The sequence below is a fragment of the Ureibacillus aquaedulcis genome (genome assembly GCF_030418165.1).
Classification (GTDB): Bacteria; Bacillota; Bacilli; order Bacillales_A; family Planococcaceae; genus Ureibacillus; species Ureibacillus aquaedulcis.
On record NZ_JAUHTQ010000003.1, the window covers coordinates 1 to 56,442 of the forward strand.

Annotated in this window: 66 protein-coding genes and 1 pseudogene (1 of these 67 only partly in view); 26 read left to right on the top strand and 41 right to left on the bottom strand. The window is 37.6% G+C overall.

The window, feature by feature from the left end:
* Window positions 1-221: 221 nt before the first annotated feature.
* Window positions 222-1,133 (bottom strand): DMT family transporter, encoded by a 912-nt coding sequence (locus QYB95_RS04775; protein ID WP_301137060.1) that lies wholly within the window; start codon window positions 1,131-1,133, stop codon window positions 222-224.
* A gap of 107 nt (window positions 1,134-1,240) precedes the next feature.
* Between QYB95_RS04775 and QYB95_RS04780 the strand changes: the two genes are divergently transcribed.
* The gene (locus QYB95_RS04780) at window positions 1,241-1,966 is read left to right on the top strand and encodes an MgtC/SapB family protein (protein ID WP_301137062.1); all 726 of its coding nucleotides are present in this window, start codon (window positions 1,241-1,243) and stop codon (window positions 1,964-1,966) included.
* Between the two features lie 13 nt (window positions 1,967-1,979).
* A complete protein-coding gene (locus tag QYB95_RS04785) occupies window positions 1,980-2,981 on the top strand; it encodes a cation diffusion facilitator family transporter (protein ID WP_301137064.1) in 1,002 nt (333 codons plus the stop codon).
* Between the two features lie 46 nt (window positions 2,982-3,027).
* Here QYB95_RS04785 and QYB95_RS04790 read toward each other — a convergent pair whose 3' ends face one another.
* From QYB95_RS04790 to yugI, 6 genes are all read right to left on the bottom strand, one after another.
* A complete protein-coding gene (locus QYB95_RS04790; protein ID WP_301137066.1) occupies window positions 3,028-4,191 on the bottom strand; it encodes an iron-containing alcohol dehydrogenase in 1,164 nt (387 codons plus the stop codon).
* Window positions 4,192-4,311: 120 nt separating this feature from the next.
* Window positions 4,312-5,556, bottom strand: a complete 1,245-nt coding sequence (locus QYB95_RS04795; RefSeq protein WP_301137067.1) for a Glu/Leu/Phe/Val family dehydrogenase — start codon at window positions 5,554-5,556, stop codon at window positions 4,312-4,314.
* A gap of 241 nt (window positions 5,557-5,797) precedes the next feature.
* On the bottom strand, window positions 5,798-7,345 hold the full coding sequence (gene pruA / locus QYB95_RS04800) for an L-glutamate gamma-semialdehyde dehydrogenase (RefSeq protein WP_301137069.1): 1,548 nt from the start codon (window positions 7,343-7,345) through the stop codon (window positions 5,798-5,800).
* A 99-nt stretch (window positions 7,346-7,444) separates the two neighbouring features.
* Window positions 7,445-7,612 carry a hypothetical protein gene (locus tag QYB95_RS04805; protein WP_301137070.1) on the bottom strand — a complete coding sequence of 56 codons (168 nt, stop codon included), beginning with the start codon at window positions 7,610-7,612 and terminating at the stop codon, window positions 7,445-7,447.
* 10 nt (window positions 7,613-7,622) lie between these two features.
* Window positions 7,623-7,751 (bottom strand): hypothetical protein, encoded by a 129-nt coding sequence (locus QYB95_RS04810; protein WP_301137072.1) that lies wholly within the window; start codon window positions 7,749-7,751, stop codon window positions 7,623-7,625.
* Between the two features lie 261 nt (window positions 7,752-8,012).
* Window positions 8,013-8,384: a S1 domain-containing post-transcriptional regulator GSP13 gene (yugI, locus tag QYB95_RS04815; RefSeq protein ID WP_301137073.1), complete on the bottom strand. Its 372-nt coding sequence runs from the start codon at window positions 8,382-8,384 to the stop codon at window positions 8,013-8,015.
* 236 nt (window positions 8,385-8,620) lie between these two features.
* Here yugI and QYB95_RS04820 point away from each other — a divergent pair, with 236 nt between their 5' ends.
* Complete coding sequence (locus QYB95_RS04820; RefSeq protein ID WP_345783705.1) at window positions 8,621-8,833, top strand: helix-turn-helix domain-containing protein; 213 nt, start codon at window positions 8,621-8,623, stop codon at window positions 8,831-8,833.
* A 169-nt stretch (window positions 8,834-9,002) separates the two neighbouring features.
* Here QYB95_RS04820 and QYB95_RS04825 read toward each other — a convergent pair whose 3' ends face one another.
* Window positions 9,003-9,263 (bottom strand): DUF1871 family protein, encoded by a 261-nt coding sequence (locus QYB95_RS04825; RefSeq protein ID WP_301137075.1) that lies wholly within the window; start codon window positions 9,261-9,263, stop codon window positions 9,003-9,005.
* Between the two features lie 74 nt (window positions 9,264-9,337).
* Between QYB95_RS04825 and QYB95_RS04830 the strand changes: the two genes are divergently transcribed.
* Window positions 9,338-10,519, top strand: coding sequence for a MalY/PatB family protein (locus tag QYB95_RS04830; protein ID WP_301137077.1), 1,182 nt, complete (start codon window positions 9,338-9,340; stop codon window positions 10,517-10,519).
* 112 nt (window positions 10,520-10,631) lie between these two features.
* On the opposite strand, the gene QYB95_RS04835 is transcribed toward QYB95_RS04830, so the two are convergent.
* Both QYB95_RS04835 and QYB95_RS04840 read right to left on the bottom strand, forming a co-directional pair.
* Window positions 10,632-10,853 (bottom strand): hypothetical protein, encoded by a 222-nt coding sequence (locus tag QYB95_RS04835; RefSeq protein ID WP_301137078.1) that lies wholly within the window; start codon window positions 10,851-10,853, stop codon window positions 10,632-10,634.
* A gap of 22 nt (window positions 10,854-10,875) precedes the next feature.
* On the bottom strand, window positions 10,876-11,463 hold the full coding sequence (locus QYB95_RS04840; RefSeq protein ID WP_301137079.1) for a peptidylprolyl isomerase: 588 nt from the start codon (window positions 11,461-11,463) through the stop codon (window positions 10,876-10,878).
* A gap of 226 nt (window positions 11,464-11,689) precedes the next feature.
* Here QYB95_RS04840 and QYB95_RS04845 point away from each other — a divergent pair, with 226 nt between their 5' ends.
* Both QYB95_RS04845 and QYB95_RS04850 read left to right on the top strand, forming a co-directional pair.
* Complete coding sequence (locus QYB95_RS04845) at window positions 11,690-12,907, top strand: MFS transporter (RefSeq protein ID WP_301137080.1); 1,218 nt, start codon at window positions 11,690-11,692, stop codon at window positions 12,905-12,907.
* A 95-nt stretch (window positions 12,908-13,002) separates the two neighbouring features.
* Complete coding sequence (locus QYB95_RS04850; RefSeq protein ID WP_301137081.1) at window positions 13,003-14,850, top strand: transglycosylase domain-containing protein; 1,848 nt, start codon at window positions 13,003-13,005, stop codon at window positions 14,848-14,850.
* 109 nt (window positions 14,851-14,959) lie between these two features.
* Here QYB95_RS04850 and QYB95_RS04855 read toward each other — a convergent pair whose 3' ends face one another.
* Complete coding sequence (locus QYB95_RS04855; RefSeq protein WP_301137082.1) at window positions 14,960-15,523, bottom strand: DUF5366 family protein; 564 nt, start codon at window positions 15,521-15,523, stop codon at window positions 14,960-14,962.
* A gap of 218 nt (window positions 15,524-15,741) precedes the next feature.
* On the opposite strand from QYB95_RS04855, the gene QYB95_RS04860 reads away from it, so the two are divergent.
* From QYB95_RS04860 to mnhG, 7 genes are read left to right on the top strand one after another with little or no spacing between them, the layout of a single operon-like run.
* The gene (locus tag QYB95_RS04860; protein WP_425609180.1) at window positions 15,742-18,105 is read left to right on the top strand and encodes a Na+/H+ antiporter subunit A; all 2,364 of its coding nucleotides are present in this window, start codon (window positions 15,742-15,744) and stop codon (window positions 18,103-18,105) included.
* Window positions 18,102-18,524 carry a Na(+)/H(+) antiporter subunit B gene (locus tag QYB95_RS04865; RefSeq protein ID WP_301137086.1) on the top strand — a complete coding sequence of 141 codons (423 nt, stop codon included), beginning with the start codon at window positions 18,102-18,104 and terminating at the stop codon, window positions 18,522-18,524. The genes QYB95_RS04860 and QYB95_RS04865 overlap by 4 nt, the downstream gene beginning before the upstream one ends.
* Window positions 18,524-18,865: a Na(+)/H(+) antiporter subunit C gene (locus QYB95_RS04870; protein ID WP_301137087.1), complete on the top strand. Its 342-nt coding sequence runs from the start codon at window positions 18,524-18,526 to the stop codon at window positions 18,863-18,865. The genes QYB95_RS04865 and QYB95_RS04870 overlap by 1 nt, the downstream gene beginning before the upstream one ends.
* Entirely contained in the window at window positions 18,858-20,348 is a 1,491-nt protein-coding gene (locus QYB95_RS04875) for a Na+/H+ antiporter subunit D (RefSeq protein ID WP_301137088.1), read from the top strand. The genes QYB95_RS04870 and QYB95_RS04875 overlap by 8 nt, the downstream gene beginning before the upstream one ends.
* A complete protein-coding gene (locus QYB95_RS04880; protein WP_301137089.1) occupies window positions 20,349-20,828 on the top strand; it encodes a Na+/H+ antiporter subunit E in 480 nt (159 codons plus the stop codon).
* A complete protein-coding gene (locus tag QYB95_RS04885) occupies window positions 20,825-21,106 on the top strand; it encodes a Na(+)/H(+) antiporter subunit F1 (protein WP_301137090.1) in 282 nt (93 codons plus the stop codon). The genes QYB95_RS04880 and QYB95_RS04885 overlap by 4 nt, the downstream gene beginning before the upstream one ends.
* Complete coding sequence (gene mnhG, locus QYB95_RS04890; protein ID WP_301137092.1) at window positions 21,090-21,458, top strand: monovalent cation/H(+) antiporter subunit G; 369 nt, start codon at window positions 21,090-21,092, stop codon at window positions 21,456-21,458. The genes QYB95_RS04885 and mnhG overlap by 17 nt, the downstream gene beginning before the upstream one ends.
* A gap of 372 nt (window positions 21,459-21,830) precedes the next feature.
* Here the strand turns inward: mnhG and QYB95_RS04900 are convergent, their stop codons facing one another.
* Window positions 21,831-23,339: a leucyl aminopeptidase gene (locus tag QYB95_RS04900; RefSeq protein WP_301137095.1), complete on the bottom strand. Its 1,509-nt coding sequence runs from the start codon at window positions 23,337-23,339 to the stop codon at window positions 21,831-21,833.
* A 236-nt stretch (window positions 23,340-23,575) separates the two neighbouring features.
* On the opposite strand from QYB95_RS04900, the gene QYB95_RS04905 reads away from it, so the two are divergent.
* Complete coding sequence (locus QYB95_RS04905; RefSeq protein WP_301137096.1) at window positions 23,576-24,049, top strand: divergent PAP2 family protein; 474 nt, start codon at window positions 23,576-23,578, stop codon at window positions 24,047-24,049.
* Between the two features lie 80 nt (window positions 24,050-24,129).
* Here the strand turns inward: QYB95_RS04905 and QYB95_RS04910 are convergent, their stop codons facing one another.
* The 14 genes and pseudogenes from QYB95_RS04910 to QYB95_RS04975 all read right to left on the bottom strand — a co-directional run bounded on the left by QYB95_RS04910 (window position 24,130) and on the right by QYB95_RS04975 (window position 32,758).
* A complete protein-coding gene (locus QYB95_RS04910; protein ID WP_301137097.1) occupies window positions 24,130-24,459 on the bottom strand; it encodes a YuiB family protein in 330 nt (109 codons plus the stop codon).
* 125 nt (window positions 24,460-24,584) lie between these two features.
* Window positions 24,585-26,387, bottom strand: coding sequence for a carbon starvation CstA family protein (locus tag QYB95_RS04915; protein ID WP_301137099.1), 1,803 nt, complete (start codon window positions 26,385-26,387; stop codon window positions 24,585-24,587).
* Between the two features lie 159 nt (window positions 26,388-26,546).
* Window positions 26,547-27,044 carry an NUDIX domain-containing protein gene (locus QYB95_RS04920; protein ID WP_301137100.1) on the bottom strand — a complete coding sequence of 166 codons (498 nt, stop codon included), beginning with the start codon at window positions 27,042-27,044 and terminating at the stop codon, window positions 26,547-26,549.
* A 283-nt stretch (window positions 27,045-27,327) separates the two neighbouring features.
* A pseudogene (locus QYB95_RS04925) lies at window positions 27,328-27,432 on the bottom strand (iron-sulfur cluster assembly accessory protein); the annotation flags it as partial.
* 213 nt (window positions 27,433-27,645) lie between these two features.
* Entirely contained in the window at window positions 27,646-27,855 is a 210-nt protein-coding gene (locus tag QYB95_RS04930; protein ID WP_301137102.1) for a hypothetical protein, read from the bottom strand.
* Window positions 27,856-27,869: 14 nt separating this feature from the next.
* Window positions 27,870-28,187 (bottom strand): hypothetical protein, encoded by a 318-nt coding sequence (locus tag QYB95_RS04935; protein WP_301137103.1) that lies wholly within the window; start codon window positions 28,185-28,187, stop codon window positions 27,870-27,872.
* A gap of 18 nt (window positions 28,188-28,205) precedes the next feature.
* Window positions 28,206-28,568, bottom strand: coding sequence for a DUF1878 domain-containing protein (locus QYB95_RS04940; protein WP_301137106.1), 363 nt, complete (start codon window positions 28,566-28,568; stop codon window positions 28,206-28,208).
* A 121-nt stretch (window positions 28,569-28,689) separates the two neighbouring features.
* Window positions 28,690-28,875, bottom strand: coding sequence for a hypothetical protein (locus QYB95_RS04945; protein ID WP_301137107.1), 186 nt, complete (start codon window positions 28,873-28,875; stop codon window positions 28,690-28,692).
* 270 nt (window positions 28,876-29,145) lie between these two features.
* Window positions 29,146-29,355, bottom strand: a complete 210-nt coding sequence (locus tag QYB95_RS04950; RefSeq protein WP_301137108.1) for a hypothetical protein — start codon at window positions 29,353-29,355, stop codon at window positions 29,146-29,148.
* Window positions 29,333-29,905, bottom strand: coding sequence for a DUF6241 domain-containing protein (locus tag QYB95_RS04955; RefSeq protein WP_301137109.1), 573 nt, complete (start codon window positions 29,903-29,905; stop codon window positions 29,333-29,335). Before QYB95_RS04955 ends, QYB95_RS04950 begins: the two co-directional genes overlap by 23 nt.
* On the bottom strand, window positions 29,902-30,126 hold the full coding sequence (locus QYB95_RS04960) for a hypothetical protein (protein WP_301137111.1): 225 nt from the start codon (window positions 30,124-30,126) through the stop codon (window positions 29,902-29,904). The genes QYB95_RS04955 and QYB95_RS04960 overlap by 4 nt, the downstream gene beginning before the upstream one ends.
* A gap of 101 nt (window positions 30,127-30,227) precedes the next feature.
* Complete coding sequence (locus QYB95_RS04965; RefSeq protein ID WP_301137113.1) at window positions 30,228-30,524, bottom strand: hypothetical protein; 297 nt, start codon at window positions 30,522-30,524, stop codon at window positions 30,228-30,230.
* The gene (locus QYB95_RS04970; RefSeq protein ID WP_301137114.1) at window positions 30,502-31,284 is read right to left on the bottom strand and encodes an NUMOD4 motif-containing HNH endonuclease; all 783 of its coding nucleotides are present in this window, start codon (window positions 31,282-31,284) and stop codon (window positions 30,502-30,504) included. Before QYB95_RS04970 ends, QYB95_RS04965 begins: the two co-directional genes overlap by 23 nt.
* Before the next feature lie 139 nt (window positions 31,285-31,423).
* On the bottom strand, window positions 31,424-32,758 hold the full coding sequence (locus tag QYB95_RS04975) for a hypothetical protein (protein WP_301137115.1): 1,335 nt from the start codon (window positions 32,756-32,758) through the stop codon (window positions 31,424-31,426).
* A gap of 522 nt (window positions 32,759-33,280) precedes the next feature.
* On the opposite strand from QYB95_RS04975, the gene QYB95_RS04980 reads away from it, so the two are divergent.
* From QYB95_RS04980 to QYB95_RS05010, 7 genes are all read left to right on the top strand, one after another.
* Window positions 33,281-33,637, top strand: a complete 357-nt coding sequence (locus QYB95_RS04980) for a hypothetical protein (protein ID WP_301137116.1) — start codon at window positions 33,281-33,283, stop codon at window positions 33,635-33,637.
* 150 nt (window positions 33,638-33,787) lie between these two features.
* The gene (locus tag QYB95_RS04985) at window positions 33,788-34,276 is read left to right on the top strand and encodes a hypothetical protein (protein WP_301137117.1); all 489 of its coding nucleotides are present in this window, start codon (window positions 33,788-33,790) and stop codon (window positions 34,274-34,276) included.
* 17 nt (window positions 34,277-34,293) lie between these two features.
* Window positions 34,294-36,066: a terminase TerL endonuclease subunit gene (locus QYB95_RS04990; protein WP_301137118.1), complete on the top strand. Its 1,773-nt coding sequence runs from the start codon at window positions 34,294-34,296 to the stop codon at window positions 36,064-36,066.
* Between the two features lie 57 nt (window positions 36,067-36,123).
* Complete coding sequence (locus tag QYB95_RS04995; RefSeq protein WP_301137119.1) at window positions 36,124-36,324, top strand: hypothetical protein; 201 nt, start codon at window positions 36,124-36,126, stop codon at window positions 36,322-36,324.
* A 332-nt stretch (window positions 36,325-36,656) separates the two neighbouring features.
* Entirely contained in the window at window positions 36,657-37,922 is a 1,266-nt protein-coding gene (locus QYB95_RS05000; RefSeq protein WP_301137120.1) for a phage portal protein, read from the top strand.
* Window positions 37,894-39,534 (top strand): phage major capsid protein, encoded by a 1,641-nt coding sequence (locus tag QYB95_RS05005; RefSeq protein WP_301137121.1) that lies wholly within the window; start codon window positions 37,894-37,896, stop codon window positions 39,532-39,534. Before QYB95_RS05000 ends, QYB95_RS05005 begins: the two co-directional genes overlap by 29 nt.
* Window positions 39,535-39,617: 83 nt before the next feature.
* A complete protein-coding gene (locus QYB95_RS05010) occupies window positions 39,618-40,160 on the top strand; it encodes a major tail protein (protein ID WP_301137122.1) in 543 nt (180 codons plus the stop codon).
* Window positions 40,161-40,345: 185 nt separating this feature from the next.
* On the opposite strand, the gene QYB95_RS05015 is transcribed toward QYB95_RS05010, so the two are convergent.
* From QYB95_RS05015 to QYB95_RS05025, 3 genes are all read right to left on the bottom strand, one after another.
* Window positions 40,346-41,080 carry a hypothetical protein gene (locus QYB95_RS05015; protein WP_301137124.1) on the bottom strand — a complete coding sequence of 245 codons (735 nt, stop codon included), beginning with the start codon at window positions 41,078-41,080 and terminating at the stop codon, window positions 40,346-40,348.
* Window positions 41,081-41,255: 175 nt separating this feature from the next.
* Window positions 41,256-42,284: a tyrosine-type recombinase/integrase gene (locus QYB95_RS05020; RefSeq protein ID WP_301137125.1), complete on the bottom strand. Its 1,029-nt coding sequence runs from the start codon at window positions 42,282-42,284 to the stop codon at window positions 41,256-41,258.
* A 172-nt stretch (window positions 42,285-42,456) separates the two neighbouring features.
* Entirely contained in the window at window positions 42,457-42,831 is a 375-nt protein-coding gene (locus QYB95_RS05025; RefSeq protein WP_301137126.1) for a HesB/IscA family protein, read from the bottom strand.
* A gap of 217 nt (window positions 42,832-43,048) precedes the next feature.
* Here QYB95_RS05025 and QYB95_RS05030 point away from each other — a divergent pair, with 217 nt between their 5' ends.
* Together QYB95_RS05030 and QYB95_RS05035 are read left to right on the top strand one after the other, a co-directional pair.
* On the top strand, window positions 43,049-43,750 hold the full coding sequence (locus tag QYB95_RS05030; RefSeq protein WP_301137127.1) for a DUF2225 domain-containing protein: 702 nt from the start codon (window positions 43,049-43,051) through the stop codon (window positions 43,748-43,750).
* A gap of 601 nt (window positions 43,751-44,351) precedes the next feature.
* Window positions 44,352-44,612, top strand: coding sequence for a hypothetical protein (locus QYB95_RS05035; RefSeq protein WP_301137128.1), 261 nt, complete (start codon window positions 44,352-44,354; stop codon window positions 44,610-44,612).
* Window positions 44,613-44,898: 286 nt separating this feature from the next.
* Here QYB95_RS05035 and QYB95_RS05040 read toward each other — a convergent pair whose 3' ends face one another.
* A complete protein-coding gene (locus QYB95_RS05040) occupies window positions 44,899-45,135 on the bottom strand; it encodes a NifU family protein (RefSeq protein ID WP_301137129.1) in 237 nt (78 codons plus the stop codon).
* 82 nt (window positions 45,136-45,217) lie between these two features.
* Between QYB95_RS05040 and QYB95_RS05045 the strand changes: the two genes are divergently transcribed.
* Window positions 45,218-45,547, top strand: coding sequence for a YuzD family protein (locus tag QYB95_RS05045; RefSeq protein WP_301137130.1), 330 nt, complete (start codon window positions 45,218-45,220; stop codon window positions 45,545-45,547).
* Window positions 45,548-45,660: 113 nt separating this feature from the next.
* Here QYB95_RS05045 and QYB95_RS05050 read toward each other — a convergent pair whose 3' ends face one another.
* On the bottom strand, window positions 45,661-46,734 hold the full coding sequence (locus QYB95_RS05050) for an NAD(P)/FAD-dependent oxidoreductase (protein WP_301137131.1): 1,074 nt from the start codon (window positions 46,732-46,734) through the stop codon (window positions 45,661-45,663).
* A gap of 192 nt (window positions 46,735-46,926) precedes the next feature.
* Here QYB95_RS05050 and QYB95_RS05055 point away from each other — a divergent pair, with 192 nt between their 5' ends.
* Complete coding sequence (locus QYB95_RS05055) at window positions 46,927-47,163, top strand: YuzB family protein (RefSeq protein WP_301137132.1); 237 nt, start codon at window positions 46,927-46,929, stop codon at window positions 47,161-47,163.
* Between the two features lie 64 nt (window positions 47,164-47,227).
* Here the strand turns inward: QYB95_RS05055 and QYB95_RS05060 are convergent, their stop codons facing one another.
* Both QYB95_RS05060 and QYB95_RS05065 read right to left on the bottom strand, forming a co-directional pair.
* Complete coding sequence (locus QYB95_RS05060; protein ID WP_301137134.1) at window positions 47,228-47,986, bottom strand: TIGR01457 family HAD-type hydrolase; 759 nt, start codon at window positions 47,984-47,986, stop codon at window positions 47,228-47,230.
* Complete coding sequence (locus tag QYB95_RS05065) at window positions 47,983-48,435, bottom strand: DUF86 domain-containing protein (protein ID WP_301137135.1); 453 nt, start codon at window positions 48,433-48,435, stop codon at window positions 47,983-47,985. Before QYB95_RS05065 ends, QYB95_RS05060 begins: the two co-directional genes overlap by 4 nt.
* An 85-nt stretch (window positions 48,436-48,520) precedes the next feature.
* Here QYB95_RS05065 and QYB95_RS05070 point away from each other — a divergent pair, with 85 nt between their 5' ends.
* Window positions 48,521-48,787, top strand: coding sequence for a DUF3055 domain-containing protein (locus QYB95_RS05070; protein ID WP_107936889.1), 267 nt, complete (start codon window positions 48,521-48,523; stop codon window positions 48,785-48,787).
* 120 nt (window positions 48,788-48,907) lie between these two features.
* Here QYB95_RS05070 and QYB95_RS05075 read toward each other — a convergent pair whose 3' ends face one another.
* The 8 genes from QYB95_RS05075 to QYB95_RS05110 all read right to left on the bottom strand — a co-directional run.
* Entirely contained in the window at window positions 48,908-49,258 is a 351-nt protein-coding gene (locus QYB95_RS05075) for a YutD family protein (protein ID WP_301137138.1), read from the bottom strand.
* A 44-nt stretch (window positions 49,259-49,302) separates the two neighbouring features.
* On the bottom strand, window positions 49,303-50,223 hold the full coding sequence (gene lipA, locus QYB95_RS05080) for a lipoyl synthase (RefSeq protein WP_301137140.1): 921 nt from the start codon (window positions 50,221-50,223) through the stop codon (window positions 49,303-49,305).
* 208 nt (window positions 50,224-50,431) lie between these two features.
* The gene (gene yunB, locus QYB95_RS05085) at window positions 50,432-51,217 is read right to left on the bottom strand and encodes a sporulation protein YunB (RefSeq protein ID WP_301137143.1); all 786 of its coding nucleotides are present in this window, start codon (window positions 51,215-51,217) and stop codon (window positions 50,432-50,434) included.
* 42 nt (window positions 51,218-51,259) lie between these two features.
* Window positions 51,260-52,363 (bottom strand): HD-GYP domain-containing protein, encoded by a 1,104-nt coding sequence (locus tag QYB95_RS05090; RefSeq protein ID WP_301137145.1) that lies wholly within the window; start codon window positions 52,361-52,363, stop codon window positions 51,260-51,262.
* A gap of 58 nt (window positions 52,364-52,421) precedes the next feature.
* Entirely contained in the window at window positions 52,422-53,783 is a 1,362-nt protein-coding gene (locus QYB95_RS05095) for a bifunctional metallophosphatase/5'-nucleotidase (protein ID WP_301137146.1), read from the bottom strand.
* 94 nt (window positions 53,784-53,877) lie between these two features.
* A complete protein-coding gene (locus tag QYB95_RS05100; RefSeq protein ID WP_301137149.1) occupies window positions 53,878-54,699 on the bottom strand; it encodes a sulfite exporter TauE/SafE family protein in 822 nt (273 codons plus the stop codon).
* Window positions 54,699-55,556, bottom strand: coding sequence for a DUF72 domain-containing protein (locus tag QYB95_RS05105; protein ID WP_301137150.1), 858 nt, complete (start codon window positions 55,554-55,556; stop codon window positions 54,699-54,701). Before QYB95_RS05105 ends, QYB95_RS05100 begins: the two co-directional genes overlap by 1 nt.
* 339 nt (window positions 55,557-55,895) lie before the next feature.
* A protein-coding gene (locus tag QYB95_RS05110) for a sulfate/molybdate ABC transporter ATP-binding protein (protein ID WP_301137151.1) crosses the window boundary here: on the bottom strand, window positions 55,896-56,442 show its 3' portion. The gene runs 524 nt beyond the window's last position; 547 of the gene's 1,071 nt are visible here — the last part of the coding sequence; its start codon lies off the right edge, out of view; the stop codon is at window positions 55,896-55,898.

Sequence of the window (56,442 nt, forward strand, 5' to 3'; positions counted from 1 at the left end):
ATTTTCATTAACGTTTTGTTGTTCAGTTTTCAAGGTTCATTAACTTCGTTGTTTTACAGCAACTTTTATATCTTAACTCATTTATTATCTTTCGTCAAGTTTTTTGTTACTTCCAACAGCGACTTTTATATTTTAACTCATCCTCAACTAGTAGTCAATCACTATTTTGAAATAGTTATTTAAATCGACTGTCGTTAAGGACAAGTAATAATATACTACAATTATTTTTCGGAAGCAAGCATTTTTCTAAAAAACTTTTTAATTATTTTTATATCAATGACAAATAGTAAAATACCAACAATAACAATAAGACCGCCTATAATTTGTGAAGCCATTAATTTCTCCGCAAAAACGAAATACGCTAAAATTGCCGCACCAATTGGTTCAATTAATACTGCTACTGAAATAACATTGGTACTCACCCATTTTACAGCCCAGTTGAATAACGTGTGGCCTAATAAATTGGGAATTATCGCTAGCAGTAAAAACCATACCCATGTCATCGGCGAGTACGGTCCGAATGATTCTCCTTTCAGTAATACATACAGGAATAAACAAATTGTACTGATAGAGTACACCACCATCGTGTAGGTTATTAAGGAGATCCGTTTTCTTACATCTTGCCCGAACAGTAAATACGCTGTAATTAGAGCACATGCGAGTAATGCTAATAAATCACCATATAGGGCGCTCCCACTTACCTTGAAGTCTCCCCAGCTAATTAAGAAACTTCCTATAATCGCAATGATACCTGAAAGAATCGTCTTCACCGATAATTTTTCTTTAAAGAAAAAATACGTTCCGATGAATGCAAAGAGCGGTTGTAGGGTAACAAGAACTGTAGAACTCGCAACCGATGTGTAATTTAAAGATTCAAACCACAATATAAAGTGGAATGCTAAGAAAATTCCTGCTATTGACGAAAAGAACCAATCCCTTTTTGTTAATTCTTTTAGTTCATGTGTGTACTTATAAAAGAACAAAGGGCTCATGATTAATACTGAGAATAATAATCGATAAAATGCTATAACCCCCGAATCTGCCTTAGCTAACTTCACAAAAATTGCCGACAGCGAGATAGAGATAACGCCTATTAAAATAGGGATGTACGGATGTATTTTTGGTTTTTCCATTTCCATAAACCTCAAATCTTCTTTTTGCTATATTAATAAAATAGGAGACTACATCATATTCTTTCATTTATAACAAATAATATCAACATGAAAAGAGGGAAAAATTAATGGATATTACCATTTTAAACGAAAGTCTTTCTTATGAAATAATAATTAAACTTATAATTGCAGCCACATTAAGTTTAATAATAGGGATTGAGAGGGAATTAAAGAAGAAACCCGTTGGATTAAAAACCAGTTTAGTCATTGCTACCTTTAGTTGCTTGTTAACGATTATTTCCATTGAAACTGCATATAGCACTCCTGCACGAGATGACATCAATATAACAATGGATCCTCTTCGTCTAGCTGCACAAATTGTCAGTGGTATCGGATTTTTAGGTGCTGGTGTTATTTTGCGAAAAGGGAATGATAGTATAACAGGGCTTACTACAGCAGCAATGATTTGGGGGGCAGCTGGAATCGGGATTGCTGTGGGTGCAGGGTTTTATATAGAAGCTTTTGTTACGGTTGTAATTGTTGTTGTAGGTATCGAGTTAATTGCCCCATTCTTGCTAAAAATCGGTCCTAAAAGGATACGTATGAAAGAGCTTGTACTCAAAGTACTTTTAAAGGATGAGCAAAACATACAAAATTTACTTTCATTTATGGAAGAGAACGGGATGGTGATTGAAAATATTCGTGTGAGGGATGTTCATATCGCAAGCGATCATTCTTTATTTGAAGTTGATTTACGATTTTCGGCATTATTTAAGTCAGATACTATATCAATTTACCGTACTTTGCACACACTACCTTATGTACAAAAAATCGAGCTTGAAAGCTTAGGCTAATTGGAGGAAATTTATGGGTGAATTCATCAAATTATTAAAGGGTGGTAATAAACCATCTCTAATAGCAGCACTAGTAAACTTATTTTTAGGCATTATTAAAGGAGTTGCTTACTTCTTTACAGGAAATGTTGCAATGTTTGCCGAAATGATGCACTCACTTGGTGATGCTGCAAACCAATTCTTCGTATTTATTGGTTCAGCACTTTCTAAAAAGGCACCCACACCTAGATTTCCAAACGGCTTTGGTCGGGTAGTAAATCTAGTTTGTTTGGGAGCTGTACTGATTGTTGCCATTCTTTCTTATGAGACGGTAAAAGAAGGTTGGCATCATTTTAGACATCCTGCAGAAGAATCTGGAGGAATCCTAATTGCACTTGGGGTTTTACTAATCGGATTTATTTTAGAATCGTTTGTACTTCATAAAGCAGCAAAGGAAGTATTGCATGAGGCTGGAAAAGAAAAAGCAGGGATTATGGCGATACCGAAATCAGTTGCCTATTTGAATCGTGCAAAACCAGCGACAAAACTTGTCTGGATGGAGGATTTAGTCGCGACAAGCGGTAACCTACTTGCATTCCTTGCAATTGTCATTGCTTATTTCACAGGATTTAATGCACTTGAAGGTCTAGTATCAATGCTTATCGGTATTATGATGTTCTATGTTGTCGGGCGAGTCTTTCTTGATAACGCTCGTGGGGCAATTGGTGAAACAGATGAAGAAATGCACGTTCATATTGGGAACCTTGTAATGGAGGATCCGCATGTTACAGATATTAGAAGCTTGGAAGTAGTAAAGGAAGGCGAATTTTTACACGTTGAACTTGTTGCTGAAACAGATCCAAATCAATCCCTTGCCTATTTGGATGATGTTCGTGATCATTTAATTGAACTGATTATGAGTCAAAAAAACGTAACCAAAGTAACACTTTCCTTCGATGAAGAGGATGGCAAGACCGCGTGGAAACACCATTTAAAGGATACGAAAATTCTTGACGACGAAGTAAACAAGCCATAAAACAAACCCCTTGTACAAATATAGTACAAGGGGCTTCTTTCTTATATTATAGAGACATTTCCAATATTGTTCGCACATCTTCTGCTTGCAATGTCTTAAATCTTCCAAACGGGCCATTGATCATTGATTTTTCGACCAGAACGTCTAATTGGGAATTATCAATGTCATAATCCGCCAGTCGACTTGGAGCTCCAATGGAAGACCAAAAATCTCTTAAACGTTCAATTCCTTCAGTTGCAACTTCCTCTGCCGATTTTCCTTCTGGATCAACATTGAAAACGCGAGTAGCTAAGCCAGCAAATCTTTCGGGATTCACAGCAAGGTTGTGTTTCATCCAATTCGGGAAGATAATTGCTAATCCGCCACCATGCGGGATATCATATACCGCCGAAACTGAGTGCTCGATATTATGCGTTGCCCAATCGCCACGCGAACCAATTGAGAGGAATCCATTTAAGCCAACCGTACCTGCCAATAAAATGGTTTCACGCAGTTCATAGTTTTCTAAATCATTGATTAGCTTTGGGGCAGTATTAATAACTGTTCGCAATACCCCTTCACACATTTCATCCGTAATAGGTGTATTTGTTGCGTCATGGAAGTATTGCTCAAATACGTGAGACATGATATCCACCATTCCATATACAGTATGATTTTTTGGAACAGTAACTGTATAGGTTGGGTCAAGGATAGAAAATTTAGGGAATACTAAAGGACTTCCCCATCCATATTTTTCTTGTGTTTCTTCATTTGAAATAACAGAACCCGAGTTCATCTCTGAACCAGTTGCCGCTAGTGTAAGGATTGTCCCGAAAGGCAGCGCATCTTTTACGTTTGTTTTCTTAATGACAATGTTCCAAGCATCTTCATCTACTTTTGCACCAGCTACAATTAGTTTCGTGCAGTCAATTACCGAACCGCCTCCAATTGCCAATACAACATCAATAGATTCTTTTTTACAGATCTCGATTCCTTTACGGGCAGTTTCCACACGTGGATTAGGCTCAACACCACTTAATTCAAAGACATTCATATTTAATTCTTTTAAAATGGACATTGCTTCATCATATAGACCACTTTGCTTTATACTGCCTCCGCCATAAACGACTAGAACATTTCGTCCATATTGAGGAAGCTCCTGCTTCAATTTCTCGATTTCACCTTTTCCAAAGTGCAAACGAACCGGGTTGTAAAACGTAAAATTATTCAAATGATGACTCCCCTTTTTAAGTAATAGAAAAAAGCTATGTAAAGATTAATCTTTACATAGCCCATTTTATCAGATAGAAAAACATAATACCTTTTATCTGCACTGATTAGCTAAAGAGGATTAAACCCAACCACGGAATCTCGATGCTTCAGCCGTACGTCGAACACCAACCATGTATGCCGCTAGACGCATGTTAATGTTTCTAGTCGTTGCAGTAGTATATACATTTTCAAATGCTTCTACCATTTTTCTATATAATTTTTCGCGTACTTCCTCTGCAGTCCAATAATAGCCTTGATTGTTCTGCACCCACTCGAAGTAAGAAACCGTTACTCCACCAGCTGATGCCAGTACATCGGGAACTAACAAGATACCGCGGTCAGTTAATATTTTAGTTGCTTCAGCTGTTGTTGGTCCATTTGCTGCTTCTACTACGATGCTTGCTTTAATATCGTAGGCATTTTCAGCCGTAATCTGGTTTTCAATGGCAGCCGGAACTAAAATATCACAATCAAGTTCTAGTAATTCCTGGTTTGTAATCGTATTTTCAAAAAGAGTTGTAACTGTACCGAAGCTATCGCGACGATCTAGTAAATAATCAATATCTAAACCGTTTGGATCTGTTAATGCACCATATGCATCAGAAATACCAATAACCTTCGCTCCTAGATCACTCATAAATTTAGCTAAGAAGCTACCTGCGTTACCGAAGCCTTGGATAACAACACGGGCACCCTTAATATCGATATTTCGTTTTTTAGCAGCTTCTTGAATAACAATTGTAACTCCCTCTGCCGTTGCACGATCTCTGCCTTGGGAACCACCTAGAACAATCGGTTTACCCGTGATGAAACCTGGTGAATTGAATTCATCCATACGGCTATATTCATCCATCATCCATGCCATGATTTGGGCATTTGTAAATACATCCGGTGCCGGAATATCCTTCGTTGGCCCAACGATTTGAGAGATGGCACGAACATACCCGCGGCTTAAGCGCTCAAGCTCACCCATCGACATTTGACGTGGGTCGCAAATAATGCCGCCTTTACCTCCACCATAAGGTAAATCAACAATTCCACATTTTAAAGTCATCCACATTGAAAGCGCTTTAACTTCATCTTCACTTACCATTGGATGGAAACGAACTCCGCCTTTCGTTGGTCCAACCGCATCGTTGTGTTGAGCACGATATGCTGTAAATACTTTTGTTGAGCCATCATCCATTTTTACAGGAATACGAACATGTAACATACGAAGTGGTTCTTTTAACAAATCATACATCGCTTCGTCATAACCAAGTTTGTTCAACGCATCTTTTATCACGTCTTGAGTTGATGTGAAAAGATTTAAATTTTCAGCCATTATTTTCGCCTCTTTAGAAATAGTAATTATTATTTATATCGCAAACATTGTAACATACTTTAAAACTTATTTGGCTAATAATATCGCCACATTTAAGAATGAACCCTTTTAATTAGACAAACTAGAAGATATTATTAATAAATTATCATTTTCTATAAAAATATGCTCCTTTACACTAAACTAATGGGCTTTGGTAAAAAAAGCAGACGCAAATAAACGCCTGCTTTTTTTTTAACTAAAATTATAAAGCCTCGGATACTGATTTTGCTTGCATATGAAGTACCAGGTAATCTGGACCGCCGGCTTTTGAATCTGTACCTGACATGTTGAATCCGCCAAACGGTTGGTAGCCGACTGTTGCAGCAGTACATCCACGGTTAAAGTATAAGTTCCCTACATGGAAGTCTTCACGAGCTTTTTCTAAGTGGAAACGATTTGTCGATAATACCGCTCCTGTTAAACCGTATACAGTATTATTGGCAATGTCGATAGCTTCGTCGAAATCTTTTGCTTTTGCAAATGCAAGAACTGGCCCGAAAATCTCTTCTTGCATGATGCGTGCTTGTGGATCTACATCCGCAAAGATAGTTGGGCTAATGAAATAACCTTTTGAATCATCGGCGGTGCCCCCTGCAACCAAGCGCCCTTCATCCTTGCCAATCTCAATATATTCAGTAATCTTTTTAAATGCGCCAGCATCATTGACGGGACCGATGTATGTTTCTTCATTTACTGGATCACCAATCACCAATTCGTTCGTTAACTCCACAACACGATTTAATACGGTTTGGTATGCTTCGTCGCCAACGATAACTGCTCGGGAACATGCAGAACATTTTTGACCACTGAAACCGAATGCACTTGTTACAATAGACTGCGCAGCCAATTCAAGATCTGCATTGTCATCGACCACTATTGTATCTTTACCCCCCATTTCAGCAATTACACGTTTAATCCAAATTTGGCCTTCATTTAATACCGAGGCACGTTGGTTAATGCGTAAACCTACATCCCTGGAACCAGTAAAACTGATGAAACGGGTACGCGGATGATCAACTAAGTAGTCTCCAACTTCGGCTCCTGAACCAGGAATATAGTTGATTACACCTGCTGGGAGACCTGCTTCTTCCATGATTTCCATAAATTTATAGGCAATTACCGGGGTTGTTGAAGCGGGTTTTAATAATACCGTGTTTCCTGTAACAACAGCAGCGACAGTAGTTCCAAGCATAATTGCGAATGGGAAATTCCATGGAGAAATAACTACGCCCACACCAAGTGATACATATGAATATTTATTGATTTGATTTTGATTTTGAGCTAATGGTTTACCTTGTGCAAGCTCCAACATTTGACGACCGTAGTATTCTAGGAAGTCGATTCCTTCAGCAATATCTGCATCCGCTTGTACCCAAGGTTTACCCGCTTCTTTCGTTAACCAAGCTGAAAGTTCATACTTGCGTCGACGTACAATCGCAGCAGCTTTGAATAGAACCTCTGCGCGCACAACAGGATTAACTTTTTTCCATGCATTAAATGTTGAATCAGCAATTTGCATCGCTTTTTCTGCTAATTCTTGATTTGCTTTTGAAACCGTCCCAACAACCTCGGATGTATTTGATGGGTTATATGAAACGATTTTCTGCTCTGTTGTAACCCGTTCCCCGCCAATAATTAATGGATATTCCTTTCCAAGTTCACTTTCAACTTTTTTTAAAGCTGCTAAATAAGCTTGACGATGTTCTTCAACCGAGAAATTTGTAAGTGGCTCACTTTTGTATGGAATCATACATAATCCTCCTTAAAATTATTAAACTTATAATGCTTGATTAGCTGGAAATCCATAAGTAATGAAATGATGTAAAACTACTTACTAGGACAAAGATGGTCATGAACTCATCACGATTAGCGATACATATCCACTATTGGATAATGGAGCGATTTTAGAAGCAATTGAATTTGCACGGGACATCACTTCATTGAAAAGCTTGTTTACTAGCCCCTGCACCGTTAGGCAACCATTAACATTTGTATTATCACCGCTGTCTCGGAACATATGCAGTAAGTCATTCTTTTAAATGGGCTTTCATTAAAGAAGCATATGTTTGTCGGAAGCATTTTGGATGATTCAATTGATTAAATAAGTAATGGTCAACTACTAATGGACATATATTATTATTTAGCATCCATGACATTTTATATACCTCCGTAAAAACTCACAAAGGAGATATAATGCCCATTGTGAATCATTATATTAGTCGTCGGTATGGTGAAAGTTTACTTAAAAGTATCGAAGAATTGTCGGAAGATGAAATGGAGTTGTTACTGCAACATAATTGGCGAGGAATTTTCACGAGGGAAATACTACGAAAAGCAAAACGTGAAATTTAGACTTCTTAATAAAAAATGCTATAGAAAAAAAACAGAGAGCAGTTACACATCTGCCCCCTGTTTTCTTAATGTCCCGATTGTTCAATCCAATGCTGCAGTTTGTCTTTTAGTGACTTAAACCCATCTGCATCACTTTCATCAACCCGATCTTGCAATGTTTTTCTTGGTTGGTCTTTTTTCTTTAATGGTGGTGCTTCTTGCAGCGCACGTGTAGATAAGCTAATTTTTTCTGATTTCTCATCGATGTCTAAAATTTTAACTTGAATCTCTTCGCCCACTTTTAAAAAATCAGCGACATCCTTAACATATCCATACGTAATTTCCGAAATATGAACTAATCCCTGTGATTCTTCATCTAATGCAACAAACGCCCCATAAGGCTGGATGCCAGTTACCTTACCGGTTACAACTTCACCTACTTCGTATTTTTTTGTCATAAAGCAGTTCCTACTTTCTATATCTACGTAAATGTCATGTTAAATTATAACATATGTCTAGTTCGTGAACAAAGATTCGCCTTAATGCATAGGTAATTAATTTTGAAAGCACCGTAAATCCATATTCTAAAAAGAGTTCTTAATAAAAAATTCATATTTCTGACAAATCATTAACATAAGTTATATATTAAAATATAATGTATGAGCTACTAGTTATTAGACGAAAGGGCGTGTTTATGTTGAAACAGAAGTTCCATGAACAACTTAAATTTTTAAGAGAAGAAAGAAATTGGTCCCTTGAAGAATTGTCGAAAAAGGTGCAAGTGGGAGTCGAGAAGCTGGCACAATATGAAAAAGGTGAACTCATTCCTTCTGTGCAGACGGTTTTAAAGCTTTCTACAGCATTGGAAGTACCCGCTTCTAATTTAATGGATGGTCTCCAAGCATAGCGTATAAATACAATGACTAAAAAATCAGTTTTGAATAAGAGCAAATCAAAAAGGATTTCCTTTACGCGACGTTGCCCCACACTTTAGATCGTAATCTATAGTAAGGTCAAATCAACGCTATAAGGAAATCCTTTTTTCGCACTCACAATAAGCCAAAGCTTCACTTGTTTTATACGATACATTTTGCTTCAAACTTAATGGCTATTAATTTATATGAAATTTCTACGCATTTTTCAAAAGGTATCCATTGCTCAAATGAATGCTCGTAAACTTGCTGAATGACTTTTGCAAGCTGGCTAGGATCATCTATACCTTGAAGGGCGGCAACTACATCAGCTGTTTCAGTTTCATAGCTATCTTCCCCAATATTAAATGGATCCCAATCCTCTAAAATTTTTATCGCTGCTTTGTTCATTAATATATTGTCCAAAGTTTTCACCCTATTTTCGCGTTTTCGTATGCTATTATATAATACATACTTAAAAAAAGAAATGAGGGATATTTATGTATAATTTTGATGAGTTATTTGATCGAAAAAATACCGGCAGTCTAAAATGGGACCAATTCAAGGAACGTCTAAAACTGCAATACAATGTAGAAGATGCTTCAGATATTCTACCTATGTGGGTTGCCGATATGGATTTTGCAATACCTCAAGTGATTTCGGATGCCATCAAGGAACGTTTGAACCATCCTATCTTTGGTTACTCCTACGTAAGTGATGAATGTAAAAATGCGATTGTTGGTTGGTTTGAACGTCGACATAACTGGCACATTGAACCCAATACTTTAATGTTTCATCAAGGGGTTGTACCTGCCCTGGGAACAATCCTCGAAACATTTACGGAGCCTGGAGATAAGATTTGCATTTCTACGCCCGTATATCCAGCATTTTTCAACATTCCAAAAGCTCAAAATCTTGAAGTAGTAGAATGTGATCTGGTACTTGAGGGTGATACAATGAAATTTGATTTTACTGCACTTGAAGAGCAATTCAAATTAGGTGTCAAAGTCTATGTACTTTGCAGTCCACATAATCCAGGCGGCGTTGTTTGGACAAGAGAAGACCTTGAACAGCTGGTACAGCTTTGCATTCAATACGATGTGCTTCTTATTTCGGATGAAATTCACGCAGATATCGTTTTTGATGGCTATACGCATATCCCTACACTAACAGTTAAGGATGCGGATAAAGCAAAAATCATTACTTGTATTGCTCCAACAAAAACATTTAATATTGCCGGGGTACATGCTGCAATAATGGTAGTGCCAGATAAAAATTTACGTGCAAAGCTAGATGCCGATAAGCTGGCACATGGCCGTGATGATTTAAACGTTTTAGCTGCCGCAGCAGTAAAAGCTGCCTACGAAAAGGGCGATGACTGGGTTGATGCGATGATTGCCTATGTATCTGCCAATCTGGATCTGGTTGTGCAAGAGTTGAATCAACTTGAAGGAATCAAAGTTTCAAAACCGCAATCCACGTATCTAATTTGGATTGACTACCGCGAAACAGATCTTTCTGAAAGCGAAATGATCCATCGTCTTTTGGAAAAAGGCAAGCTAGCAATCGAACCAGGTACAAAATACAGTGAAGCTGGCAGAGGCTTCTTGCGTATGAATGTTGCGTGTCCAAGGGAGACAGTGAAGGACGGCATTGAGCGATTTAAAAAGGCTTTACTATAGTATTCTATTAATAAGATAGCATAGAAATTTTATAGTGGTACTTCAAAATAAAAAAGGCTTTCCCAAAGTAATCTCTTGGGATAAGCCTTTTTCTATTGAAACGGTTATAGCCTTATTTTCGCAATGAATCTGTTTGCTCTTGCGCATTATGTTGCTTGCTTAAAACATACTCTTCTAAAGCTTTAGTTCTATGCTCTTCTTTTTTAGAGATGCGTTTTACTACCGCAAACACAACTAAACACAAAATAAGAATTGCCAGAAACTCTAATGCTGCCGGAATATATGATGACTTATCCTCTGGAAAATATAAAAATCCTGAATAAAGGATACTCATTTTTCACTCTTCTTTCTAATAGTTATTCGATAATTGTAATCGACTCTATTTTAACATCTTCCAACGGTTTATCGCGCATATCTTTGTCAACGTTCGCAATTTTGTCAACAATGTCCATGCCTTCTACAACATGTCCAAAAACTGTATGCTTAAAGTCCAACCAAGGCGTACCACCGACTTTTGCATACTCTTCAATAATTTCTTTTGGATATTTTGCTTGCTCCATTTGTGCAATCATATTGCTTGGAGTGTGTTCCATTTGAACAATGAAAAACTGAGATCCGTTTGTATTTGGACCAGCGTTCGCCATTGAAAGAGCACCACGCAAATTGAATAAGCTCTCATTGAATTCATCTTCGAAAGAGTCGCCCCAGATTGATTGTCCACCCATACCAGTTCCAGTTGGGTCTCCACCTTGAATCATAAAATCAGTAATAACACGGTGGAAAATAATGCCGTTATAGTAGCCTGATTTTGCATGTCCTAAAAAATTCTCTACTGTTTTTGGTGCATGTTCCGGGAATAGCTTAATTTTAACTGCACCTAACGTTGTATTCATTTCAACTAATACTTCACCTGGGTTTAATTCTTTTGTTAATTGTGGAAACATTAACTGATCACTCCTTTATTAAAAATGGATTTTTGGGGTATATCTTAGTTAGAAGATTAACATTTAACACCTCGATACAGTTTACCATATTACTTTTAAATTTTCCGCTAATAAACTTTATGCACTTTCTTCGTTTTCCGAAGTAAGTTATACTCGTCAATATAAAAAATAATTTTGAAATACATTTCAAGATTGTAAAAACACGGCTAGAAAGAGTGTGATTGAAGTGAAGAACCGAAAACACAACTTTATCATTATTTTAGTATCAAATTTCATCGTAGCAAGTTCCATGACGATGATCATGCCCTTTTTATCCCTTTATATTGAAACCTTCGGGGATTTTTCTGAAAGCTATGTCCAGACTTGGGCAGGTTTAATATTTGCCGCGACATTTGTAACAGCATTTATCATGTCCCCGATATGGGGGCGAATCGCCGATAAATACGGCTATAAACCTATCATGATTATCAACTGTTTCGGCATTGCACTCAGCATCTTTTTAATGGGGCATGTGGAAAATGTCATACAGTTTTTCATTTTGCGTATCTTTATGGGAGTCGTAACGGGATTCATCCCTACTTCGATGGCGTTTATCAGCAAACATACACCAAAGGAAATTGCCGGAAAAACTCTGGGAACGCTGCAAATCGGAAGTGTCGGGGGTTCCCTGTTCGGCCCTGTAATCGGGGGATCTTTGGCCGATGCAATTGGATTCAACTTTACTTTCATCTATACTTCCATTGCGATTACCATCGCAGCAATCATTATTATCTTCGGTATCCATGAACCCGAGATTATTCGAAAAGAAAAAAGTATGCTTTATTCGAGAAAAAACATACTTTGGGCCTTATTTCATCATCCGCTTATTTTAAGTACCATGTTCGTGGCTTCTTTAATTCAAATTGGCAACTTTAGTATACAGCCATTATTGTCCTTATATGTGTCACATTTAACCACCTCGGAACAAGTTGCTATGCTCGCTGGTATTACCTTCAGTGCGGCAGGTGTCGGGAATATCTTGGTTGGTCGGTTCTTCGGGAAACTCGCCGATAATATCGGCTATGAAAAGGTCCTGATGTCTTTATTATTCATTAGTGTCTTCTTTATAGTCCCTCAAGCATTTGTAACTTCCCTTTGGCAACTAATTGCCTTAAGATTTCTGCTTGGAATGTTTTCCGGAGGCTTGATTCCAATTGTTACAGCACTTATCCGACGGGAAGCACCCATTGAAATTCAAGGCGAGGTAATGGGCTACAATCAGAGCTTCCGCTTTCTGGGGAATATCATCGGTCCTGTACTAGGTGGATTTATAAGTGGGTTTGCAACAATTTCCGCAGTCTTTTATTCAACAGGGCTACTATTTTTGATTGCGGCAATCATTATTTTCATTATCCAAAGAATGCCGAAAAAATATCTTGAGGATGTATTAAAAAGTCATATTTAAATTCGATATAATGAAATGGAGGCCTTACTAGCTCTTAGTAGCCCTCCTTTTTTTATTTGAATGATGAGAGTGTTGTATTTACTGGAGGAATCTAAATGAAGCAAATAGTAGGTTTCTTATTTATCCTTTGCTGTTTCCCGATGCTATTGCTGCTGAGCAATAAAATATTGGCGGAATATACGGCAGTAAAGGATCACGAGGAATCCATTCACCATAATATTCAGCCACCCGAAGAAATCAATCCGCTTCCTGTAACAATGCTTGATCGGGACGGCAATGTATTTAGTGAAGAATATATAGAATGGCGGCAGCCGGTTCAATTGGAAGATATCCCCGAAGTTATTAAACAAATCTATTTATTAAGTGAAGACAAAGAGTTTTACACCCATATTGGGTTTAATGTCAGTGCACTTACTCGTGCTCTAGTAGTGAATTCTCAGGGTTCCATTGAACAAGGCGGCAGTACAATTACCCAACAGCTGGTACGCATGCGCTATTTATCTGCGGAACAAACTTATGAACGCAAATTAACAGAACTTTTCTATGCCTACGAGCTTGAGCAGATGTATGATAAAGAAGAAATCCTTGAAATGTATTTAAATGAAATTTATTTCAGCAATCAAGTCTATGGAATAAGTGCAGCTGCATCCTATTTCTTTCAAAAACCGCTATCAGAGTTAAGCATACCGCAGATGGCATTTATAGCGGCTATCCCGAATAATCCATCATTATACGATCCTATAAAAAATTTTGACAAAACGAAAGCCAGACAAGAACGCTTACTGGATATTTTAGCCGAAAATAATATAATTACGGCAGAGGAAGCATCCATCTATAAGCAAGAGCAAATCACCTTGAAATTGAAGGAGAAAAAGCAACAGCAGCCTGCCTACAGTACTTTTGTGCTAGCAGAATTAGAGGAACTGGTCGCTTTTGCCGAAGGCTATAAGCAACAGCTTGAAACAGCTCAAACCGAAGATGAAAAAAGAATGATCGAAGAGAAAATTGATGCTAAAGTTCAACAATTGCTTCTCTCAGGTATCTCGATACATACTGCATTAGACGTTGAAAAACAAAAACAAGATGAACTAAAAATCAATGGCATTCTGGGGAATGGGGATCTACAAAGCAGTTCTGTTGTGATTGAAAATTCAACAAGGGAAATTGTAAGTGTTTTTGGCGGCAAAGACTATAAAAAATTTGATTTTCATCGTGCTTACCAAGCTACTCGCCAACCAGGCTCTTCCTTTAAACCTTTAATTGTTTATGGACCACTTTTTGAAACAACCAACTATTCACCTGGTTCCTATGTAAGTGGCGGGAAATATTGTGTAGGCCAATTTTGTCCACAAAATTATGGTGGTGGCATTTATGGCAATGTCTCGATTTCTACTGCATTCAAGCATAGCTATAACACTTCCGCCCTACGATTATTAAATGAGGTTGGTCTCGATACTGCCTTTACGTATATCGACAAATTCAACTTTCAATCTCTCGTACCAGAAGATAAGTCCTTTGCAGCAGGATTAGGTGGACTATCTTACGGCGTCACAACGCTTGAAATGGCCGATGCCTATAGTAGCTTTATTGATGGAACTTATATGAAGGCAAGAAGCATCCGAAGTGTCACTGATGCAGGCGGCAATGTGCTATATAGTTGGCCGACTAAAAAAGAGACGGTTTGGTCTTTGCAAACCGTGGAGTATATGCGGTCATTACTGCATGATGTAGTCACGAGCGGTACCGGAAAAGGGATTACTTCCAATTCATCCTATATCGGTGTAAAAACAGGAACAACCAATGACTATAAAGACTTATGGGTAGCAGGAATGACAAATGAATATACCAGCGCTGTTTGGATTGGCTATGATACTCCTTCTTCAATGCAATCCATACAAAATAACAAAATCCATTTTAAAATATTTAACACGATTATGAATTAGAATAGACCAACTTTAGTGATGGTGCTAACCTTTATGCGGACAACTTCGGAACAGCTTGTACTACATGCTAAAAAAGGCGGTTGACTTATAAGTGTCAATCGCCTTCTATCTATTTTGCAAATGGTAGACTTGCTAAAAGACCGTTATATAGCTTTAGCACAACATAACAAATAAATGTTATAAATATCGCCCAAAAAAGAATCTCGAAAAAGATCAATCCTACCGTTCCAGACAAAGATAAGAACTGGCTCATCTTGTATATATTGAAAATAAAATAACTAAAAATGGTTACGGCAAAGACACAAAGCAAGATATAGATAGATTGTACCCCAAATACTGATAGCAGCGAGCCAAAGAAGAAGATAAGGTAGCCGCCTCTTGCGACACTGATCATTTCTCCATTATTATTCTTTGAGAATAATAGCATGCCCACTTCATGAATCGTTTCTCCTATCAGCTTTAGGGCTGAAAATAACATAAAAAAACAAAGTACAAATACGCTTAACAACAAAAGACGCAATTCTATATCCGTCAGAAACTCACGCATTCCTGTATAAACGCCAATGCCAGTTAAAAAACCCAATGATTCCCCAACTAGATAGATTCCAAAGGTTAAACTAAATAAAATAACAGAAAACAATGGTAAATAACCATATATATATGGATTTTTCATGACAATTTCCTCAAAACTTATTTTTTCTTCCTATTTATAATAACTGTTAAATATAAATGTTATCAAGTTCATACTATTTTTACCCAAGTGAAAACAGATAGGATAAGTGGTATAATCTGATTATTCTTGGAAATTTACAAATGCTTTTATTTTAAAGGGGGGGATTATTTTTGTTTCAAGTACTATGTATCTTTATTCCATTACTGGCTGCGCTTTTCATGCCTTTCTTCTTTAAAAAAGTCAGTACGATACATACTGGGTGGTTCGTTTTAGTCGTTCCAATTTTTCTTGTAAGCTACTACGCACTTTTTATACCGACCGTCTCTAAAGGAGATTCAGTGATTGCGCAGTTGGATTGGATACCATCACTTGGCATATCATTCGTGTCCTATCTTGATGGGTTAAGTTTATTATTCTCGCTGCTTATCTCAGGAATAGGGGCACTGGTTGTTCTTTATTCGATTTTTTATTTGGATCGTACAAAAGAACAGCTGCATAACTTCTATATCTATTTGTTAATGTTCATGTGTGCAATGCTGGGTGTCGTTCAATCAGACAACATGATGACACTCTACTTATTCTGGGAGTTAACTTCAATTTCCTCATTCCTATTGATCGGTTATTGGAACAATCGTGATAAGTCCCGTTTCGGTGCACTGAAATCAATGATGATTACAGTAGCAGGCGGCATGATGATGCTTGGGGGATTCGTCTTACTATCTATTATGGGAGACACGTTCTCTATTCGCGAATTGATATCGCAAGCACCTGAACTTTCGACCAATGATCTATTTGTTGTCGCACTTGTATTGATATTATTGGGTGCGTTTACAAAATCCGCCCAATTCCCGTTCTACATCTGGTTGCCAGATGCCATGGAAGCACCAACACCGGTTAGTGCCTATCTCCACTCGGCAACAATGGTTAAAGCAGGGCTTTATTTAGTAGCACGCTTCACGCCTATATTTGCCGTGTCGGAAATCTGGATTTGGTTAGTAACAGGCATCGGTTTACTAACGTTGTTCTGGGGTTCTTTCTTTGCATTAAAACAAAGGGATTTAAAAGGAATTCTCGCCTTTTCTACTGTCAGTCAGCTTGGCCTCATTATGTCATTGCTTGGGGTGGGAGCAATTGCCTTTCATGTAGATGGCGCCCAAGAGACGATTTTTAAATATGCGGCTTTTGCAGCGATATTCCATCTTATCAACCATGCTACATTTAAAGGAAGCTTATTCATGATTGCGGGGATCGTCGACCATGAAACGGGTACTCGTGATATCCGGAAGCTTGGCGGCTTAATGAGCATTATGCCAGTGAGCTTTACAGTGGCTTTGATCGGAAGTTTCTCTATGGCAGGGTTACCCCCTTTTAATGGATTTTTAAGTAAGGAAATGTTCCTAACCGCAGTGCTCTCAATTACAGAATTCGATTTATTCAATTTCTCGACATGGGGAGTTTTATTCCCGATCATCGCTTGGATTGCAAGTGTATTTACATTTATTTATAGCTTTTACTTTGTATTCCATACATTTACCGGAAAAGGAAAGATTGATCAGTTACCTCACAAACCACATGAAGCACCTATGGGTATGCTAGTCTCTCCTGTAATATTGGCAGGATTAGTGGTTGCCTTATTCTTTATTCCAAACATGATAGCGGATACTTTTATCAAACCGGCAGTGATGGCTGTTCAGCCATTCCTTTATAGCAGTCCGGACCAAATTGATATTCATGTAGCGGCTTGGCATGGCCATATCACGACTGAATTAAAGATGACGGCCGGCATTATCGTCCTTGGACTCGCTTTATTCCTAACGCTATCTAGATGGCAAAAGATCTACAGCCTATTCCCTTCTAAATTAACGTTAAATAATTTGTATGACTTTATTATCTATGATTTATTTGATAGATGGGCTGGAAGATTATCAGGGCTATATATGACTGGTTCTATCCGTCGCTATTTAAGTTACATGCTTGGGTCAATTTCAATCATTGTCATTGCCACTTTATTTATGCAGGATGCATTTAGGATGAATTTCGATGGTGCATCACCAATTCGTATTTACCAGGTTATCCTGATCATTGTTTTAGTGATAGGAACGATTACAACTGTCTTTGCAAAATCAAGGATTACTTCGATTGTAGCCTTGGGATTAGTCGGCTACACAGTATCCTTGTTCTTTATCATGTTTAACGCACCCGACTTAGCGCTGACACAGTTGGTAATTGAAACGATTTCCGTTGCATTATTCCTGCTTGCTTTTTATCACTTGCCTAAACTTAAAAAGGAAAAAGAACGCACTCAATTTAGATTCGGGAGAGCTTTTGTTTCGATAGCTGTCGGTGCCATGGTTACACTTGTGGCTCTATCGGCACATTCGCAGAAATTAATTCCGTCCATTTCCGAATACTACAAGGAAACTGTGTATTCATTGGCTGGTGGAGGAAATATTGTAAATGTTATTTTAGTAGATTACCGCGGATTTGATACATTGTTTGAAATTGCCGTACTATCCATTGCAGGGATTGCTATTTTCGGAATGATTAAGCTCCGCTTGAGCAAGAAAGGAGAAAAACTATGAAGACGAATGATGTGATTATCCAGTTTACTGCGAAAATCGTCTTTTTCATGATTTTCTTCTATGCTGTTCATATTTTCTTCGCAGGTCATTACACACCCGGTGGAGGATTTGTAGGAGGCTTGGTAACTGCCAGTGCAATTGTATTACTCATTGTTGCATTTGACTTAAAAACGGTTCAAACCATCCTGCCGATTAATTATATTTATATGGTAGCAATCGGCTTAATCCTGGCTTTAGGGACAGCTGCAATCTCCATGTTTACCGGTAAACCGTTTTTTACGCATTTCTTTGATTATTTCAATTTGCCTATTTTGGGCAAAACATCACTTCATACAGCGGCGTTATTTGATTTAGGTGTTTATTTGGTTGTTGTTGGTGTGACGATGACCATTATTCAAACAATTGGGGAGGACGAATAATGGAAATAGTAATGGCATTTGTTTGCGGCTTTCTTTTTATGGCTGCAATTTACTTAATTTTATCTCGCAGTCTTCTCCGAATAATTATTGGAACAGGTTTATTGAGTCACGGAGCGCATTTGCTGATATTGACCATGGGCAGCTTTAAGGGGAGCGCACCGCCAGTTTTAAGTGATGGTGTGACAGATTTTGTCGATCCCCTGCCGCAAGCTTTAATCCTGACAGCCATTGTAATTAGTTTTGGCGTCACAGCATTCATTTTAGTACTTGCCTACCGTGCATACCATGAACTCAAAACAGATGATATGACTTTAATGAAAGGAAGTGAGGACAATGAATAACTTTCTTTTATTCCCGATTATCATCCCATTTTTCTTCGCCATGATTTTAATGTTTGGCCGGAACAACATTGCTTACCAGCGCATTACAACCCTTTTTGGGCTTGTCCTTTCGATTATTTGTGCCGCAGGGCTTGTCTCGAAGGTATATGAAGATGGTCCACAAATCGTTACATTCGGGAATTGGCCGGTACCATTCGGCATTACCATGGTTTCGGATATGGTATCTGCACTTCTCGTGCTTACAACACTAATTCTTGCCCTTTTTATCGTATGGTACGGCTTCGCATCAATTGGGAAAGAACGCGAAAAATTCTTCTATTATTCAGGGATCATGTTTATTCTTACCGGGGTCAATGGAGCCTTTACAACAGGGGATATTTTTAACCTATTTGTATTCTTTGAAGTATTATTAATGTCATCTTATTTATTGATCGTGCTTGGTGGGGAAAAAGCGCAATTACGCGAATCAATTAAATACATTTTAGTGAATGTCATTTCCTCTGCTCTATTTGTTATAACTGTAGCATATCTCTACTCTGTTGTCGGGACATTGAATATGGCTGATATTTCGCTGAAAATCGCAGAAATTGATCAACCTGGCATCCTTACGGTGATTGCAGTTTTATTCCTATTAGTATTTGGTATGAAAGCAGCGATTTTCCCGATTTATTTCTGGCTGCCAAGCGCTTATTCGGCACCACCAATACCTGTACTCGCCCTATTCGGTGCCCTGCTTACTAAAGTCGGTGTTTACTCTATAACACGTACATACACGTTATTCTTTACACATGACTTAAGCTTTACACATGAGCTACTACTCATCCTTTCAATCCTCACAATTGTGGCTGGATGTATTGGAGCATTGGCCCACTTTGATGTGAAACAAATTATTATTTATAATATCGTCATAGCTGTTGGGGTTATCTTATTTGGCGTTGCCCAAATGAATGAGGCAGGTTTGGAAGGTGCAGTTCTCTATCTAATCCATGACATGATCATTAAAGCCGCATTATTTATGTTGATCGGGATTGTGATTTACGTAACAGGAACTACTAATTTGAGAAAAATGGGCGGCCTCATGAAAACCTACCCCGCACTAGGATGGTTCTACTTGATAGCAGCTTTCGGTTTAGTAGGGGTTCCGCCATTGAGCGGATTTATAGGAAAACTATTAATTGTAAGAGGTGGTTTTGAAGCTGCCAATACTTGGACGACAATCTTGGTGCTGGCATCTAGCATCATAGTTCTCTTATCAGCAATGCGAATTTTCATTTACGCATTTTGGGGTGAACAAGGGCAACTTTCAAGCAAGGTACAGAAAAACAAATACAATCGCCTATTCATTCCCACGGCACTATTGGTTGTCTTATCCATTTTCTATGGTATAGGAACCGAATGGCTGATGCCCTTCATGGGGGATGCAGCCAAAGTTTTAGTCGACCCTTCCATTTATACCAATGCGGTTATGAAAGGAGGAAACTAAATGTCCTTTCAAATCTTGTTGAATCTATTTTTAGCCTTTTTGTGGATGTTTTTGTCCTCTAATTATTCAGTATCGCGATTTATAATCGGCTATCTATTAGGGCTTGTAGTCATTATTGCTTTAAGAAGATTCTTTAGATCCAGACTTTATATTGATCGGGTATGGGCACTGATCAAACTAACAATTCTCTTTATTAAAGAGTTGATATTGGCGAATGTGTCTGTTCTGATACTCGTAATTAAACCGAAACTCGTATTGCAACCAGCCTTTTTTAAATACGACACAGAGTTAACGGAAGAATGGGAAATTACACTTCTTTCGAGTTTAATAACCCTGACTCCGGGGACGGTGGTTGTCCATGTTTCAGATGATTCGAAGTCACTATTTATACATGTTATTGATAGTAATGATATTGATGACACGATTGATTCGATTAAAAATTCATTCGAAAAAGCGATATTGGAGGTGAGCCGCTCATGACTTATTTTCTCTGGGCAGCAATCATTATTGTAGCCTTATCCATCGTTGCCCTTGTCTTTCGTCTTGTTAAGGGCCCCAATCCTTCCGATCGCGTTGTCGCTTTAGACACGATTGGCGTTGCTCTTATTTGCTTGGTAGGCCTATTTTCAATGCTGATAGATACTAGTTTCTTTCTGGAAATTATTTTATTATTGGCGGTACTCTCCTTCATTGGTACAATTGCCTTCTCTAAATTTATAGAGAAAGGAGACATTATTACCCGTGACGATTCTCGCTAACATTTTAGTTGTTTTCTTTATTGCAGCAGGGTTGCTCTTTCTTGTTGTAGCAGCAATTGGGGTACTACGACTGCCTGACCTTTATACACGTGCACATGCTGCGTCAAAAAGTTCTACTTTAGGGGTGATGTGTATCTTGCTGGGTGTGTTCTTTCACTTCTGGCTTAAAGAGGATCATTTTAACCCGACAATACTATTAGGCGTATTATTCCTATTCATAACAGGTCCTGTTGGTGCACATATCATGAGTCGTTCCTCGTATATAGCTGGTGTTAAACCTTGGTCCGGTACAATGCGGGACGAGTTAAAACCGGAAATTGAACGCATGAAGAAAGAACAAAATATAGAGTAATTCAAATTCTGAAGAATGTAAAAAGAAGTGCGAATAATTAGTTCGCACTTCTTTGCATTTTACCAGTATCTTCTGTGATGACGTCTGTGTGGATACCTTGGATATGAATAGTATGGATAAGGCTGATATGGATAAGGATAAGGTCTACCATAACCTCTGTTATCAGGGTAGATTACATTTCCAAGTAAACCGCCTAAGAACCCACCTATAAATGGAGGACCAAAACTAGAAAATCCACCGCCATATCCACCATAACCACTATAGTAATTTACCAATACGCTCTACCTCCTTTTCCCTAATAACTTATGTTAGGAAAGAAAAGACAGGTATGCTATATGCCCACTAGACTTAAAGTTATTAATCGCAAGATATTTACTTGCTTTGTTCGCCCAGTCTTTCGACAAATGTTGCGAGAGTTCGGACCATGACACCCGTCCCACCTTTTGGACCTAAATCATGGGCACTGGATGCATCCGAAGTTCCCGCGATATCTAAATGGATCCATGGCGTATCTTCAACAAACTCGCCCACAAAGCCTCCGCCAAAAATCATATGTCCATCACTGCCAGGTGAATTATTTAAATCCGCGACTTCCGATTTACGAATTCGTTTTTTATCTTTTTCAGTCAATGGCATTCCCCAAACAAATTCACCTGTTTCAATGCTTGACTCGATAAAGGCATCGAAAAACTCTTCATTGTTCGTTAGAGATCCTGTTTTATCAAAGCCTAATGCTGTAATAACACCGCCAGTCAAAGTAGCGACATCAATTAAGTAATTCGCTCCTTGCTGCTTAGCATAAGTAACCGCATCAGCCAATACGAGTCGTCCTTCTGCATCCGTATTTAAGACTTCGACCGTTTTTCCGCTGTACATCGTAATGACATCATCCGGTTTAAATGCCTCGCCCGAAATCATGTTGTCGGTAGAACCAATAACAGCCACAACATTTTTGTTTGGCCGAATTTCACCGATGATCTTCATCGCTCCCAGGACAGCTGCGGCGCCACCCATATCGCCCTTCATACCAACCATACCTGTTTTCGGTTTTATTGAATAACCACCTGTATCGTAAGTTACGCCTTTACCCACAAGCCCAATGACATCTTCCCATTTTTCAGTAGCTTGGTATTTGATCGTAATTAGTCGCGGCTCTTCAACTGACCCTTTATTGACACTTAGGATACCGCCCATTCCTAGCTCTTCCAACTCGGATTTTGTTAAAATTTCAATCTCAAAATCATATTGCTTTGCTAAATTTTCTGCATAATTTCCGAGTTCTGTCGCGGTTAATAAATTTGGAGGTAAATTCACCAGATTGCGGGCCTCATTCACCGAATCAGCGTAGATTTTCCCCACTTCATATGCCGCAGCAATTTCATCAATATCCGCATTTGTAACAAAATGAACAGCATCCATATACACATCGACTTCATTTGATGTTGTTTTATAGTTCGGTGTTTGGTAGAACCCTAGCCCAGCCCCTTCTGCGAATAAAAAGGCGATTGTCTCTTCATCAATCGGGCTTGCCGTGAATGATTCCAACCAAATAGAAAATTCATTAACCTTTAAAGCTCTCAATTGCTTTCCTACTATACCGAATGTCTCTCTTAATTCATTCTCGGTCAATGTCTTTGTATCACCTAAACCTACGAATAATACACGCTTCAAATGCTCGTTTTGACCAGTATAAGGAATTCTCGTTAATTTCTTGCGATCCGTATCTATATCACAAGAACGAATCCACTCCTCTAAACTTTCCCCGTAGAATGAAACAAAATCTTTCCACCCATTAATATGGTCACAATTTTTTTGAACACCAACAATTAATAGTTCGGTATTCACTGAATCAAAGGTTTTCTGTTCTTTTACAATTTTCATTTTCACTATCCCTCCACCTAAGCACTCCATGTTTATGTACTATTATCTCAAGTGAGATCATCATTCTTGTAGGATGTTGCAACAACATTTACTTTGAATGAATATACATACATATTATAGTAAAGATATAGCTATTTATCGAATATTTCAAATTACGAATCATTATAAATTGAATTCAGATTGTACGGATATGCTATACTTTAGACAAAGCTTATGAAAGGTAGGGATTGTTTGTTTTGGCACTCCTTCAAAATACACCCATACTGTTATCCATCTTCTCCATACTATTTGCACAATTTGTAAAAGTACCGATTCATTTAATTGCAACAAGGAAATTAGATTGGTCCTTAATGACATCAACTGGTGGTATGCCAAGTTCCCATTCAGCTGCAGTGACGAGTCTTGCTACAGCAGTAGGGTTCGAAACAGGCCTTGATTCTCCTACCTTTGCAGTTGCCGCAATGTTTGCAAGTATTGTGATGTATGATGCGACTGGTGTCCGGTATCAAGCAGGGCAGCATGCCTTGTTCATCAATCGTATGCGCAGTGAGTTAACTGTCTTTTTCCGTGAAGTCAAGCATTGGCCCGAGAAAAATGAAGATGAGAAAATCAAAGAATTAAAAACATTGCTAGGACACAAGCCAAGTGAAGTTTTCATGGGGGCTTTAACAGGAATCATCATCTCTGTTTTATTCTATAATTTGTTTTAATCATGATAAATCGACAGATGTCTCATGGACTCTGTTTGTGCTGGTATAAAAAAACTGACCCGATAGACGAGTCAGTTTTTTTAAAACATACGATATCCTGCTTTACGAAGATAAATCATGACAATTCCGGCTACAATTGCCCCTGCAAATCCACCTAGCAGAATGGAGATGTCGACAACCTGCAATGCCTGAAATTTGTCCAAAAGCGCCGGAAAAGCAGTATTGGCTTTGAAAATATAATCTAGAAAACTTACTTCATCAATAATAAAGATAACTACAACCGGGTAAACGATTGCCATTAACCAAGTCATACGCAGCAACATGTTCAATAAGAAACCGATTCCAAAAAACATGACGAAGAAAAGTACGACTGAGATGATTAATTGCACTAACGAAACTGAACCACTCATTTTATGTATAACCTCCGTTTTCCTCTCATTAGTTTACATGATAAAAGGACTCCTTTCAAACATAAAAAGTGGATGCTCCCTTGTTACTGAGACATCCACTTTAAAAATTCTTTATTAAAATTATATTAAGGATTAGTACCAATGGCCTTTCCATTAACAAATCTTGGGCTATTCCATAAGCCAATCCATTTTTTCACCGCTGTTACAACAATAATCAGCCCTAATACCAACATGATGATTGAGAGAATACCATTTAACACCGAGTATCCTGCAGCTGAACTATTCCAATAAACGTTGCTTACCATCCAAATCCCTGCCACATTGACTGTGATATATAAGTAAATGAGCGGGATAAGACAAGTTAAAACATATATTCGTTTAGAAGCCATTTTTAATATGACTGTTGCTCCTACCACTAAGCCAATCGAAGCCATTAGTTGATTGGAAACCCCGAATAATGCCCAGATAGGTCCAATTTCACCGGAGTATAATAAATAACCCCATAAGAAACATGCTAGAGCACTTGCGAAGATTGTACCCGGCAGCCAATCTGTGCGTTTCAATGGTTTTACCACATCTCCCAGGAAATCCTGGATTAAATAACGGGCTACTCGCGTTCCAGCATCAATCGCCGTTAAAATAAATACAGCTTCAAACATAATCACAAATTGATAGAAATACGAGGACATACCACTAAACCACGGGATACCCGTAAAAATTTGCGTCATCCCTACTGCTAACGATACACCCCCACCTGTACGACCTTCCAGATCCATGCCGATGCTTTGAGATAATGCGGCCAGGTTAACAGGTTCCATTCCTAATGTCGCATAAACAGCAGGTGCTGCATTAATTGCAAAATAATCGCCAGGGTGTAAAGCAGTAGCTGCGATTAAAGCCATGACACCTACTAAACTTTCAACCAGCATTGCACCAAAACCTACTACTCTTATATCTTCCCATCGGTTTAACATCTTGGGTGTGGTACCCGAACCAATAAAAGCATGAAACCCCGAAATTGCGCCACATGCAATCGTAATGGATACAAATGGCCAAACAGGTCCCGCTACGATAGGGCCACCGCCATGAATAAACTCAGTAACAGCTGGAAATTGAATCACTGGATTAACGAAGAACACACCTGCAATGAGAGCAATGAAAACACCTATCTTCATAAAACTGCTTAAATAATCCCGCGGTGCAAGCAAGAACCATACAGGTAATGCTGCTGCAAAGAAAGCATATACCGGTAATATAATTGCTAAAGTTTGGCGATCAAATGTTAACCAATCCCCGAGTGCTGTCCCTTGAATAGATGGTCCTATAAAAACCCCTATCATTAATAGAATAAATCCGATTGCGGAGGTCACCAATAAATTTCCCGTCTTCTTATAAGCAATCCCCACTAACATCGCAATGGGAATTGTAATTGCAACTGCAAATGTTCCCCACGGATTTCTTTCCAATGCACCAAGCACCACCATGGATAATCCAGCCATTGTGATGGTAATTATAAATAGCATGGCTAGACCCGTACAGAAACCAGCTACTGGACCAAGCTCCTCTTTCATTACCTCGGAAAGAGACTTTCCACCTCGTCTCATGGACGCAAACAATACAACCGCATCATGTACAGCGCCACCGATAACAGCACCAATCAATAGCCACAACAGGCCCGGCAGATAACCGAATTGTGCTGCCAAAACGGGTCCGACAAGCGGTCCTGCCGCTGCAATTGCTGCAAAGTGGTGACCGAAGGCAACCCACTTATTCGTAGGAACATAATCCTTTCCGTCATTTAAAGCATGCGCAGGAGTGGGTTCTTTTTCATTAATGCGTAAAACCTTTTTCGTAAAAAAATACCCATACAAACGATAACCAATAATAAGGACACAAATTGCACCAATTACAATTGATAACGCATTCATAATATTCCTCCCTCCATTTAAAAAACCTAGAGTAATAAAGAAACAAATGGATGATGAATCATACTATTTAGTTAAGAGAAGTTGCTTAAGCACTTTTTAAAGGATATGAAGAACCTACTCTCAACATGCATCGTTTATATGTACATTTGGCACAAGAACTTACTTATTATAAAATAGTTTATAAGCGGAATATTCAAAGACATCACCAGGATTTATTCCCTCTTTTTTATACAGCTGATGTTGAATTAACTCATGGCATGCCATTTCCTCCAGCATTACCGAAGACGCGCCGCTATTAACAATCTCCTCAACGCTTAACCATCGGGCTTCAGATATTTCTTCTTCTTGAATCTGGATGATTTGTCCCTCAGATGGGAGTGTACAACAGAAGATAGCCATATTATCACTAATTTCTTCACGTATCACACCTGTACGGAAACCAATCAGCCCTGTTACTTCACAGTGAATCCCTGTCTCTTCCACGACTTCCCTGACTATAGCCTCGTCTGCTGTTTCACCGATTTGGACAAACCCAGCCGGCAGTGACCAGACCCCTTTCAAGCCACTATACTTCTTTTTCACCACAAGCCATTTTCCTTCAGCATTTACAACAATTCCAGCAACACCAAGCCAAACCTTCCCACGATCCTTTTTCATTTTTTTCCCCCATCTCCATATATTTTACAGGACTTAAATTAAGGTACCCCTCACTGCATTCTTAATAGAAGAAGTTCATTAGAAAAGGAACCAATCCTTTTAGAAAGCCGAGTAGTATTTGTTAACGCAATCACTTCACGACACGTTAATTTCGCATATTGAAACCTGTTTTTTTAGTATAAAAAAAGTCTCTTTGATTAGATTCAAATCAAAAAGACTCTTTATTCAAAAGTATAGGTTTTTAGTATTAAATGTAAGTACAAATATACTAGTGATTTTGGAGTTATTCACAAACTTCTGGAGTACCTTCAACTTTAGCCGTTCTAAATGAAGTACCACACCCGCATGAAGCGATGGCATTTGGATTGTCGATGGTGAAACCGCCGCCAGATGAAGTTTTATTCAAAAGCTTGTTATATCAGCGTTTATAAGCGTTTTAATGGGTGGTAAATCACAGATTGGATTGTGAATCCCATGTCTCTGTGATTGTGTATATCGCTGTCCATATTGTACCCCAACTATTACGATTTTTCCATTGTTTTAATAGTTTTATATGGAAAATAAAATAAAACGCACAGCAACGAATGCTGTACGCAAGTGATTAATCAAGGTCTGCGAATAATAAAACATTTTTACAATTATCGCAAATTAGTGGAATTACAATCAACATATTGTTTTCATTAATTTCCCAATCGCCGTCTTTTTTTTGAGCAGAAACTAATGCTGTTGTAACAGGACCTCCGTCAGCGCCTAAGCCACCGAAACTTGTCCCACCACAATTTTGACATTTATTTACTTGTGGTAATTTCATATTGCTCACTCCCATTAATAAAGTGTTTCTGGATATTCTTTAATAACTTTGTGATAATCGCAAAGTTTGTTATGTGATTCAGAACCTAAGCCTTCTGGAAACCTAACTGGCTCAGCTTCGATAATGATATTCAAGATTACGAATTTGCTAACTTGACCTTCTTCGTAAAATGTGTGAACATTGATTACTTCAAAAGCGCTTGAGCCTTCTCTTTCTTTAAATACAACAAATTCACCTTTACGTGGAACATGTCCTATTTGCCCTTCGCTTAATTGTTTAACGTGGTCGACTTCTCCTCCACCTGGTGGGACCACATGCAATTCTAATGTCATTGAAATTCCTCCTTAAGATTAATCGTTTTTCTTCAAATCAGATTTAAACTTTTCCATTTCACCATAAAGCGTTTCAAAAACTTCTTTCCAACTGCCTTGTTCATAGTTTGTTAGAGCCAAGTTTTCAGCAAAATGATAGTTTCCTTTGTGATGAGGAACAGCTTGATAAATACTTTGTTCATAGGAACTGTGGAATACTTTTTCCCCAGAATCAATTTTTCTACTAAATTCACTGAAAACATCAACTATGGCTTGATATTCATCTCGTGTAACATCAGATTCAAATAACAATCGAGATTTCTCGCTATTTTCAAACAATAATTCTTGTCGAAACTCAATGAAATCTAATCGTTCTTCTAAAGTCATTTCTCTTGTAGTCATAATTTCACCTCCAAATATACCTATTTCGACATTAGCATTCAATTATCCTACCAATAATAGACAAATTCATATATAAAAAGAAAACACGCCAGTGACAATTCTAGCGTGTTTGGTGATCCATTCAATTTTCATGAGCTTTCTCAACATACTCATGCCCAGTCAACTTAGCAATATCTCGCTCCAATTGTTCGGAGTCCTCGAAAAAATATACTTGTAGTTTTCGATTGTTCTTATTGCGTTCTGTGTGGTGAAGGTCGTGACCAAGCCGAACTAATTCTATCATTAACTGCTTCTTGTAAACTCGCATGATTGCACCTCCAATTAATTGCGAATTTTTTTCGCATTTGACTCTTAATATTGTTAATAGTGTAGATGATGGAGCAACCTACATTAATGAAATCGAAATTTTATAAAGTTATCGACAGCAACGATAACTTGAGTAGGGTCGTATTGGTGTTACGAACCTCGAAAGCTGGTATCAACAGTATTGGTATCAGGTCTCATATCGTTTGAAACGATTTAAGATTTCAACATCATTTGAAATGATGTAAGTTTCCAAGGTCATTTGCAATGACCTTCAATCTTCACATTTTAAGGTCCGCTCAAAGGACTTTGCTCTTATTTCTGCTAATTCACGATTCCTCTCAGCAATCCGTTCTTGAAATGGGTCTTCAGTTGCTTTATCCAGTGAATAAACAAATCCCACGCCAATCCCAACTAGTAGGGCAATTACTCCTATACCTAGTAACCATGTTACAAGGTAATCATTCCTCAGTATCTTCTTCATTTGCTTCAACTTCTTTAGGTTTCTTATTCTTAAAATGAAGTTCGATGTACTGAGCTTCCTCGACTGGTGATAACAAGCCTTCGGCTTCTCCAACCTCGCCGTCTAAAATTCCCCAGATTTTGTTGTGTTCAACGTGAGCTTGAGAAAAATCACCTTGAGACCAATTCGTTAAAATTTCAACATAAACTTCTCCATGTTGATACGTAGCTACGTTCAACTTAGAAACTTCAAGCAGACGTTCAACTCGTTCTTGTGTTAGCTGATATACGCCTCGTTTATATTTTGCTCGCACTTTTTGATGAGATAAAGAGTGTATGATTGCTTGCATATGGCTTTCTGGCAAGTCATTGGGGAATCGTTCCAACAAGTCAATTTGTTCATCTTCGGGCATATCAGTTTCTGCTGTATTAAATTCCTCCTCGATATGTTCTTGAGCTTTCTGTAGCTCTTGTTTTGAAGGTTGATTTAGAAATTGACCTAAGAAATAAACACCCACGAATATAGCTATAACTCCTATGGTGATTGTGGTTATAATCAATGTCTTTTTCATCTGATGTACTCCCGAAGTAAACGTGCAAATGACGGCTCAAAAGGTGCAATTTCTTTCGCTATGCTTTCTAATCGCATATTTATAAAGGTCTCGTGTGGCACGAGGTCTTCATCTTCATTAAATTTCTCCAATTCACTCGCTATTGTTTCCAGTGCTTTTGTTATTCTTGGCACGTAATTCTCGTAGTATCTACGACCATTTACTGTTTCGTGAAATTCCATGTAATCATCTCCCCATTTTTGGTATCCATTACCAATTGTAAGATAAATTCAAACAGCGCTACAAGTTCAAATAAAAAAAGACCGAAGAATGATTCTCCAGTCTAAACTGCTCCGTAATGATCTTGGTCAATATCGTAAGAAACAAATGGTTTATTCAACAGCCTACTAAATGTAGAAATTGCTTTCTTAGGTTTATATCCTTCCGATATTAGAAGTGCATTAAGTTCGATTAAACATTCATCTAACGTGAATTTCTCATGAAAGCACGATTTCATAAAGCTGAATTGATGAACGAACTTCTGCATGATATACGTTTCCACTTGTTTTGGTGATTGATGTTTAAGGACTTGTTTCTCACGTTTGGTTAATTCGAAATCAATCAATTCTAATTTGCTCATAAGTTGGTTTCTCCTTTGAATGATTGTCATTGAGCACACCGATTTTATTTTTAAAACGTGAAACTTCATGTTCATTGATGTTAGTTGACCATTTGTCTTTAGTTCGTTGAATCAATGGACTTTGATTATAATTTATCATTTCAGCTGTTTGTACTGAATTGTCAACCATTTGACCATCAACCACATAAGCAAATTCGGTCATACGCTTAAAACAATTAAAACAAATATTTAAAACTTCATCTTCAGATAATTGGTCGTAACATGCTTGTTTCATTACAATTACGTTCCCAATGATTTGAACATCATCATTAAAATGAATATTCCTACCGTTATAGCTCGACAAAGCTTTACTAATGAGGTCATAACGTGCAATTTCTATTCCGTTGCTGTCTAAGACAATTGCTGGTGTATAGCCACTAGTTGCCAGTCCCATTTCATGAGCATGATGGACATTTTCTTTTCTAGTATTCCACTCGAGATTTTCAACACGATTATTTTCCTTGTTACCGTCAATGTGATTGATTTCTGATTTATTCTCAGGATTCGGTATAAAGGCTTGTCCTACAAGTCGATGAATAAGAAATTCCTTTTTTACATTTCCTCCGATATGAACCCTCAAATATCCACCTTTATTTTTATTTGGCTTCATAAGATATTCATTACCCTTAACTTTATCCACGCTTTTAACATTTCCTTTAGTTGAAACGAAGTAAATTTTTTTGTCCGTTTCCTCAAACTGCTTCCAAATTTCTTTTTCCATTTTTCTTCCTCCGATATGTTCGTTTTGTTGTTACACAGACATTGTATTGCGTTTATTTGCAATGTAAGGAAGAACTCAGGATCTTGTTAAAAAAATTGTGTTTCTTCCTATTAAAAAAACCTCCCACTCGGTAGGAGGATTAAATCTTATATTCAGACCAATCTTTTAATGCGTTTCTCATTCGTTCCGAAGGTATGTAACAATCCATTGGTTTTCCCTCACGTATGCACCCTCGGAACAGATATTGAATTAAATCTGATACAGCCATTAAATCTTGATTCACTTCTACTCCACGAGATAAGAAAAATTTCTTGTCATTGGGATTCATGAAACGATTGTAGACAAATGCTGTCGCCGTTCGATTTGCATAAGCATTGGTTGCTCGTGCATTGAATGGCAAGAAATTGTCGTTTTCACGATTGCCCCTACGATTGAATTTACATTTCTTATTCGACAGCTCATTAGCTTTACTTGATAGCGTTGTCCAAAATAAGTCCTTAGTTGTTTGTTTGCTAACATTCGTAAAGTAGTTTAATAAATTCTTGTTCATTTGAGCTATATCTGTAGAAGGTGCTTTATCGAACCAACGACTTGATAACTGAAACTTCTTAATTTTTTCGTATTCTGTAGGAGATAAATTATCAATGTCTTTTTCTCGATAATCGAAATTATAATTCATCGGGCCTTCATAAATGTTAAGCAAATTATAAAGTTCCTTTCGAGGTTCCACAGTTACATCGTAATCAATCAACTCGTATTTGTTTTCCTCATTTAATACCACGCTGTACTTTTCGTAATTTACATCGTGCATATCGTAGTAGTACTTTTGTTCTTGAGCGTCAAACAAATAAGTCAAAATAAAGATTTCATCGAATACCTCAAAGGCTTTAACATTCATTGTCCAATAGTAGGCAATTCCATTTTGAAGGAATAAAGTATCATTTTCTGCCATAATCCTTACATCATGAAATTTGCTGTTATGCTTCTTACCGACTTCGTCACGTAACCAATGAACTTTACCAAGTTCACCGATTTCAATTGCTCCTATCTCTAGAAGAAGTTCCATATCTTCAAGAACAATATTGTGTAATTGTTCAATGACTTGAGCTGCTTCATCCATAATCAATGTATATCCTTCTTGAGCGATTTCATTTAATGCGCTACTGTCTAATCGTTTAAAGATTTCATGAGTAGTAACAATGTTTTTACCTAGTGCTACAAGCATTTTAAAGTTTTCTAATTTGCTCGTACCATCATTGTAGTTAGGCTGAAAGAAATCTGCTTTAGTTGCTTTGATTACACGCTCAACTTGTTCGAGATACGGTGTAACATAAATATATTTATTTACCGTAGTTGTGCTGTCTCCAAAGCCTGCTATTTCCGAATCATTTAACATTTGAATTGCCCATGACGTTTTTCCAGCGCCACAGATTGCATCTACTACGTTTATTGTTTGTTCTTCATCAATCATCATAAGACCTCCAATTTGTTCATTTGAAAGTATTATATTGATGAAATTTACATCGGTAAGGAATTTAATTGAAAAATACATTTATCCCAAAATCATTAAAAAATGGGATAAATCCAAAGGTGAAACTGCACCACTATTGACCCCACAAGTAGGGTGCTTATAAAGCTATAGTAATAATGAAATCATTCCAAAAGACGTTCACAGCTGAAGGCGAACAGCCGAAGCGATTCTCTGAGCCTGCGAGGAGAATCCAAGAGAACAGCTGTGCTGTGAACGTTTAACGCCGTAGGCATTATAAAGTAATTTATATTAAGCTACTTTACAACTCTCTGGACGTTGCTCAGAGAGTTCCCTCAGTCTCGCATACGCTCGTCTTCGTGTGTGTGCTATTTTTGTTGTTTGTGATGTTATTGATCCACAACAAATTCTATTAAGTTTGCTTTAGATAGTTACTTTTTGTGTTAATACGTATGTATATATTAGTTACTACTTTAGACTATCAAATCAAATCAATTGGAGGACACAATGAACTTTGAACTAATCGACCAAGCATATAACATAGCTAACTTTGATAACCAAGCTACAGAACTAACATATGTGTTAAGTAGGCTATCGAATAATAAAGGCTATATAAAGAAGAACAATGATGAAGATTTAGCTATACTCAATGGTTATAAATTAGCATTAGAACTAATCCAACAGTATCCAGAGCTTATACGACCAACACTGAATGGCACAATGGTTACAGTTAAAAGGAAGTATCAACAGCTTACTAGATTTAGTCGTAACTATAGTGAAGTTAGTGCAGTTAGTTTAGCAATGAATCATCTACAAACAATGATTAAACGTAGGAAGATTATAAATCAAGTGGAGCTTACTTAACGGTAGGCTCTTTTGTTATTTAAATAGGAATTTACATAGGCATTTTTTATTTGCTAGGGGATTCGGAGGACTAAGGGGCAGTTAAATTTTTCCCAATGAAATTCCCTTAATTTTGTCAGACCAATACCCTTACACGAAGGAGGAAAACACATGGCTAATACTGCAATATCTGTTAAAAATTCTAAGAAAAATCTAACGAAACAAGAAGAAGCAGCTCGTAAAGTTGCCGAGGAAATGGTCATTCAAAAACCTGCTAAACCACCACAGCCATTTTACAAGTTGGACAAATTGGAACTAAAGATTTTTAAGAAAATCAGAAGCTACAACGAATACTTTTCTGATGGCGATTCACTCCCATTAACTGAACTTGCAAGAGCTTTTGTTAAACGTGAAGCAATCGAAGAAACATTTAATCAATACACTCCTCTAGATGCTGAATATAAGGAGTTTATGAAAGCTCACAAATATTGGACTGACCAAATTCAGCTCAACATGAAACTGCTAAAGATTACAATTGGTGACCGTTATTCTATGGCTTACGAAATGTCGAAAACTATTCAATCTAACATGGTAGTCGATGAAAACGAAGCTGTAGTTGAAGAAACAAACCCAGTACTCAAACTGATAGACAAATACTAAAAAAGGAGAAAGCAACTATGGAAAATCATAAGCCCAAGGCATATATTTATGCTGAAAAAGTGATAAATAAAGAAATTCAAGCACCTCTACAAGTACGCAAAGCTTGTGAAAACTTCATTGAAGAATTTGACGTAAAGCAACATCAAGACAACTTTAGATTTAAATGGAGTTACGAAATGGAACAGGATCTTGACGAAATTTTAAAGTTAATTAATTTTGCTGAAGGATTGAAACAAGGTGAATGTGTATTTGACCATCTACTACTATGGCAGTTTTTCGCACTGCAGAACATATTTGTATGGGTAGAAAAAGAAAATGAGGCTAATCGGAGAATCCAACGAGCTGTGTTATGTATTGCCAAGAAATCTGGTAAAACATTCATTTGTTCACTGGTGAACCTGATTAGCTTTTTTTTATCGCCATCAAATGCTAACTTTTTCTGTGCTTCCAACACTGGACAACAAGCGAAACTGCTTGTAGAACAATTAGGAAAAATTATCAAAGCTTCACCAAAACTACTCCCTCACTTCACTGTTATGGAGCGTTACATACGATTTGAGCCGAAGAACATCAAATTGGAGTATATGAACGGAGATGCAAATACAGCTCATGGTCGTATTATCACAGTTGGAGTACTCGATGAAGTTGGAGCAGATAATGAATCTGAAAAAATGAACGAAGCTATCGAAAGTTCGCAATATAACGTAAGGAATAAGTTATCTCTAAGGATTTCTACAGCTTACCCAATCGTAAACGGAGTAAATTATTTTAAAAGCGTCTGTGATGATGTTTACCGAAATACTTTTGGAGAAATCGACAATGAGCGTCTTTTTGGCTTACTTTACTATATTGACAATCCGAACAGCAAAGAAATTGTTGATGGAAAAGAGATAGAAAGATGGGAGAATCCTAATCACTGGTGCGAGAGCTGTCCGTTGCTTGCGGAGTTTCCATCTGAACTTGAAGGTCTAATCAATGATTACAAAACTAAAAAAGGAACGAACGCTGAGTTCGATTTCAAAGTATTGAACCTTAACTTGTGGCTATCAGAAAACTACACTAATGAAAACATGTTCACTAATGAATTTGATTTAGAAAAAGGTCGCTGTGAAGATATTCAAGACCTTGAGTGGTGGCGAGGTAAAAAACAAGTATTCTTTGGTGTCGATATGGCTCGTGAAGGTACGGATAATTCAGCTTTATGTATGTTGTGGTATGACCACAAAGAGAGAATTTACTACAGCAAACATTGGGTATTCTATCCGACTGCTTTAGGAGCAGAAAAACATAAAAACGAAGGGTTAAACTACCCTATTTACGCTAAACAAGGGTATGCCATTCCTTGTGGTAACAAATCCATTGATTATGATTTCATTGAAGATTTCATTGTGGATCTTGTAACTGACTATCAATTAGAAGTGGCTTCAATTGCATTTGACCGAACATTTGCTACGGAAATGATGGACAATTTAGCTGAACGAGTTTATCAAGAAGCTCCTTCTGTCGATGTACCTCAAGGACCTCGTGTTCTAGGAGCAACAGTAGTAGACATTCAACGTGCTATCCTTGATGGTCGTTTTAAATATGCACCTAATCCCTTAATGCGAGCTGCATTTTTAAACGGTGTAGTTTTCATGCGTGGTGGCAGACCATGGGTCGATAAAACGGATAAGCTACGAACGAAAATTGATTCCCTTGTGGCTACAATTAATGCTGTTAAATTAGCAATGATGTTCCGAGAAGAAAATAGATTCTATGATGAAGATTTTTCTCATGTGGTTGAACTATAACTAGTTAAAAAAATTGACCAAAAACACTTACTTTAACGGAAGGAGATTATATATATTATGAGCGAGATTACACTCGACCACGCATTAATCGACATTATTGGCTTAAAACGTTTTTATACGTTATACAAGCGAGTGTATGTTTATGAGTGCAAACAAGCTGGTCTATCACAAGGCCAGACACTTATTAAAATTAACAATGAATTAACTTCCCAAGGACAAAAAACAATTTCTTTATCTTTGGTGAAAAACTTATGGTAATAGACCTACAAAGCCAGTAGGTTTAATTATAAAATTTATGGTAACTTCCATTCATTCAATTCCTTTATTGCTCTTTTTCGGTTTAACTCTTGTCAATGTTCCAGTAAGCATGAATTACCCTCATGCTTGCGATAATGTTGATAATCAACACAATTTAACAACTTTTCTCTTGTTAAATTGAATATTTCAGCATTCTTCTGTTGTTTAATTTTTTCAGCACCAATAACGTGGCTTACCTCCCATGTTGTTGGTGTCAATAAATATTAAATTTTGAATCTCATTCTACTCGAATGGGATTTTTTATTTTCCCAAAGAAAGGATTGAAAGCTCAAATGGGAATGTTTGATTTTTTAAAATTTGAAAAACGTTCTGCTGATACAACTGAAACTTTTTCTTCTTCAGACCAAGCATTTACATTAGACGGATTGTTTAACACAAACGCTATCACCGAGGAAAAAGTCTTAAAGATTACTACAGCAAATGCTTGTGTGAACTTGATTTCAAGTCAAATCGCTCAAATGCCAGTGTATCTCTACAGAGAACATGCAAATGACAAGATTGAGAAAATTGTTTATGATGAACGACTTAAACTATTAAATCATGAACCTAACGCATATTTAAATGGCTACAACTTGAAGAAGCACATGGTCAAAGATTATTTGCTACAAGGGGCAACTTATGTAGTCAAATACGAGGCTGGAAATAAACTTCTTGAACTTCACCCTTTAGATGCTAAATCGGTCACAGTAAATAAACGTGTTCAACATGGCTATAGGACTGTAGGAGCAGAAATTACTTTAACTAGTGCTGAGTCTGGTGTGAATACCACTTACAACAACGCACCAACTAAATTTAAACCGTATGAGTTAATGATGGCATTTCGAGATTCGAAAGATGGCTTAAATGCTAAAGGTTTGATTGACCAAGGTAAAGAAATTTTCCAACAAGCTCTTGCTGAAATGGAGTATACAAGCAACCTATACGAGAACGGAGCATTGCCCCTGGGATTGCTTAAAACTTCTGGTCGTTTGAATGAACCTCAAATTGAAGCCTTGCGAGCTTCTTGGAAGAACCTATACGCTGGTGTGAAAAACTCAGCTAAAACGGTCGTGCTTCAAGAAGGCATGGAATATGAAGCATTGTCGATGAATCCTAATGAGATTCAAATGTCTGAGACTAAGAAAAACACAAACAGTGAAATTTGTAAACTCTTTAACGTGCCACAGCACATGGTAGGATCTTCGGATAATGCACAATACATTAACTTGGAACAAAACTTGAGTTTCTTAAAGCAGACGATTTCGCCTATCATCATTTCTCTTGAATCAGCAATGGACAAATCCTTACTGCTCGAAAGCGAGAAAGCAGAAGGCTACTTCTTCCGTTTTGATACAAGTGAAATTTTAAGAACAACTGAGAAAGAGCGTATCGAAACTTTAAATATTGCTGTCTCTAGTGGGATTTACACAATTGATGAAGCTCGAGCGAAAGTAGATTTACCACCAACTCAAAACGAAGCTGAACAGGTGCTAAGTCAAAAAACAGAATTAGATAAAGGAGATGTGGCTAATGGAGAAAATCGAACTCCGACAAATTGACGTTGAACTCCGAGGAATTAACGAGGAAGACGGTAAATTAAAGGTCAGTGGCTACGTCAACCGTACTGGCGAATGGTCTCAGCCACTTGGTCGTGAGAAACGCTTCATTGAACGTATCATGCCCGGCACTTTCACTCGTGCTTTGCAAAAAGGAAATGATGTTGATTTTTTAGCCGAACATGATAACTCGAAATTGCTTGCTTCCACTAAGAATGGTTCCTTAAATCTCCGAGAAGACGACAACGGGCTATTTATGGAAGCAGAAATTTCCCCAACTTCATGGGGCAAAGATTACCACCAATTAATTAAAGACGGCTTACTAACAAACATGAGTTTTGGTATGGCCGTAGGCAAAGACGATTGGAAGAAACGGTCAGATGGCTTATACGAGCGTTCGATTGAAGATATTAGCCTTGTAGAAGTATCTGCTGTGAAAAACCCAGCTTATGTCACATCAACAATTCAAGCACGTTCTTTGGATATTCAATCCGAGGAAGACGTGCTTTTTTTAATGCAAAAAAACAACAAAAACGAAAAGGATGAATTAAACATGGATAAAGAAAAACAACTAAAAGAATTACGTGCTACACTCGAGGCACTTGAAACGGAACAACGTGCTGAAGCAAAAGCATTAGCTGTTGAAGTTCGTACCGAAGTACCTGCTGTAGACCCTAAGGAAACGGAAACTCGTACAGTAGAAAAATTCTTACGAGGCGATATTTACGCTCCAGAAGTTCGTGCTATTACAACTGGCGCTACTCCTGGTTCAGCAACAATTCCTACGCATTTGTCGAATGTGATTGTTGAAAAATTAAATGAATATGCTCCACTATTTGCTCGTACAAAGAATTTCACTCCTGTAAATGGTTTCCTTGAAATTTTACGTGAACAAGCTATCGGTAACGCAGGCTTCTTTGGTGAAATGAATACTCAAAGTATGACTTCTGATTTCACAATGGACAAAGTTCGCTTAGACCAAAAACGTGTTGGTACAGCGATTGAATTATCACAACATTTAGTCAATGACAGCGGTATTGACGTAGTAAATTACGCTATTGGTATTTTATCTCGCCGTTTAGGTATTACTCTTGACGATTCTATCCTTAATGGAGATAAAGCTACTCAATTTGAAGGTGTAGTATTAGATGCTAATGACAAAATTGAAAAAGTTGAGACTGAAGCAGTTGGTGCTATTACGATTGATGATATTTTCGAACTTTACAATACAATGCACCCTGAACATCAAGCTAATGCTGTATTCGTAATGGCTCGTTCAACTTTCAATGAAATTGCTAAATTAAAAGACGAAAACGGTCATTACTTCTTAGTTCGTGATATTGCTACAACTGGATTAACGTATTCAATCTTTGGTCGTCCTGTTCTCATCAATGATAACATGCCACCATTTGGAGCTGGATTACGTTCAATTGTATTCGCTAACTTTGGTGAAGGTTATGCCACAATCACTAAAAAAGGTTTAAATTTAAAACGTATTTCTGATGATACTACTCAAGCATTACGTGGTTCACAGTTATTAGTTCTTGACGCTTACATGGATGGTAAAATCCTTAACCCAGACGCTATTAAACTGTTACAAGTTAAATCTGCTTAAAAATGACTTTCTAAGCTCGGTATAATGCCGAGCTTTTTTATTTTGTAAAAAATTGATCCATTTCCTATAAGGAGGAAAATATAATGAAAAAACGGCTCGGTGGATTTAAGAACATCCACGTTGCAAAACTAAATGAAGATGGCACATTTGTAACTCCGATTGCATTAACTGGTGCCAAATCAATTGAGGCTGAATTGGCTTATGAAACTGTACAATTTTATGCTGATAATGCAATGGATTTCAGCGATTTCATCTTCACTGGTGGAGAAGGAACTTTAACTGTTGCTGGTCTAACTATGAGTGAATATAATACACTATTTGGCTCAACTGTAACAGACGGTGGCGTACTAGTTAAATCAACTGATATTGCGCCAGAAGTTGCGATTCTATTCGAAAGAAATAAACTTGGCTCAAGTGACAAAGTTTACTACGCATTATATGCTTGCAAATTTGCACCTCCATCAATTTCAGCTCAAACTTTTGAAGGTGGAATTGAAGAAGAAGTTGTTGAACTTACTTTCACTGTACGTGAAGTTGAAGATGGCTCTGTATTCTACATGTTAGACTCAGGTGAACATGCTGGCACGAAAGCTTCTGCGTGGTATGAAACGGTTCAAAAAGCCTAATAAAATAACTATTTTACCAATCACATTATTTGTGGTTGGTAATTTTTTTTTGGCATTTTTGCCTTACAAACTGCTATTATCAAATATAATAGTAGTATAATTCGATAGTTTAGTTTTGGTAATGCTCAATCTCTTAATTGAATTTGAGCATTATTTTTTGGTCATTTTTGAATATTAATATTCAATTATTCCTCCAACCAGTTGTAAAATGCCACACTTCCAGTCGATGAGTACTTTTCAACTGTTGTATTCGAATAGAATGCCATTATATCTTTTACTCTACTTTTAGTTTCCTTGTGACCTATTACATTGTTCAGTGCCCCACGCAAATAACCACCAAAATTCTTCACATCATTTTTCACACGTACTTCCGATACCACACGCTCAAATAATTTTTTATCAATACCTTGTTGTTTGTATTCCAAATATAAATCAAAAATTACTTTATCTTGCCTACCCTCTTGTTTAACAACTGCTAACTCTTTAGTTAAAGGTTTTTGTTTATTGTCTGTTTCTTTAGAAACATTTTGATGTTCAGAAGGCTGTTCTATAGGGTGTTCATTCTCGATTTCATCATGTTGCTGTTCAATGATATATATATTGGCGCTTTGTTGTTCGTTCTTTCTTTTTGCTTCATTGATGGATAGTAGATTTAATTTCTCCATTAAAGCGAAAAATCGTCTTACAGTCGAAAGTGAAATTTTTAAATTGAAACGCTGCTCAAACATTTTTTTGAATGAACTATACGCAATCGAAAATACTCCACTGCCCTTTTTCGCAAGATCTGATATTAAATAAATACAACGAATTTGCAAATCGGAGTACTCCCAAACTTCCCTTGCCTTCTCAACAAACTTTTCGGCTACATAATTTAATTTTGAATATCGTTTTAATTCGTCTGCTTTACCGTTTAATAGCATAATACCTTCTCCTTTTCCACACAGAGAAGTTGTGCTAAAATAAGCATAGAACTCCTTGTGAGTTTGTGGTGAACGAATGGTAGAGTTGGCGCTCAGTGACCCATTCGTTTTTATTTTGTAAACTTTTCAATACTAACATATAAAGCAATTGCTCTAAATACTTTTGTTAATGGCACTACTTCTTCTTATTTAACAAATTCATCACTGGTGAAAAGTTATCGTGAGACTTTCTTAAATCGTCAGTATCCATTTGAATGTATCTTCTCATTGTTCGGATATCTGACCATCCTCCCATTTTCTGTAGCGTGAAACTGTCACAGCCATTGAGTGTCATGTTCTTCGCCCACGTATGACGGTAAACGTGAGCTGTCACTTTCTTACCTTCAATCCCAGCTTTATCTGCATAGAATTTCAAACGCTTGTTGAACTGGTTTTGTCCTAGTGGTTCACCCCATTGAGATAAAAAAATTCTATCAGTTGTGAAATGCTTTTTATTTTCACCTATCAGCTGTAACAGCAATTTGACAGTATGTGCAGAAATGGGAGCATATCGAGGTTTACGATTTTTATTCACTTCTCCTTGAAGCGTTATGAAGCGAGTTTGAAAATCAATGTCTCGTGATCTTAGGCTTAATAATTCATTTGCTCTGATTCCACAATCCAATAGCAATATCATGGCAACATAGTCTCTAAATCCGACATAATCACGTTGATTGGGCTGTTTGAATAATTCTTTAATCTCCTCATCGGTAAAGCAATTTGTTAAATCAATGTCTTGTTTTAATAGCCTTACAGAATCCATTGGATTAAATGCTATTAACTCTTCACGTTCCAGATAATTGAACATAGCTTTGTAAACCCTCAAGCGAATATTTATCGTTGTATCTGCCAGTCCAATTCCTTGTTCTTCTTTAATAAATTTATGTCCATCATACTTTTTGGCATCGTACTTTAGATAATTGATATAATCACGAAAAATTTGTGGTGTGAGTTCATCAATATGCTCAATCTCATAGTTTTCATTGAGCCATTTGATAAAGTAGCCCCAGTCTTTTTTGTAATCACGTAATGTTCGAGGTCTTAGTCCCTCAGCGCTCTTGCCCGCAACAACCAAATCAATTGCTTGTTCGAAATCAATTTTTGGATATTCTTTTTCTAAGCTCATTTTCCCAATAGCTGTACGTTTCCTTTTATTTAAAGCCATACAAAAAAGCCCCCTTTGATATGGATGTCAGCGACACCACAAACAAGGAGACTTGTAATTTACAACCCTAAATTAGCTAAATAGGGGTTGTTTTTATACTTTTTAAGGATTGCGTACATTCCAATTTCTATCGTGATTCACAACCCACATTCAAATTTTATTAACTAAGCTTTTATTCACAAACTTCTGGAGTACCTTCAACTTTAGCCGTTCTAAAAGAAGTACCACACCCGCATGAAGCGATGGCATTTGGATTGTCGATTGTGAATCCGCCACCCATTAATGATTGTTTGTAGTCAATTTTCGTTCCCATCAAGATTGGTGCGTCTTCACGGGAAACAAGAATTCTCAAACCGTGTTGCTCATCTATATAATCATCTTCGCCTTGATTTTGGTCGAAATTCATGCCATATGAAAGACCGCTACAGCCGCCACCATGAATCGTTACACGTAAAAAAGAGCCTTCTTCTTCGTTATGCTTTTGCATTTCTTTTACACGAATTGAAGCCGCTTCAGTCAAATCAATTACTTTCTTTTCACTTGTCATCCCATTCACCTTCCTTCTATCTATATCATATCAAGGTACTTAATAAAAATAAAGATATGTGCACTTTTGAATTTGATGTAACCACCGGAATTTCCAGTTAATCAAAATGCTAATAATACATACCTAGTACTATAAATAGGAAAATAGATTCACTACTTCCTGATAATAAAGTGATATAATAGTCTTGAAAAAATAGTATCGAAAGGGGTCTAATTATATGGTATTATCACCTTTCTATGAGAAAAAAGTTGAATGTTTATGCTGCAATAAAACGTTTGCAACAACGAAAATTCGTACAAAATTAGTTAAAATCGAAAGTACAGATACGGATTTTTGCCCAACATATTCTGAATCTTCAGTATCGGCGCTATATTATAATGTATTTGTTTGTGAGCATTGCGGCTTCTCATTTACTGAAGACTTTTCAAAATATTTTGCACCTGGTGTGAAGGAACAAATTTTACAACAAATTTCAACAAAATGGGTTCAACGAAGCTACCATCACGAACGTTCCCTTTTCCAAGCACTAGAAACATATAAATTGGCTTTTGTATGCGGAACGATTAAAAAAGAGAAATCTGTTACACTTGCCGGCCTGGCCCTACGAATCGCCTGGATGTATCGGGAAATTCAAAATGACAACCAAGAACGACGCTTCCTTAAAATCGCGCGTGATCTATATATAGAGTCCTATTCAACTGAAGATTATGCGTCTACCCAAATGTCTGCAACGCGTGTAATTTATATGATCGCCGAACTTTCAAGGCGTATTGGCGATTTAGAGATCGCAACACGCTACTATTCCACAATAATTGAAAATCAACAAATCGGCGGAGAAGCCAAGCTAATTGAAATGGCGAAAGAGCAATGGCAGTTGGTACGTGAGCAACGTGAAAAAGTTCGTGCTGCAGCTGTATAGTATAAAATGTCTTAAAAGCGAGTTAATCTGCTTTTAGGACATTTTTTCTTTTTAGGAAAATCGACTTGAAGAGGGATTGGGGTTTTGTTGCGTTTCATTTTTTTGATGAAACGCGTTTCGGATGTAAATCGAGCTTGTGATGCGTTTCATCCTCTTGATGAAGCGAGTCCTGAACGGAAATCGGGCCTGAGATGCGTTTCATCCTCTCTATCAAACGTATCTTAACGGGAATTGTACTTGTGATGCGTTTCATCCTCCTTATCAAACGCGTCTTGAACGCGAATCGAGCTTAGGATGCGTTTCATTCTCCTTATCAAACGCGTCTTGAACGCGAATCGAGCTTAGAATGCGTTTCATTCTCTCTATCAAACGCGTCTTGAACGCGAATTGCGCTTAGGATGCGTTTCATTCTCCTTATCAAACGCGTCTTGAACGCGAATTGCGCTTAGGATGCGTTTCATTCTCCTTATCAAACGCGTCTTGAACGCGAATTGCGCTTAGGATGCGTTTCATTCTCCTTATCAAACGCGTCTTGAACGCGAATTGCGCTTGTGATGCGTTTCATCCTCTCTATCAAACGCGTCTTACGGGAATTGCGCTTGTGATGCGTTTCATCCTCTCTATCAAACGTATCTTAACGGCAATTGCGCTTGTGATGAATTTCATCCTCTCTATCAAACGTATCTTAACGGCAATTGCGCTTGTGATGAATTTCATCCTCTCTATCAAACGTATCTTAACGGCAATTGCGCTTGTGATGCGTTTCATCCTCTTGATGAAGCGAGTCCTGAACGGAAATCGGGCCTGGGATGCGTTTCATCCTCTCTATCAAACGCGTCTTGAACGGGAATTGCGCTTGTGATGCGTTTCATCCTCTCTATCAAACGCGTCTTAACGGGAATTGCGCTTGTGATGCGTTTCATTCTCCTTATCAAACGCATCTTAATCGTTAATTGCACTTGTGATGCGTTTCATTCTCAATACTAACTCGACAAACTGTTTCATCCCTCCATGAAGCACATTTCAAAATAATATCACCCCTAAACACTGCTTCACCCTCACAACTACTCCCCTTAAAAAAACAAAAAAGCCCGATTTGGAAAACAAACTCGTTGTCTTCCCAATCGAACTTTATCAGCACTAATTTATTAGAATACTTGTTCTACTTCGACGATACCCGGTACTTCTTCTAAAAGAGCACGCTCGATACCTGCTTTTAATGTGATTGTAGAACTTGGGCAGCTGCCGCATGCACCTAAAAGGCGTAAACGTACAATACCGTCTTCTACATCGACTAATTCACAGTCTCCTCCGTCGCGAAGTAAAAAAGGACGTAATTTATCTAAAACTTCTTGTACTTGTTCTTTTTGTTCTATTTCTGTCATTTCCCTCGACTCCTTTCATTAAAATAATTATAATGTGAAGAAAGAAAAAAATCCATAATTTCAGTTTAAGAAAGGTGATTCTATGAAAGAAAATAATCCCGTTATCGAAGTTTTTGGTGCAGAAGTCATTTGTGCAAGCTGTGTCAACGCACCTTCCTCTAAAGATACATATGAATGGCTGCAAGCTGCAATCAGTCGGAAGTTCCCAAAGGATTCCTTTTCAATTCGTTATATCGATATCGAGAAGCCTTTAGAGAATGAAGCGGATAAAGAATGGGCAGAACGAATTCAGAATGATGAATTCTTTTACCCGCTCGTACTGATCAACGGCGATGTGGTCGGTGAAGGCTATATTCAAATTCAACCCGTTTTCTCCACTTTGGAAAAACTTGGATTTGTTGCAAGCGAATAAAAGTACCCTGAATTAAACAAAATCTCTATATGCTTGTTCAGCGTATGACCAACAAGTTTATAGAGATTTTGTATTTTTATAGTATGCTTCCGTTAATTGAAAATTATTTGTTGTTATTGAGAATCATTTTGACGTTTGTACATCCACAGTAAGCCAGATTTCATTAAACGTGCAATACGTCCTGTTACTGTAGTATCGGCTAAATGAACAAAGCCTTGCTTCTTCCCTAAAGAACCCATGAATCCTTTTAGTTTGATTGGAGGCATTTTTTCAAGAAGTGGTTCATTTCTCCAACGCTTGCTTAGAACTTTTACGATGTGTTCAGCTTGTTCTTCGGCTAGCTGTGCACTTGCCGGGAGGTCAGAAGAAGCACAGTCACCCACAACAAAAACATTTTCATCATCGATTAACTGGAAATATTGATTGACGATCGGACGTCCTTTTCGATCCTTTTCCGCATCCATCTCACGAACAATTTTTACTGGCTGTACACCGGCTGTCCAAACAACTGCATCTACTTCAATCACTTCCTCATGATTGTGCAGACGCGTTGGTTCAACTTTAGTAATGTTTGATTTTGCAATCACTTCAACATCATGTTTTATAAACCAGGCCTTAACATAGTTGCTTAATTTTTCTGGGAAATCACGTAAAATCCGTTCAGAACGGTCAAATAATTTTATCTTCAAATCAGAGCGACTTTCACGCAATTCACTTGCCAGCTCAATTCCACTCAATCCAGCTCCAACGATTCCGACTACAGAACCTGGCGGCAGACCTAAAAGCTTTTCAAATGTAGTTCGTGATTTTGCTATTGTTTGTATACTAAAACTGTTCTCTTGTGCTCCCGGAACATTATGGTAATCATCCTCGCAGCCAAGACCAATGACTAAGTCATCATAAGAAACCGTTTGGCCATCTTCTAAGTAAACAACTTTTTCTTTTCGGTCGATATTGGCAATTTCGCCATAAACTCTATTTAGTCGCTCATGCTCCGGAAACTTTACACGTACATCTTTGTCGGTAGTCGTACCGGCTGCCAAAGCATAGAATTCCGTTTTTAAGCTGTGGTGTGGTGTTCGGTCCACTAAAGTAATGATTGTGTCTTCTGGAAAGTTATTTGGCAATAAGCGCAACAAGATACGCATATTCCCATACCCTCCACCTAGTAAAACTAGTTTTCTCATAAAATACTCCCCTATATCTATTGATGATTGTGTTAGGTAAAAATTGTTCACAATTTATCCATAAAGAGTATAACTTATTGTGAGATATTTCACAATATCTTTCCGTAAACTTTTGTGAAAAGTTTCACAAAAACTCATTCATTGACGAAAACTTAAAAACAGAGTAGCATGTCAATGTGAGGTGACAACTGCGTGAATCCATTAGTAGAATTTTGTATTAGCAATCTAGCAAATGGTGCTCAAGAAACTTATGAAGTTTTAGAAAAAGACCCAAACATTGATGTTCTTGAATATGGGTGCCTAAGCTACTGTACTTTGTGCGACCGAAGTTTATATGCGCTTGTTAATGGTGATATCGTGGAAGCTGATACACCTGAAGAGTTAACAAAAAAGATTTATCAATATATTGAAGAAAATCCACTTTTTTAATTATAAGGAACTATCCTATTAAAAATTCCGCGCACAATTTGTACGCGGAATTTTTTTGCATCTCTCACAACTCTTCAATACAATATGTAGGTTTTTGTTCTTTTTGCAATACGATTTCTGTTTGGACAACTCCCGTGTTCACATGGATCGTATCACAGCCAAACCGGATACCACATAATATATCTGTGTCATAATTGTCTCCAATCATGACCATATCTTCCTTTTGAAACCCATACTCTTGCTGAATCACTTCAAGCATTACTGGTGAAGGTTTCCCTACATAGATTGGCTCCACTTGTGCCACATTTGCAACCAGATTCACAAAGGAACCGTTCCCTGGCAGAAACCCTAGCTCGGATGGAAAACGAATATCCTCATTTGTACCGATTAATTGTGCGCCTGCTTGAACAGCTAGTGAAGCTTTGACCAACTTCATATAATCTACTGTTCGGTCAATCCCCATCACCACTACATCGGGACGTGCCTCATCCGTATCTACGAGATTTAGTCCCTGTGCTTCAAGAGCAGAACGAATCCCGTCTGAACCAACCATAAAGATGCTTGCTTCCTTAAAGTGCTGTACAACATATTTTGCCGTAGCCAAAGCACTGGAATAAATCCGGTTTGTCGGAGTATCAATTCCTATTTCAGCCAAGACCGCCTGCAATTGCTCTGGTGTTTTTGAAGAATTATTCGTAACGAAGAAATAGTCCAACTTTTCTTTCTGCAGTTGATGAATAAAACGGACGGCTGAATCAATTCCCTTTCTCCCACGGTAAACGGTTCCATCTAAATCAAAACAATAGGCTTTATACTTTTTCATTCAGCATTCTCCGGTAGAAAAGCTGAGACCGGACCAAGCTCGTTTTCTAGATAATTTGCAACAAGAGGTGAGAACTGTTTAATAGCCCCTAAATTGCTTGTAAGCACTTTCAGAACAACTTCATTATCTACTTCTACAAATTCTCTTACTAACATTTTACGCAAGCCTACAACCTCTTTTAACGGCTTTTCCATCTTAGCGGTAATTACTTTTTCATCTAGCAGGATATCGATAATATCTTCATAGCTCCCTGGATCACGCATAATGAACCCATCAATGATCAAGTTTCCAACATCCATTAACGCTTCCATCGTATTATGGCCAATACGTTGCAAGGCAAGGACTGTAATATCATTTTGTAACCAATTTTCCTCTTTTTCGAAAATTGCAATCAGCTCATCCAGATGTTTTAAAGTTACTGAAATTTTATTACGATCGACAAAGTACATAAATGGTTCCCCCATTATAAAAGTTGATAGTTATTTCTCTTATATAGTAACATATTCTATAGAATCGGAAGGGGACTTATACAATATGGAGCGTTTTTTCTTATATGATGATGTAGAAGAGTCAAAAACTAGATTTGTCAGCTTCACTGGCAAGAAATTGCGATATGATTTAGCTATTATGCAATCCTCTCGTTTTTTTGGAAAAGTGCTGGTTTTGGATATGCAAATGGGCCGCTTTGCGATAATCGGACCTGATGATGTTGAAGAACCTGGATACCTGGAGCATGTCTTCAATAAAACGGAAGAAGAAGCTGAAGATTTACGCGAATACTTAAACGAATTATTGGCCTAACAAAAAAGACACTTGATGGATATTCATCAAGTGTCTTGTTATTCTGTTGGCAAAGCTCTATAAAGTGCTTTCCACTTCCCCGTGACATTTAAACCTCACTAACTTTCTAGGCTCATAAAATCAGCTCTCGACTTCCTCAGGAGATTCAGGAATGGCTTCTGCCGCAATTTTAGATGAAGACTCTAATTGTCTTGGCGCTTTCCCAGTTTTTCTAAGGATGAAATATGCACAGCCAAAGTTGCAATATTCATATAAATAATCTTCAAAAGTGCTGATTCTCGTATCAAAAGTTGCTTTTTGATTTTTATCTTCAAAAAATCCTTTTAGACGAAGCTGACCGTATCCCCAATCGCCAACGATATAATCGTACTTTGTCAGGATATCTGAATATCTGGCCAAGAAGGCATCCTCTTTAAAACCCTCCCGGACATTTTCGATAATTTCATAGGTATATCCTTCAGCTATAATCATCGAAACTCCTCCTATCTTGACAACCCTCTAAAAGTTTCTCTATTTTAAACTTTTTCAGCTTGTAATTGTCTTGTTTTTGTTGCTTCATTTACTTGTTCATCCGCATGATAGCTACTGCGAACCAAAGGACCAGCCTGACAATGTTTAAAGCCTTTTTCCATCGCAATTTTTCGAAGTTTTCCAAATTCTATCGGTGTATAGTATTTTTTCACCGGTAGATGTTTCTTTGATGGCTGCAAGTATTGGCCAATTGTCATGATATCAACATTGTTCGCTCTTAAATCATCCATAACTTCTAAAATTTCATCCCATTCTTCCCCTAAACCAATCATAAGCGATGATTTAGTAGGAATGTCCGGCTGCATTTCTTTCGCTTTTCTTAAAAACTCCAAGGAACGATCATATTTTGCTCGTGCACGAACTCTTGGCGTTAATCGACGAACTGTTTCAATATTATGATTTAAAATATCCGGTTTGGCATCCATCAACAGCTTTAGGTTTTCTTCTACTCCCCCAAAATCTGTAGGCAGTACTTCCACCGAAGTTTGAGGTGATTTTCGGCGAATAGCTCTTACCGTTTCGGCTAATACCCCAGCGCCCCCATCTTTTAAATCATCACGTGCCACCATTGTAATAACAATATGTTTTAAATTCATAATTTTAACTGAATCTGCAACACGCTCTGGTTCTGCTAGATCCAATTCAGTTGGAAGGCCTGTCTTCACTGCACAAAAACGGCATGCACGTGTACAAACATCTCCAAGAATCATCATTGTTGCTGTTCTTCTTTCACCCCAGCACTCGTGGATATTCGGACAGCGTGCTTCTTCACAAACCGTGTGCAGGTTCTTTTCACGCATTAATTTTTTTAAGCCTTTATATTCATCATTTGTATTTAATTTTATTTTCAACCATTCTGGTTTTCGTAAGATTTGCTCTTTCTCGTTGGCAGGTTTACTTGTCATTGCTATTCATCCCCTATCAATATTAGAAAACTTGGCTTGTCGAAAGACCTGAAGCGATCAGCCTTAGATGTACTCATGCAAAACTAGGAGTTGTTATTTCTAATTTTTGCTTAAAAAATACAATGCTGTTGTCAATGTAACATATTATTACAATCGAAAACAACTAACTTTCGCTAAGTTATATCATCAACTTAAAAACATTTTACCACTAATTCATAGGGACAGGAACCTCAATGGAAGGCTGTGCTCCATCTGCTCCATTTGTATAGATATGCGGGACTTGACCTCGTACTAAACCGATTGCTACCGGAATGGTTTGCTGTACTGTCGATTGTTGGCTCGCAAATGGAATAATGATCTGGACATTTACTTTCAAGTCAATATTAACTTCTACTTTTGCATTGTTTATGCCAAACTCTGAAATGGAGGTTTTTACATCACTCGCTACATTCCCTATGATATGGAAACGTATTGGCACTCTCGGACCCAAGTTTCCGAGTAAAGGTAGATTGAGGGCTTGGGCAATCGGAACGAAGAAGACAATGCCATCCCCCTTTTGAATTTCGCTTACGTCATATTCCACATTTTCCAGATCTGGCAGTTGTGATAAGTCCCCCTGTTCTGCCAACTCCAAATGTTCCTTTACTAAGGCCGTCGTTTCTGCCCTGACTTGGTTAATAATTTCAGTATTGAATTTTGTCGTTACCATATAATCTGACTCCGAAGGCAAATCTTCTATAATTTCATTTACATCTAATACGCTGGAGGTTCTCGAATTAATCGCCTTACTTACTACATGAGCTGCAATTTTTTCCGTTTGCACTTCTGCATAATCAACATACGTAGGCATTAAGCGAGCATTCAATATGTACAAGAACAATATAATTCCTATCCCGAAACCGAATGTGAACAACGTAAACCTATTGGACAGTCTACGCCTTTTCCCCTTCTTTACCACTGTAAACATCATTCTCTTTGGACGACGAGAAAACAAAAAAATCTCCTCCTGCTCCAATTTATGAACAGGAGGAGATAACTATTCAACTTCTCGAACATATTCAGTATCCACCTTTGCTACGGATACAGTAGGTTCTTCAATCAAATTAAGCGTATATGTAGTTTTTAATATTTGATGGTCTTCCTCGAAAATACGCAGGCAAGGCAGGGCTGAATCTTCACTATTTTGGTTTGCTACAACTCCGCGGCGACCGTCAGTCAACTCTAAAATGGTCCCATTCGGATAATGGACAACCGACTTTTTCAATGCATCAACTACTTTTGCATCAAACATCGTCCCTCTTCCTGCTTCGATAATAGCGATTCCTTGGGAAGGAACCATTTTTTTGCGATATACACGATTTGAAGTCACGGCATCAAATACGTCGGCAACTGCAATTATTTTTGCATATGGATGAATCTCATAATCTACAAGTGACCGCGGATAGCCACTGCCATCCAACCGTTCATGGTGCTGGAATGCACAGTGGGCGACAAGTAGAGAAACAGTATGTAAATTTCTTAAAATATCAAATCCCGATCTAGCATGTTGTTTCATCATTGTAAACTCTTCATCCGTCAACCGGCCTGGTTTAAACAAAATTTCTGCGGGAGTGACCATTTTCCCTACATCATGCAAGATTGCACCTATTCCAATTGTTCTTAGATCGCTCTCCGAATAGCCCATTTCCTTTGCAATAGCCAGGGAATATAATGTGACTTGGAATGAATGCTGGTAAATATATTCATCGTATAAAAATGTATCCGATAAGATCATTAAAATTTCTTCACTATTGATGATGGAGTTTAATAGATCATCGACTAATTTGCCGATTTCTTTGGTTTGCTTATCGATTACCAGCGATGCTGATTTCTGGTCCAGACCTTTTATTTTATAGAAAGTATCCGTGATTTGCTTCACTGCTTTCTTTCTTACAGCTAATGGAACAGTTTCCTCGACTTCAATACCCTCCGAAATCTTGTCTTCAATATACACATATTGGATGCCTAATTGTTTTAATCTGCCCACAAGCACATCCGTGACAACAACATCTTTTTGTATTAGTGGAAGCCCCGCCTCGTTCCAGATAGTTCTGCCGATAACCATCCCTGTTTTAAGCACATTGATTGATATTAAACGCATTCCTTTTTACCTCAATTCCTGTGTTTGAAATACATCCTATTACGATAATTATTATGGATTAAATTAATCTTTTGCCATATTCGATTAATATATCTCTTAAGAATAATGGCAGATAGTATTTTTTCTTAGCATATTTAAAGTTTGGAAAGAAGTACCCGAAAGTAAACATATCTAAAGTTGCCAGCTTATAATGTCGATCCAAATCAACCACTTCACCGCCCACTATAAGTTCTCTTTGTTTATTCATTGAAAATTGATAAGTAAGCATTTTCCCAAAAATAGATCCTCTAAAGCCAAGACCCTTTAATTCGATGTTCGGCCATTGTTCATTTTGGGCTTGTATAAACACTTCTTTCAATTCTCTTCCTGATAATTCGATAACACATATATTTATCGGATGAGGTAAAATTTTATGAATATCATAATTGGTAATTATACCTTTTTTTAAACTATCGAGTAAGATTCCCGCATTAAACATCGTGCAATCCGCCTCGGTAAAATCAAGGACTGCTTCTGCGAAAAGTTTTGATAGCTGTGAATAATGGAACCATTCTTTATTGTAGTTTTTGTTTGTTTGAAAAATCGGGGTTTGCAGGAGCAGTTTTCCTTGCTCCGCCAGGTTCGCAATAAACAATGCTTCCCCTTCTTTTTCCGGAAGGATACTATTTTCAATGACCTCTTCTTTTTTGCTTATTAATTTTTGCGTGGCATGATCAAATTGCATTGTTAAATGACCTGTATAGAGCCCAAACTTGCCACACCCCGTTAATAAAACGTTATTGACCATTTTTCCTTCTTCCAATAGATGATGTGTATGTGAACCGAATATAACATCGATACTTGGACATTCATCCGCTAATAGTTCATCTTCCGAAATGCCTAGATGTGACAAGCATACAAGAATATCTACTTGTTCTTTTAAATGATGCGCCAATTGTACAATCGTTTGTCTCGGCTCAATAATATGCCAATTTAACTCATTATAAAATGCCTCATAGATAGCCGTTGCTCCGATAACACCTATTTTTGTTCCATTTTTTGTTTGTAAGATCGTATATGGCTTCAACCATTTCGGTTTATTTCCACTAATGGGCTCAATATTTCCTACAACAACCTCAAAATTGGCCTCATCATAAAGAGAATGCAATTCCTCAAAAGATAAAGTGATTCCTTCATTATTACCAATTGTCACAACATCATATTGTGCTTCATTCAGCAATTGGACATTCCCCTTGCCAAGTGTGGCTTCTGTATATATATTGGAACGGTCGAGGTGATCTCCTAAATCAAATAAGAAACTTGGCTCTCCTGCTTTTGCAAACTCCAAACGTTGAGTTTTAATATGGTCTTGCATTCGCTGCCAATATTCAAAGTGGCTATGTACATCATTGGTATGAAAAATATGAATCGTCTCAAGCAATTGGAGCACCTCCTCGAATTTAAAATAAAATAATCAAGTATACTTGGTGTAGTTAACCAATACTTCCATATCGCCACCGCATCATCAGCAAAGGTTAAAATAATCCTTCAATAATTGAGCGTACACCTATTAGGAACATGACAATTTGCAATACGAAAACAACCGTTCTTGACTGCATTCGTTTATTTAAAGATGAACCTACTTTAGCCCCTATATAGGCTCCCACAATAACTGGAATTGTATAAATCCAAGGGACATTGCCTAAATAAATATGGCTTGCGGAATTGACGATCGAAGATAAAAACACATTGAACATCGAAGTTGCAACTGCAATATGTGGTGGGAACAAGAATAATAGGACCATTGCAGGTACAAGTAAAGAGCCGCCGCCAATTCCGAATAGCCCGGAAACCAACCCCACTACAAAAGTGAAGGCAGTCGCGAACCAAATAGGATAGCCATAAACAAATTCATTGCCCTCTTGGTCGATAAAATGCGTTTTCTTCCCATGATCTACAAACCATCGAATAGGCTTTAATTTATCTCGAATAAATAATAAGATCGATAAAAAGACCAGAAAGATCCCGAAATATAAATTGAAGGAAGGCAAATCTAATCCTCTATTGAGCCATGCACCTAAAACAGTTCCGGGAATGCTGCCTATAAAAAAGATAAAACCGCTTTTAAAGTCCACCTGTTTATTTTTCATATAGGATAGAGTTGAAGAAAGCCCTATAAAAATCATCATAATAACAGATAGTCCAACTGCTCTTTGTGGTGTAATATCAGGGAAAAAACCGAGATTAATACCGACAAATATCGTTGCGGGAATTAAAATAACCCCTCCGCCCAAGCCTACAAGGGACCCTAAAATGCCGGATGCCAAGGCAATGATTGCTAATAAAATGTACTCCATCAAAACTCTCCTTCAAAGAAATCGAGCTGCTTTGGAGAAAGACCATCAAAGTCAAGATTCAACATTCGTTGCAGGGTTTTTGCATTGTCTGCAGCGTGGTGCCCAGAATTATTATTGAATAAGATGTATACCTCTTTGCAAAGCTTCTCAAGAATTCTAATTTTATTTGCAAGATCCGTTAGTTCTTCATCATTATAATCGTAAAGAAAACGAACTTCTCTCCAATTTTCCGTAGAGCCGGAATTTCGCCACCCATAAACGTTTCGTCCATGTATTCTGACAAGGGCCTTGTCGGTTGTTGCTTCTGCAACAAAAGGCACCGAACCTACACCTGCCTGTGGCTCATCACAAACAGTGTGAATGAACCCTAGTTCTTTTAAGAAACGGATTGTTTCATGCTTTCTGTCCGTGCTATACCAAGTTCGGTTACGAAATTCGATGGCAATCGGAAAGTCGCCTAACTGTTGTTTTACATAGCGGATATACTGCACATTTTTTGCCGAACAATCAAACCAAGGGGGAAACTGTACTAAAATCATTGCCAATTTGTCGGCACTTTGAAATGCATTTGCACACTGTCTGAACGCTTCAAACATTTCACTGCGTGTTTCGTAAGGATTATCATCTCTTAAATGACCTGTCATCCCCTGATAAGCCTTCACGACAAATTTGAATGACTCCGGTGTTTCATTCACCCATTTCTCGATATTCTGCTGTGAAGGGATTGCATAAAAAGATGTATCCAATTCCACTATCGGAAAGTGGCTGCTATAATCAAAAAGTTTATCGCGTCTAGTTGAATTCGTACGATAAATCGAAGGGTGATCTCCCCATCCTGTTAATCCAATTTTTATCATATTTTATTCCTCTATTTTACCTTATTTTCACTTTCTTTATGTACTATCCATGTAACCTTTATATTAAAGTATAAACGATTTAACATAGAAAATCACAACTAGACCAATAGTGTTAATTGACTACTTTACTGTTAATTACTTAAGATTCGACCTTCTTAATATAAAAAAAGTTCGATTACGCGTAAGGCGTATACCGAACTTTATCTGAATTACATCTATAGATTCTTTACATCTAGTTATTTAAGTTTTTGGCAGTGCTGGAAAAATTATAAATCTGGTAAGTTCAATATATCCATAAACCTATCTATACCGATTCCTCCCAAGTAGTTATCGACTTTTTTATATCGAAAAGTCCTCTGGAATAAACACTCTCAACTGTTTTGGACGGATATAAACAGTATCGCCATTATTAATATTCAATTCTCTATAATGTTCTTTTGGTATTTCTGCTTCTAAGTATTCGTCTACATCCTCACGCTTTAATTCAATTTGGACAATAGGCCCAACCATATGGATATGCACAATCTTAGCTGCGACAGTTTCATTATTTAATGGCTCTTTCTCGATTTGGATATCATGTGGGCGAACATACCCAACTGCGTCATCATAAGAATCCAGATAAGTCGGAACATCAATTTCAAATTGACCTTGAGTTAGCTTTCCTTTATGCAAACGTCCTCTAAACAAATTGACATTCCCCAAAAAATCATACACAAAAGGACTATTTGGGTGTTCATAAACTTCTTCCGGCGTTCCAACCTGTTCGATTTGTCCATTATTCATGACGATAATACGGTTAGCAACATCAAGTGCCTCTTCTTGATCATGTGTCACAAAGATACTTGTTACATGGAATTCATTGTGCAGTTTACGCAGCCAGCGACGC

Excerpts from the sequence above, each read along its gene's own strand:
- QYB95_RS04775 (WP_301137060.1), bottom strand. The coding sequence starts at position 1,133 with ATGGAAAAACCAAAAATACATCCGTACATCCCTATTTTAATAGGCGTT.
- QYB95_RS04780 (WP_301137062.1), top strand. The coding sequence starts at position 1,241 with ATGGATATTACCATTTTAAACGAAAGTCTTTCTTATGAAATAATAATT.
- QYB95_RS04785 (WP_301137064.1), top strand. The coding sequence starts at position 1,980 with ATGGGTGAATTCATCAAATTATTAAAGGGTGGTAATAAACCATCTCTA.
- QYB95_RS04795 (WP_301137067.1), bottom strand. The coding sequence starts at position 5,556 with ATGGCTGAAAATTTAAATCTTTTCACATCAACTCAAGACGTGATAAAA.
- pruA (WP_301137069.1), bottom strand. The coding sequence starts at position 7,345 with ATGATTCCATACAAAAGTGAGCCACTTACAAATTTCTCGGTTGAAGAA.
- QYB95_RS04805 (WP_301137070.1), bottom strand. The coding sequence starts at position 7,612 with ATGTTCCGAGACAGCGGTGATAATACAAATGTTAATGGTTGCCTAACG.
- QYB95_RS04810 (WP_301137072.1), bottom strand. The coding sequence starts at position 7,751 with ATGTCATGGATGCTAAATAATAATATATGTCCATTAGTAGTTGACCAT.
- yugI (WP_301137073.1), bottom strand. The coding sequence starts at position 8,384 with ATGACAAAAAAATACGAAGTAGGTGAAGTTGTAACCGGTAAGGTAACT.
- QYB95_RS04820 (WP_345783705.1), top strand. The coding sequence starts at position 8,621 with ATGTTGAAACAGAAGTTCCATGAACAACTTAAATTTTTAAGAGAAGAA.
- QYB95_RS04830 (WP_301137077.1), top strand. The coding sequence starts at position 9,338 with ATGTATAATTTTGATGAGTTATTTGATCGAAAAAATACCGGCAGTCTA.
- QYB95_RS04835 (WP_301137078.1), bottom strand. The coding sequence starts at position 10,853 with ATGAGTATCCTTTATTCAGGATTTTTATATTTTCCAGAGGATAAGTCA.
- QYB95_RS04840 (WP_301137079.1), bottom strand. The coding sequence starts at position 11,463 with ATGTTTCCACAATTAACAAAAGAATTAAACCCAGGTGAAGTATTAGTT.
- QYB95_RS04850 (WP_301137081.1), top strand. The coding sequence starts at position 13,003 with ATGAAGCAAATAGTAGGTTTCTTATTTATCCTTTGCTGTTTCCCGATG.
- QYB95_RS04855 (WP_301137082.1), bottom strand. The coding sequence starts at position 15,523 with ATGAAAAATCCATATATATATGGTTATTTACCATTGTTTTCTGTTATT.
- QYB95_RS04860 (WP_425609180.1), top strand. The coding sequence starts at position 15,742 with ATGCCTTTCTTCTTTAAAAAAGTCAGTACGATACATACTGGGTGGTTC.
- QYB95_RS04865 (WP_301137086.1), top strand. The coding sequence starts at position 18,102 with ATGAAGACGAATGATGTGATTATCCAGTTTACTGCGAAAATCGTCTTT.
- QYB95_RS04870 (WP_301137087.1), top strand. The coding sequence starts at position 18,524 with ATGGAAATAGTAATGGCATTTGTTTGCGGCTTTCTTTTTATGGCTGCA.
- QYB95_RS04875 (WP_301137088.1), top strand. The coding sequence starts at position 18,858 with ATGAATAACTTTCTTTTATTCCCGATTATCATCCCATTTTTCTTCGCC.
- QYB95_RS04880 (WP_301137089.1), top strand. The coding sequence starts at position 20,349 with ATGTCCTTTCAAATCTTGTTGAATCTATTTTTAGCCTTTTTGTGGATG.
- QYB95_RS04885 (WP_301137090.1), top strand. The coding sequence starts at position 20,825 with ATGACTTATTTTCTCTGGGCAGCAATCATTATTGTAGCCTTATCCATC.
- QYB95_RS04900 (WP_301137095.1), bottom strand. The coding sequence starts at position 23,339 with ATGAAAATTGTAAAAGAACAGAAAACCTTTGATTCAGTGAATACCGAA.
- QYB95_RS04910 (WP_301137097.1), bottom strand. The coding sequence starts at position 24,459 with ATGAGTGGTTCAGTTTCGTTAGTGCAATTAATCATCTCAGTCGTACTT.
- QYB95_RS04915 (WP_301137099.1), bottom strand. The coding sequence starts at position 26,387 with ATGAATGCGTTATCAATTGTAATTGGTGCAATTTGTGTCCTTATTATT.
- QYB95_RS04920 (WP_301137100.1), bottom strand. The coding sequence starts at position 27,044 with ATGAAAAAGGATCGTGGGAAGGTTTGGCTTGGTGTTGCTGGAATTGTT.
- QYB95_RS04930 (WP_301137102.1), bottom strand. The coding sequence starts at position 27,855 with ATGAAATTACCACAAGTAAATAAATGTCAAAATTGTGGTGGGACAAGT.
- QYB95_RS04935 (WP_301137103.1), bottom strand. The coding sequence starts at position 28,187 with ATGACATTAGAATTGCATGTGGTCCCACCAGGTGGAGGAGAAGTCGAC.
- QYB95_RS04940 (WP_301137106.1), bottom strand. The coding sequence starts at position 28,568 with ATGACTACAAGAGAAATGACTTTAGAAGAACGATTAGATTTCATTGAG.
- QYB95_RS04945 (WP_301137107.1), bottom strand. The coding sequence starts at position 28,875 with ATGCGAGTTTACAAGAAGCAGTTAATGATAGAATTAGTTCGGCTTGGT.
- QYB95_RS04950 (WP_301137108.1), bottom strand. The coding sequence starts at position 29,355 with ATGAAGAAGATACTGAGGAATGATTACCTTGTAACATGGTTACTAGGT.
- QYB95_RS04955 (WP_301137109.1), bottom strand. The coding sequence starts at position 29,905 with ATGAAAAAGACATTGATTATAACCACAATCACCATAGGAGTTATAGCT.
- QYB95_RS04960 (WP_301137111.1), bottom strand. The coding sequence starts at position 30,126 with ATGGAATTTCACGAAACAGTAAATGGTCGTAGATACTACGAGAATTAC.
- QYB95_RS04965 (WP_301137113.1), bottom strand. The coding sequence starts at position 30,524 with ATGAGCAAATTAGAATTGATTGATTTCGAATTAACCAAACGTGAGAAA.
- QYB95_RS04970 (WP_301137114.1), bottom strand. The coding sequence starts at position 31,284 with ATGGAAAAAGAAATTTGGAAGCAGTTTGAGGAAACGGACAAAAAAATT.
- QYB95_RS04975 (WP_301137115.1), bottom strand. The coding sequence starts at position 32,758 with ATGATGATTGATGAAGAACAAACAATAAACGTAGTAGATGCAATCTGT.
- QYB95_RS04980 (WP_301137116.1), top strand. The coding sequence starts at position 33,281 with ATGAACTTTGAACTAATCGACCAAGCATATAACATAGCTAACTTTGAT.
- QYB95_RS04985 (WP_301137117.1), top strand. The coding sequence starts at position 33,788 with ATGGCTAATACTGCAATATCTGTTAAAAATTCTAAGAAAAATCTAACG.
- QYB95_RS04990 (WP_301137118.1), top strand. The coding sequence starts at position 34,294 with ATGGAAAATCATAAGCCCAAGGCATATATTTATGCTGAAAAAGTGATA.
- QYB95_RS04995 (WP_301137119.1), top strand. The coding sequence starts at position 36,124 with ATGAGCGAGATTACACTCGACCACGCATTAATCGACATTATTGGCTTA.
- QYB95_RS05000 (WP_301137120.1), top strand. The coding sequence starts at position 36,657 with ATGGGAATGTTTGATTTTTTAAAATTTGAAAAACGTTCTGCTGATACA.
- QYB95_RS05005 (WP_301137121.1), top strand. The coding sequence starts at position 37,894 with ATGGAGAAAATCGAACTCCGACAAATTGACGTTGAACTCCGAGGAATT.
- QYB95_RS05010 (WP_301137122.1), top strand. The coding sequence starts at position 39,618 with ATGAAAAAACGGCTCGGTGGATTTAAGAACATCCACGTTGCAAAACTA.
- QYB95_RS05015 (WP_301137124.1), bottom strand. The coding sequence starts at position 41,080 with ATGCTATTAAACGGTAAAGCAGACGAATTAAAACGATATTCAAAATTA.
- QYB95_RS05020 (WP_301137125.1), bottom strand. The coding sequence starts at position 42,284 with ATGGCTTTAAATAAAAGGAAACGTACAGCTATTGGGAAAATGAGCTTA.
- QYB95_RS05025 (WP_301137126.1), bottom strand. The coding sequence starts at position 42,831 with ATGACAAGTGAAAAGAAAGTAATTGATTTGACTGAAGCGGCTTCAATT.
- QYB95_RS05030 (WP_301137127.1), top strand. The coding sequence starts at position 43,049 with ATGGTATTATCACCTTTCTATGAGAAAAAAGTTGAATGTTTATGCTGC.
- QYB95_RS05040 (WP_301137129.1), bottom strand. The coding sequence starts at position 45,135 with ATGACAGAAATAGAACAAAAAGAACAAGTACAAGAAGTTTTAGATAAA.
- QYB95_RS05045 (WP_301137130.1), top strand. The coding sequence starts at position 45,218 with ATGAAAGAAAATAATCCCGTTATCGAAGTTTTTGGTGCAGAAGTCATT.
- QYB95_RS05050 (WP_301137131.1), bottom strand. The coding sequence starts at position 46,734 with ATGAGAAAACTAGTTTTACTAGGTGGAGGGTATGGGAATATGCGTATC.
- QYB95_RS05060 (WP_301137134.1), bottom strand. The coding sequence starts at position 47,986 with ATGAAAAAGTATAAAGCCTATTGTTTTGATTTAGATGGAACCGTTTAC.
- QYB95_RS05065 (WP_301137135.1), bottom strand. The coding sequence starts at position 48,435 with ATGTACTTTGTCGATCGTAATAAAATTTCAGTAACTTTAAAACATCTG.
- QYB95_RS05070 (WP_107936889.1), top strand. The coding sequence starts at position 48,521 with ATGGAGCGTTTTTTCTTATATGATGATGTAGAAGAGTCAAAAACTAGA.
- QYB95_RS05075 (WP_301137138.1), bottom strand. The coding sequence starts at position 49,258 with ATGATTATAGCTGAAGGATATACCTATGAAATTATCGAAAATGTCCGG.
- lipA (WP_301137140.1), bottom strand. The coding sequence starts at position 50,223 with ATGACAAGTAAACCTGCCAACGAGAAAGAGCAAATCTTACGAAAACCA.
- QYB95_RS05090 (WP_301137145.1), bottom strand. The coding sequence starts at position 52,363 with ATGCGTTTAATATCAATCAATGTGCTTAAAACAGGGATGGTTATCGGC.
- QYB95_RS05100 (WP_301137149.1), bottom strand. The coding sequence starts at position 54,699 with ATGGAGTACATTTTATTAGCAATCATTGCCTTGGCATCCGGCATTTTA.
- QYB95_RS05105 (WP_301137150.1), bottom strand. The coding sequence starts at position 55,556 with ATGATAAAAATTGGATTAACAGGATGGGGAGATCACCCTTCGATTTAT.